The sequence below is a fragment of the Candidatus Pelagibacter sp. HIMB1746 genome, assembly GCF_052047555.1.
GTDB lineage: Bacteria > Pseudomonadota > Alphaproteobacteria > Pelagibacterales > Pelagibacteraceae > Pelagibacter.
The window spans coordinates 115344-173014 of the sequence record NZ_JBNAJZ010000004.1; the positions used below are offsets into that span (position 1 = coordinate 115344).

Below are 57671 nucleotides of genomic sequence, written 5' to 3' on the forward strand. Positions count from 1 at the left end.
ATCTTAGGAAATACAGTTCTATACGGAGCAACATCTGGAAAACTTTTTGCAGCCGGTCAAGCTGGTGAAAGATTCTCTGTAAGAAATTCAGGTGCAGTTACAGTTATTGAGGGATGTGACTCGAATGGATGTGAGTATATGACTGGTGGAACTGTAGTAATTCTAGGAGATGTTGGAGATAACTTTGCTGCTGGTATGACAGGTGGTATGGCATTTATCTATGACAAATCAAAAGAATTTGAAAAAAAAGTAAACTCAGAGTCAGTAGTTTGGCAGAATGTTGAAACAGATTATTGGAAAGAAAATTTAAAAAATTTAATCAAAGAACACCATGAAGAGACAGGATCTTTGTTATCTAAAAAAATAATTGAAAATTATGATAATGAAATTAATAATTTCATTCAAGTTTGTCCTAAAGAAATGTTAGATAAACTAAAAAACCCTATCAGTTTAAAAAAAGTTATAAAAGAAGTTAGTTAATTAATAATTTTAATTCTTTTAAAATTATATTAAGCCATTTCTTATTTGATAAGCTGTGGTCACCTTTTTTTACAATGATTAATTTCTTTTTTGCTTTTGGAAATAATTTTAAAACTTTTCTAGAATAACTTACCGGTACAGCTTCATCATACTCACCATGCACCATGGTAACATTAATTTTTGAGTTTATTTTTTTATTTAAAACTCCATTTTTTCTTCCATCTTTTATAAGCTGATAAGTGATTGGATACTCATAATTCCCATGTTTTAGGTGGTATATGCCTTTTCGGATTGTTTCTTGCTTTATTTTCTTAGAAAATTTTTTCCACATCAAATTTTCTAAAAACTCGGGTGCCGACCCAATTCCTAAAAATCCCATAATTTGTTTTTTAAATATTTTGAATTGTCTTAAAGCAATCCAAGCGCCCATACTTGAACCAATGACATAAAAATTATTATTTTTTATATATTTATTTATCAATGTAGAAGTTTCTTTAGTCCATTTTGAAATATTTCCATTTGTGAATTTACCTGTAGATTTTCCATGACCTGAATATTCTAAAGCAAGAAAACTTATTTTATTTTTTCTTGCAAATTTTAAAAAAGCTTCTGGCTTTTTTCCTTCAAGATCTGACATAAATCCATGTAAGAAAACTATGAATGGAGCATTTTTATAAATTTTACAAATATGTCTAATTTTCTTAGTCTTTGAAATTTTGTGGAATCTGAAATTTGCCATAATCGTTTATAAGAATTGCTAATTAATATATAATCATACCAAATGTCATCTAATTTAAAAGTTTTGCAAGTAATCCCAAAACTTGGATATGGCGGTGCAGAGACCGGTTGTTATGATATTGCTCACTATTTGCCAGAAAACGGTTGTAAATCATTTATAGTTACTAGTGGTGGTGAGTTACTTAAATTTGTAGATAAAAGTAAAGTAAAAGTTTTTAGACTTCCAGTTCAAAGTAAAAACCCAATATTAATTTTAATTAATGCAATAATTTTAACTTTTATCATTTTATTTAATAATATTTCGATAGTACACGCTAGAAGTAGAGCGCCCGCATGGTCTTGCTTAATAGCCTCCAAGATAACAAGTAGAAAGTTTGTGACTACATTTCATGGAACTTATAATTTTAAAAGTAATTTGAAAAAATTATATAATTCAGTAATGGTTCGATCTGACTTAATTATTGCAGGATCAAACTTTATTTTTTCCCACATCAAAGAAAATTATTCAAATTACTTAAATCAAAAAAAAAAATTGTTAGTAGTATTTAGAGGAATTAATGTTGATTATTTTGACCCTACCACAAAACTTGAAACTGAACAGAAAAAATTATTAAAACAATGGGAGATAGAAAAAGATAAAAAGATTATACTTTTGCCTGGTAGATTAACTACCTGGAAGGGACAAGAGGTATTTATTGAAGCAATCAATCTTGTAAATATTGAGTTAGGTTATGAGGCATTTTATGCTGTTATCCTTGGAAGTGATCAGGGAAGAGATTTGTATAAAAAAAAACTAATAAGACTTTCAGAACAATATAGGTTGACTAAACAGCTAAGATTTATCGATCACTGTAAAGATATGGCATTAGCTTACAAAGTTTCTGACATTATTGTTTCAGCTTCTATTGAACCAGAGGCTTTTGGTAGAGTTGCTGTAGAGGCCCAGTCTATGGAGAAACCAATTATTGCTAGTAATATTGGTGGCTCTAATGAGACTGTCGTTGATGAAAAAACAGGCTATTTATTTAAAGCGGGTGATGCAAAGTCTTTAAGTCGGAAAATTTTAAAAACGCTGACAATTAACGAAACTCAATTAAAATTAATTGGTGTTGAAGGAAGAAAAAATATAGTTCAAAAATTTAATGTTGAAAAAATGTGCTTTTCTACTTATTCAGAGTATAAAAGATTAATAAATTAAATGCCTATAATTACATTACCTGATGGAAATAATATCGATTTCCCAAATAAAGTTACTGGATTAGAAGTAGCAGAAAAAATTAGCAAATCATTAGCTAAACAAGCAATGGTAATAAGTGTAGATGGCGAGTTAAAAGACTTAGAACATTTAATTGAGAAAGATTGTTCTGTAAAAATTTTTACATCTAAAAATCCTGAGGGTTTAGAAACCATTAGACATGATACTGCTCACATATTAGCAATGGCAGTACAAGAATTGTTTCCAGGAACACAAGTTACGATTGGCCCTGTAATTGAAAACGGATTTTATTATGATTTTGCTAGAAAAGATCCGTTTACAGAAGATGATTTAACAAAGATTGAAAATAAAATGAAAGAAATTGTTGATCGAGACGAGATTACCAAAAGGGAGGTTTGGGATAGAAATAAAGCCATAGATCATTTTAAAAAAAAAGGCGAAATTTATAAGGCTGAGTTAATTGAGGCAATACCGGAGAATGAAGATGTTTCAATTTATTTTCATGGAGATTGGCATGATCTTTGTAGAGGACCCCATCTTTCCTCAACAGGTAAAATTGGAAAATACTTTAAATTAATGAAAGTTTCAGGAGCTTATTGGAGAGGTGACTCAAACAATGAAATGCTTCAAAGAATTTATGGTACAAGCTGGGCTTCTCAAAAAGATTTAGATGATCATCTAAAAAGAATAGAAGAAGCAGAAAAAAGAGATCATAGAAAATTAGGAAAAGAAATGGACTTGTTTCATTTTAGAGAAGAAAGTCCTGGCTCAGTTTTTTGGCATGAGAGAGGGTGGGCATTATTTCAAAAATTAATTAATTATATGAGAAGCAGACAAGATGCTGCTGGATACAAAGAGGTAAATACGCCTGAAATTTTAGACCGACAATTGTGGGAAAAATCTGGTCACTGGGAAAAATATGGAGAGAATATGTACACATCAGAAACTCCTGATGAAAAAGTGTTTGCGATAAAACCAATGAATTGTCCTGGTCACATACAAGTATTTAATCAGGGATTGAAAAGTTATAGAGATCTTCCATTACGAATAACAGAATTTGGTAAGGTTCATCGTTACGAACCATCAGGTGCTTTACATGGTTTACTTAGAGTAAGAGCTTTTACACAAGATGATGCGCATATTTTTTGTGCGGAAGATCAAATTACGAGTGAGTGTTTAAATGTAACAAATTTAATTTTAGATATTTATAAAGACCTTGGTTTTGAAAATGTAATTTTAAAATATGCAGATCGACCAGAAGTTAGAGTTGGAGATGATGAGGTTTGGGACAAGGCAGAAGCCTCACTTCTTGAAGCAGTTAAAGCCTCTAAGTTAGAGTATAGTATTAATAAAGGTGAAGGTGCCTTCTATGGGCCAAAAATTGAATTTGTTTTAAGAGATGCTATCGGAAGAGATTGGCAATGTGGAACTTTACAAGTTGATTTAAATTTACCTGGTAGATTAGATGCATCATATGTTGATAAGGACGGAACAAAAAAAGTTCCTGTTATGCTTCATAGAGCGCTGTTTGGTTCTCTAGAAAGATTTATTGGGATATTGATTGAAAATTATGCTGGAAAATTTCCTTTTTGGATTTCACCTTTGCAAACAATGGTAATTCCAATTTCAGAAGAATTTAATGATTATGCAATAGAAGTTTCTAAAAAAATTAAAGAGGCAGGCATAAGTTCTGCAGTTGATATTAAAAATAATAACTTAAACTATAAAATTAGAGATCATTCTTTAGCAAAAATACCTCTTTTATTAATTTGTGGTAAAAAAGAAGTTGACTCCAATTCAGTAACGATTAGAAGATTAGACTCTAATAAACAAGAAAATATGGACATAAATTTATTTTTAAAAACTTTCTCTGCTTTAAATAAAGCATCATCAAACTAAGTGGCAGATTTCAAACAAAATTACTTTCAAAGAAGAACAAAGGATAGAGGTCCAAGGTCTAATAACCGAATATCTTCACCAGACGTTCAAGTAATTGCAAGTGATGGTGAAAATCTTGGAGTGATAAGCACTAATGAAGCTATATCAATGGCAAAAAACCAAGGTTTGGATTTAATTGAAATTGCACCTAATGCTAACCCACCTGTTTGTAAAATAATGGATATGGGAAAGTATAAATATGATGCACAAAAAAAAGCAAATCTTGCAAAAAAGAAACAAAAAATAATTTCATTAAAAGAAATTAAAATGAGACCTGTAACTGAAACTCATGATTATGAATTTAAGGTCAAAAATGCAAAAAAATTTATTTCCAAAGGAGATAAAGTAAAATTTACTATCAGATTTAAAGGGCGAGAACTCCAACACTCTCATTTAGGCAATGAATTGATGGGTAAAATTAAAGAGGATATGAAGGATATTGGTAGAGTAGAGTTGCAACCTAAATTTGATGGGAAGCAAATGATCATGGTAATTCAACCTTTATAAGCCTTAATAGAGGTTGTAAAATTTCAACATTCTTTGTATAAGTCCGCAGAATTATGCCAAAATTAAAAACAAAAAGCTCAGCAAAAAAAAGATTTAAGATATCAGCTAAGGGCAAAGTTATATCTGCTCAAGCAGGTAAAAGACACGGTATGATTAAACGAACGAATTCACAAATTAGAAAATTAAGAGGCACTACAACTTTGTCCAAACAAGATGGCAAAATTGTTAAATCATACATGCCTTACAGTTTAAGAGGGTAACAATGGCAAGAGTTAAAAGAGGCGTAACAAGTAAAGCAAAACATAAAAAAGTTTTGAAAGCCGTAAAAGGTCAGTGGGGCAGAAGAAAAAATACTATCAGAGTTGCTAAACAAGCTATGGAGAAATCCATGCAGTATGCTTACAGAGATAGAAGAAATAAAAAAAGAGATTTCAAATCATTATGGATACAAAGAATTAATGCCGGTGTAAGAGCAGAGGGTATGACATATTCAAAATTTATTAATGGTTTAAGTAAATGTGGTGTTGCAATAGATAGAAAAATTTTAGCTGAAATTGCTTACGATAGTCCAGAAGCATTTAAAACAATTGTACAAAAAGCTCAATCCGCTTTAAATTAATCTCTATTGTTTTTATTTCTTAAGGAAATAATCTACTAATATGTCAGACATAAAAAATATTAGAGATCAATTTGTATCAAAGCTTAAAAATGAACTAAGCTTGGATGAAATCAATTCAATCAAAACAGAGTTATTTGGAAAAAATGGTCAAATTTCATCTTTATTCAAAACTGTAGGATCAATACCAGAGTCTGATAGAAAAACTTTTGCAGCAGACTTGAATAAAATAAAAGATGAACTGCAATCTTTAATTTCAGAAAAGATTAAAGAAATAGAAACAAAAGAAGTTAATCAAAAACTTGAAAAAGAAAAAGTTGATATAACTTTACCTGGAAGACCTTTTGTTAGAGGAAAAATTCATCCTGTATCTCAAACTATAGATGAAATTTCATCTATATTCTCAGAAATAGGTTTTAGTGTTGAAGAAGGACCAGATGTAGAAAATGAATATAATAATTTTACTGCGCTAAATACTCCAGATAATCACCCAGCTCGTGATATGCACGATACTTTTTATTTAGATGAAAATAAGGAAGTTTTATTAAGAACGCATACTTCACCAGTTCAAATAAGAACTATGTTAAAAGACAAGCCACCGTTTAAAATTATTGCTCCAGGTAGAACATATAGATCAGATAGTGATCAAACACATGCGCCAATGTTCCATCAGGTTGAAGGCCTTCATATAGATAAAGACATTAACATGGGCCATTTAAAGGGATGTTTGAATTATTTTATTAAAGAGTTCTTTGAAGTAGAAAAAATTAAAATGAGATTTAGACCAAGTCATTTCCCTTTCACAGAACCATCTGCAGAAGTAGATATTGGTTACGAAATTAAAGATGGTAAAATTGTTATAGGAGAAGGAGATCAGTGGCTTGAAATTTTAGGATGTGGAATGGTCCATCCAAATGTTTTAAAAAATGTCAAAGTTGATCCTGCTAAATACCAAGGATATGCATTTGGTATAGGTATAGACAGGTTAGCAATGCTAAAATACGGTATTAATGATTTAAGAGCTTTCTTTGACTGCGATTATAGATGGTTAAATCACTTTGGATTTGATCCACTTGATGTGCCCACAAGTTATAGAGGTCTAAGTCGATGAAGATAACATTTGATTGGTTAAAAGATCATTTATCTGTAAGTGCTAAGGAAGAGAAGTTACTTGAGAAATTAACCGATATTGGACTTGAAGTTGAAAGTGTTGAAAATTTATCTGCAGGTTTAGATTTATTCAAAGTAGCAAAAATTTTAAAAACTGAAAAACATCCTAATGCAGACCGTTTAAAAGTTTGCGATGTTGATGTGGGTGAAAAAGAAATTAAGAAGGTCGTATGTGGTGCACCAAATGCTAGAGAAGGTTTAATCACTGTTTATGCTCCTCCTGGTGCGGTTATTCCAAAAAATAAAACTAAATTAGTTATAGCAAAAATTAGAGATGTTACATCTTATGGTATGCTTTGTTCTGAATCAGAACTCAATTTATCTGAGGAAAGTGATGGAATTATTGAGCTTTCAACCTCAAAATACAACAAAAGTATTGGAAAAAGTTTTTTTACTCAATCTAATTCTAATTTAATTGATTTATCAATCACACCTAACAGACCGGATTGTCTTGGTGTTAGAGGAATAGCTAGAGATTTAGCAGCTTCAGGCTTTGGTAAATTAAAACAGATTAAAAAACAAAAAATAAACTCGAAAAAATCTCAAACAATTAAAGTAAAAATTACAAACGAAAAAAACCAAGGATGTTTTTCTTTTGGAAGCTGTTTGGTAACAAATGTAAAAAATACTGAAAGTCCAAAGTGGTTAAAGGATAAATTAATTTCTATAGGTCAAAAACCTATTTCAGCAATTGTTGATATTACAAATTATGTAATGATTGATATTAATCGTCCATTACACGCATATGATGCTGATAAAATTGAAAAAGGTATAATTGTTAGAAACTCAAAATCTGGTGAAGAGTTCACAGCTTTAGATAACAAAACCTATAAACTTGAAGATGATATGTGTGTAATTAGTGATGACAAGGGTGTGTTAGGACTTGGTGGTATCATTGGAGGTACAAGGTCTGGGACAGAAATGGATACACAAAACGTTTTAATCGAGTCAGCTTATTTTGATCCAAGATCAATTAGAAGAACAGCAAAAAGATTAAATATTGATACAGATGCAAAATTTAGATTTGAAAGAGGAATAGACCAATTATCAATTGAAGAAGGTTTAAATAAAGCAGCTTTTTTAATTAAAGAAATTTGTGGTGGTGAAATTAGTAAGCTAGATATTCAAAAAATCAGTACATTTAAAAATCAAGTAATTAAATTTGATCCAAATTCATTTGAAAAAGTTACAGGTTTTAAAATTCTAACAAAAGATATGTTAAAAATTTTAGATAACTTAGGTTTTACATGTAAAAAAGATAAAAAAGTTTTCAAACTAAGTATTCCATCGTGGAGACCAGATATTACTCAGGAAATAGATGTTGTTGAGGAATTGGTAAGAATAGTTGGTTATGATAAAATAAAGATAGAAGAACCTATCAAAGAGAGAAAAAAATCCACTTTAACACAAACTCAAAAATTGTTTCATTTCCTTCAAAGATCTGTTGCTTCAAAAGGTTATTTGGAGGCAATTACTTGGTCTTTCACAGATGCAAAATATAATAATCATTTCAAAGGACAAAATGATGAATTAAAAATTGTGAACCCTATAAGTTCAGAATTAGGAGTTTTAAGAAATTCAATATTTTCAAATTTAATTATGTATATGAGCAAAAATATAGATAGAGGATTTAAAGATTTATCTATTTTTGAAATAGGACCAACATTTTTTGGAAAACAACCTGGTGAACAAAATATAGTAGTTTGTGGTTTAGCAGCTGGAAAAAAATCTCGTCTTTCTTGGTTAGAAAAAGAGAGAAATGTCGATGTTTTTGATATTAAAAAAGATGTAGTTCAAACTTTAGTTGAAGCAGGTTACGATGTAGAAAAATTTTTTATTGATGATGAAACACCTGATTATTATCATCCGGGAAAATCAGGAAGATTATTTTTGAACAGAGGAAAAGAAAGTGTGGCTGCATACTTTGGTGAAATTCATCCAAATATCATTAAGCAAATAGATTTGAAAACCGAGTCTTTAGTAGGTTTTGAAATATTTCTTGATAATTTAAAATTACCAAAAAAATCATTAAAAGATCAAAAAACAAAATATTCTGTTTCAGATTATCAAAAGTCAGAAAGGGATTTTGCTTTTATAGTTGATAAGAAAATTAAAGTTCAAGATTTGGTAAATGTTGTATCAAATGTTGATAAAAATTTGATTTCTAACATTAAAGTTTTTGATGTTTATGAGGGTGATAATATTCCTGAAAACCGAAAATCAATTGCAATCAGTGTTACAATTCAATCTCAAGAAAAAACTCTCAAAGAAGCAGATTTAGATCAAATAAATAAGTCAATTATAGAAACAGTCGAAAATAAAACTGGCGCTAAAATTCGATCCTAAAGCCAATGAGTTCAATCGATAATATAAGAAATTTTGCAATCATAGCACACATTGATCATGGAAAATCTACTATTGCAGACAGAATAATTCATAGTTGTGGTGGATTGACTGAAAGAGAAATGAAAGCTCAAGTTTTAGATTCAATGGATATTGAACGAGAGAGAGGTATCACCATTAAAGCTCAAACAGTAAAGCTAAATTATAAAGCTAAAGATGGAAAAGAATATATTTTAAATATTATAGATACTCCAGGCCATGTAGATTTTAGCTATGAGGTAAGTAGATCATTGTATGCGTGTGAAGGTTCAATTTTGATAGTGGATAGCACACAAGGTGTTGAAGCCCAAACTTTAGCAAATGTTTACCAGGCATTAGATACAAATCATGAAATTGTCCCAGTGTTAAATAAAGTAGATTTACCAGCTTCTGATTTAGAAAGAACCAAAAAGCAAATCGAGGAAGTTATTGGGATAGATACTGAAAATGCTATTCCGTGTTCTGGAAAAACTGGCGAAGGAATAGAAGATATTTTAGAGCAAATTATTACCACATTACCAGCACCAAAAGGAGAAAGTTCATCAGATTTAAAATGTTTACTAGTTGATAGTTGGTACGATACTTATTTAGGAGTTGTCATATTAGTTAGAGTTATAGATGGGAAACTTTCAAAACATATGAAGATCAAAATGATGTCTACAAATCAAGAATATATCGTTGAAAAAGTCGGTGTTTTTACACCAAAGCCAGTTGATATCACTGAATTAAAAACAGGAGAAATAGGATTTATAACAACTGGAATAAAAGTGTTATCAGAAACAAAAGTTGGAGATACAATTTGTGACGCAACAAAACCATTAAAAGAAGCTTTACCAGGTTTTAAACCTAGTAAACCCGTAGTATTTTGTGGATTGTTTCCTGTAGATAGCTCAGAGTTTCAAAAATTAAAAGATGGTTTAGCAAAGTTACAATTAAATGATGCAAGCTTTTCTTTTGAACCAGAGTCATCTTCAGCTTTAGGGTTAGGTTTTAGATGTGGGTTTTTAGGTTTGCTTCATTTAGAAATCGTAACAGAGCGACTTGAAAGAGAATTTGATGTTAATTTATTAACTACAACCCCTGGGGTAGTTTATAAAGTTCATTTGAATAATGGTGATACGATGGATTTACAAAATCCATCAAGTTTACCAGATCCTACATTAATAAAATATATTGAAGAACCTTGGATTAAGGCAACCATTATTACTCCAGATCAGTACTTAGGTTCAATAATTAAAATGTGTCAAGACAAAAGAGGAGTACAAACCAACCTTAGTTATTCTGGAAGTAGAGCAGTAGTAAATTATGAACTTCCCTTAAACGAAGTTGTGTTTGATTTTAACGATAGACTTAAGTCAATGACAAGTGGATATGCAAGTTTTGATTATGAAATAATTGAGCATAGAGAAGGCGATCTAGTAAAACTTGGTATATTGGTAAATGCTGAACCAGTTGATGCTTTAGCAATGATGATACATAAAGATTTTGCTCAAAAAACTGGTAGAGAAGTTTGTGAAAAACTAAAAGACTTAATTCCAAGACATAATTTTATGATTCCTGTTCAAGCTGCAATTGGAGGAAAAATTATCGCTAGAGAAACAATTAAAGGGTTTAAAAAAGATGTTTTAACAAAAATTCATGGTGGTGGAGCTACAGATAGAAAAAGAAAATTATTAGAAAAACAAAAAAAGGGTAAGGCTAGATCAAAACAATTTGGAAGAGTGGAAATACCCCAAGAGGCATTTATAGGAGTCCTCAAGATAAATAAGGAAAAATAAAATTTATAGCTAATAGATAACGTAACTTATGAATAAATTAAAATTAAGATTAAATAAATTTTACAACTATATATTTGGAGAAAAATTTTACAAAAAAATTAAAATTAATTGGTCAAATTATCCAAATAGATCCGATATAATTCAGAAAATTATAGATTATAAAAATTACAAAAGTTATTTAGAAGTTGGATGTGATGATGATTTAAATTTTAATCAAATAAAAATTGAAACTAAGGTAGGTGTGGATCCAATAAATGGAGGCAATATAAGAAAAACTAGTGATGAATTTTTTTTAGAAAACAAAATTTCTTTTGATTGTATATTCATTGATGGTCTTCATGAATATGATCAGGTAAAAAAAGATATAAATAATTCTCTTAATCATCTAAATGACGGAGGTATAATTTTTGTTCATGATTGTTTACCTAGAAGCTTTTTTGAGCAAGCAGTGCCTAGATCTCAATACATTTGGACTGGAGATGTTTGGAAGCATATTGTTGAATTAAGAACTAAAGATTTTATTGATATTTGTGTAGGTAATTTAGATATGGGACTTGGAATAATATTAAAAAGAAAAAATTCAAATGTTTTAAAATTAAATTCTAAAAATTTTAAAAAACTAAGATTTAAAGAATATTATAAAAATTATCAGAATTATTTGAATTTAATTCACCATAAACAGATAATTAATTTTATAGATAAATAAATTATGCAAACAAATAAAATTACTTTTGTAATTGTAACTTTTCATAGTGAAAATATTGTCTTTGATTGCTTAGATTTATTACCACGAGACTCTAAAAAAATAATCATAGAAAATTCAAATAACTCTGAATTAAAGGCTCTTTTAGAGAAAAAATATTCTAATTTAAAATGTTATTTAATGGATGAGAATTTAGGTTACGGAAAAGCAAATAATATAGGAATAAATTATTCTCAGACAGATTTTGTATTTATTCTTAACCCAGACGTTAGATTTAGATCTTCTGATTTAAATGAATTTTTGAGAATAGTTAGTGGTGAAAATTTTGTTATAGCTGCACCTATTGAGAATGAGGAATTAAAGACTTTATCAAATCAAAATAAGTTTGAGGAAGTTGATTATGTAAAAGGTTTTGCAATGTTGTTAAATAAAAAATACTTAAATGGTCAGTATTTTGATGAAAATATATTTTTATATCTTGAAGAGATAGACCTTTGCAAAAGAGTTAGGGATAAAAATGGAAGGATTCTCAAAGTAAATATACCTTCAATTCATATGGGTGCATTTTCTCATGGTGATAGAAATAATTTTGAAATGGAAAAGTCAAGAAATTGGCATTGGATGTGGTCTAAATTTTATTACCAAAAAAAACACTATGGTTATTTAGCAGGAATTGTCTCAACTTTTCCCAATTTTTTAAGTTCGTTTATAAAATATATTTTTTTTAGTTTTATTTTGAATATGAAGAAAAAAAATATTTACAAAATGAGATTTCTTGGACTATTAAATTCTTATTTGCTTAAAAAATCTTACCATAGACCAAATTTAAAATAATAAATTAAATTGTTTTTTTGGTCCAGGTTTCTGGTGTAATTTCTGAATTTATTTCAACAGGTAAGTTGTATAAGAAGTTTTTCGTACCTTTTGATCTAATATAATCAGCTGTCAGCTTAATTGACTGCTTTAATGAAGTATTTGTTTTATAATTAAGTAATTTTCTAGCTTTATCAGATGAGCAAGATGCTTCTTTAACCTCTTGTGGTCTTCCAGGTACATAAATAGGATCACCATTGTATCCAGTCTCGTTTGATATTAGTTTAGCAAGCTCATTAATTGTGATTGTTTCTTCATCTGGGCCAATATTGATTATTTGTTTACTAATTTTTTTATCTAAAGCTAATTTTTCCAAGCAAAAAATAACATCATCAATATAAGAAAAGCATCTTGTTTGATTACCATCTCCATAAATAATCGAAGGTTTATTTTGAAGATTTCTATTTATAAAAATTGACATGACATTTCTAAAAGGGTCGTCATATTTTTGATTTGGACCAACAATGTTATGTGGTACTGCAATATTGTAATCCATAGAATGCACTTCACAAAGTAACTTTAAAGTATCCTCAACAGCAACTTTTGCAATTCCATATGGATCTTCAGGTTTCACAGGCATATCTTCTGTAAATGGAGATTTCTGTTTTCCATATCTTGCCATAGATGAACAAAAAACAAATCTTTTTACTTTATTAGTTATACTAGCAGTAATAACAGAAATGCTAGCTTGATAAATATTTTTTGTAATAAAATTAGGTGAAAAAACAGATAACCCTTCATGAGCAGTAGCTGCACAGTGATAAACGATATCCACACCGTTTAAATTTTTAGACATCTCTTCATAATTGCAACAATCACTTTTGTGAAAATTTATATTTTTAGGGAGATTGTCCAATTCTCCTTGTATCATGCTATCATTTCCCGATACTTCGTGACCCAAATCAATTAGTTTCTTTGCTAAATGACTCCCTAAAAAACCAGCAATTCCAGTAATATATATTTTCATTTATAAATATTGTTAGTGATTTATATAAAAAAAATACTTTGAAAAAACAATTTAATTTGGAGAGGTGGCCGAGTGGTTTAAGGCGCACGCTTGGAAAGCGTGTAAAGGAGCAATTCTTTCATGGGTTCGAATCCCATTCTCTCCGCCAGTAAATTAAGTATATTTTTCAACAATAATTTGATGATTAAATACTTAAATTATTAATATAAATCAGCAATTTTTAAAAAAAATGTTATAATTTTCTCTTTCCAAAATTTAAAAAAATGACAATTAAAAACACATATCAAGCAGATTCCATCAAAGTTTTAAAAGGTCTTGAAGCCGTCAGAAAAAGACCAGGGATGTATATAGGAGATACTGATGACGGTACTGGTTTACATCACATGGTTTATGAAGTTGTGGATAACTCGATAGATGAGGCATTAGCAGGTCATTGTAAAAATATTAGTGTAAAAATTAATTCTGACGGAACAATTACTGTAAATGATGATGGAAGAGGCATCCCTGTTGATATGCATAAAGGGGAAAAAAAATCTGCAGCTGAGGTAATTATGACACAACTTCATGCTGGTGGTAAGTTTGATCATGATTCATATAAAGTTTCTGGCGGACTACATGGAGTTGGTGTTTCAGTTGTTAATGCATTGTCGGAAAAACTAGAATTAGAAATAAATAGAGATGGAAAAAAACACTTTATAGAATTTAAAAATGGTGAAGCAAAATCCCCTCTTAAAATAGTTGGAAAATCTAAAAATACAGGAACTCAAATAACATTCTTACCTTCAAAAGATATATTCTCATCAATTAAATTTAGTGCAAATATTTTAATTAAAAGGATGAGAGAGTTAGCGTTCTTAAATAAAGGTATAAAAATAATTTTTACTGACGCTAGTCAAAAAAAAGAAAAGACATCTGAATTCAAATTTGATGGTGGTGTTTTAGAGTTTGTAGACTTTTTAGATGAGAAAAGAGAAAAACTACAAAATAAAAATGGTAATGATTTATTTCGAAAACCAATTTATATTGAAGGCAAAAAGAATAATATTGAAATAGAGTGTTCGTTAAAATGGAATGCTGGTTATTCAGAAGATATATTTCCATACACAAATAATATTTATCAAAAAGATGGTGGAACACATTTATTAGGTTTTAGAAGTGCTCTTACAAGAGTCGTAAATAAATATGCAAATGAAAATAATTTATTAAAAAAAAATAAATTAGCTATTTCAGGAGATGATATTAAAGAAGGCTTAACATGTGTGCTTTCAACTAAAATCCCTGATCCTAAGTTTTCTTCACAAACCAAAGATAAGCTAGTTTCGTCTGAGGTAAGAATGATTGTTGAAACTTTGGTAAATGAAAAATTATCAATTTGGTTTGATCAAAATCCATCAATTGCCAAAATAGTTTTGGCTAAAGTTATTCAAGCAGCCATGGCTAGAGATGTTGCAAGAAAAGCTAGAGAAAATGTAAGAAGAAAAGGAGCTCTTGAGTTAAGTGGATTGCCTGGAAAATTAGCTGACTGTCAGATAGGAAAACAAGAGGGTACGGAATTGTTTATAGTTGAGGGAGACTCAGCAGGTGGTTCCGCTAAACAAGGAAGAAATAGAGCAAATCAAGCGGTTTTGCCTCTAAGAGGTAAAATTTTAAACACTTATGTTGAGGACATAAATTCAAAAAAAAATGGTAATGGCAATGGTAATGGCTCAGATCTAAGAACAAAAGCTCTTGCAAAAATGATATCCTCAAATGAGATAGTAACATTAATTAATGCACTCGGACTTGATCCTAAATCTCAGGAAATAGATTTAAAAGATCTAAGATATGGTAAAATAATTATAATGACTGATGCCGATGTTGATGGTTCTCACATAAGAGCATTATTGTTAACTTTTTTTAATAACAAACCATTTAATAAATTAATTGAAAATGGCCATGTTTACTTAGCTCAACCACCTTTATTTAAAATCAATAAAGGTTCAAAAGGAATTTATATTAAAGATGAAAAAGAATTAGAGGATTATATTGTAAATAATAATAAGGAATTAAAGAAATTAAAAAGAGGCTCAAAAGAATATTATAATGCTTTAGACTTAGAAAAATCAAAAATGAATATACAAAGGTTCAAGGGTCTTGGTGAAATGAATCCAGAAGAGTTGTGGAATACGACTTTAGACCCTGAAACTAGAAATTTGCTTCAAGTGCAGTACTCTAAAGATCTTAAAAAAGATCAAAGTCTTATCCATACACTAATGGGAAGTGATGTTGCGTTAAGAAAAGATTTCATAGTCTCAAATGCTATTAATGTAAAAAATCTTGATATTTAAAAATGAAGTTTTTTGAAACTTCAAAACATCATTCATTTAAAAAATCTACCTATATTACTTTAAGATGGATTGGAATAATTGGACAGTTAATTGCAGTTAATTTTGTATACTTTGTATTAGATTTTAAATTTGATTTTATAACTTCTAATCTAGTTATATTTATTGGTATCATAAGTAATTTGTACTTAATTTTTATTTATAAAAAAACTCAACTATCAGATAGATCAGCTTTCATTTTTTTAGTTATTGATATTTTGCAATTAGCTATTTTACTTTACTTGTCAGGTGGAATTCTTAATCCATTTGTTATCTTTATAATTATTCCAAGTGTATTTTCATCATCTAATTTAAGTTTTAGAACAAATACTATGCTTGTGTTGTTAACAGCTTTATCAATTATATTTTTAACTTTTTATTCAACAGAATTACCTTCTCCACTTGGAGATCATTTTCATGTAAGCCCTTATTATTATTACTCTATCCCGATTGCTTTGATTATTGCTCTTGTCTTTTTAAATTATTTTGCAATAACATTTGGAACTCAATCTAGGTTAAGAAAAGAAGCTCTTACGAAAATGGAAGAAGTAATGGCCAAAGAACATGAACTATTGTCCTTGGGTGGTCAAGCGGCAGCAGCTGCTCATTCATTAGGAACACCTCTTTCAACCATAAAAATAATTACTCAAGAATTACTAAAACAATTTGAAGGCAATAAAGACGTAGAAAAAGATGTTAATTTATTATCTAGTCAGGTTGAAAGATGTAATGAAATACTAAAAAAATTAACTTTAAATCCAGACGAAGAGGATGAGTTTATTGATGTAGATATTACAATTAGAGATTACCTAAATGAAATTTTAAATTCATTTAAAGAGATAAGTACAAAGAGGTTTATTTTTAATTTTGATCAAGACTCTAATTCGAAAAAAATAGTTAAATCTATAGAAATTGTTTATGGATTAAGAAATTTTATAGGTAATGCTAATAAATTTTCTGGTGAAAATATTTTCATAAATTTAAAGAGTGATAGTGAATTTACTGAAATAAGTATTGAGGATGATGGTCCAGGTTATCCAAAAGATATTTTATCAAAAATAGGAGAGCCATATTTAAAATCAAATAATCCTCAAGATAAATCAAAAACAGGACTAGGTTTAGGTTTGTTTATAGGAAAAACGCTGTTAGAAAAAAATTTTGCTTCTGTAATATGTAGAAATTCTAAAACAAGATCTGGCGCAGAAGTAATAATTAAATGGAGAAATACAGATTTATTTAATATTTAATGAAATTTTTTCTTTGTTTCGAACAAAGAGCTAAGTTGAGATATCATTACATCTCCTAACTCATTTACATCAGTAATTTTTATAGCTCTGTTGTAATATCTTGAAACATCATGTCCAATACCAATCGCTAAAATTTCAATATCAGATTTATTCTCAATAAATTTGACCATCTTCTTCAAATGTTTTTCTAAAAAATCTCCTGAATTTACTGAAAGTGTTGAGTCATCAACTGGAGCTCCATCAGAAATTACCATTAAAATTTTTCTTTCTTCTTTTCTTTTTTTAATACGGTTGTATGCCCAAGATATAGCTTCGCCATCAATATTTTCTTTTAACAAACCCTCTTTTAACATCAGGCCTAAATTATTTTTTGCTTGTCTCCAATGTGTATCCGCACCTTTATAAATTATATGTCTTAGATCGTTAAGTCTTCCAGGTGTTTTTGGTTTTGAATTTTTATTCCAAAATTCTCTACTCTGTCCACCTTTCCAGTTTTTTGTAGTAAATCCTAAAATCTCTACTTTGACTGAACATCTTTCGAGTGTTCTCGAAAGAATATCTGCACAAATAGCAGCAATCGTTATTGGTCTTCCTCTCATAGAACCAGAATTATCAATAAGTAAAGTTACAATCGTATCTTTAAAATCTAAATCCTTTTCTTTTTTAAATGACAAAGAGTTATATGGATCCATTATTATTCTTGGTAACTTTGAACTATCAAGTAAGCCTTCTTCTAAATCAAATTCCCAAGCTCTATTTTGTTTTGCTAGTAATTGTCTTTGAAGTTTATTAGCTAACTTGGTAATTACATCTTGGAAACCAATCAACTGCTGATCTAAATTTTTCCTAAGTTTAGTAGCTTCATCTGCATTTTCTAGATTTTCAGCTTTAACCACTTCGTCGAATTGTGTAGTAAATATTTTATAATCTATATTTACATTATCAATTTTTTTTTGAATTACTTGCTCAGAGTTTTGTTCATCAGACTCAACATCAGATAATTGCTCATCCAAATTAAACTCGTCTATACTATAATCAGCATCAACAGATGCCTCTGTTTGCTGTTCATCATTTTCATCTTTGCTATCTTCATTATCTTTATTTTGGTCATCATTTGAAGGATTGTCTTGACCTTGATCTTGATTTTCTTCCTCTTCTTGGTCTTCCTCATCGCTTTGAAAAATATCCATTTCTTCAAGTATTTCAGAAAATTTAGAACTGTATGTATTTTGATTTTCTAAATTATTTAATAAAAACTCTTTATGCTTCTTAATTGATTGCTCAAAATCTTTTTCCCAGAAATTAAGCATTCTAGACGTTAAAGGATTTAGGTCTATATTATGAAAATTTTTAAGCATATATAGCTCAAATGCTTCAGCAACAGGAACGTCTTCTTTTGTTTTAAGCTGATCTTTTCTTTTACGATTAATTATTTGTGAATAGTTTTCAGAAAAATTTTTTTGAATTCCTTTTAACATTTTGCCTCCTAGAGCTTCATATCTAATCTTTTCAGCTATATTATACAAAGATCTAGAGGAAGTGTTTGAAGGCAAATTTTTTCTGTAAATTTTTTCATTAGAAAATCTTTTTTTAAGTGCTGTAGAGTCTGTTTCAGCCCTTAATTTTATAAAATCACTTGGACTAGTTAGATCATTTATTTCAAAAGATGAAATATCTTTAACCTTTTTATCTTCAGAAGATTTATTGTTTATATCAATATCGTCTGCGATAACTTTTGCTGTTGAAGATAAAGCAATTCTAAATTTTTCTTTTAAATTTGTTTCTTTATTGCTCATTTAGATTTGAATATTGATCAAAGACTCAGGCAATTCTTCACCAAAACATCTTTGATAATATTCTGCGATTGTGTTTTTCTCAATATCATCGCACTTATTTAAAAAGGTTACTCTAAAAGCATACCCAGTATCCTTAAAAATTTCAGAATTTTCAGCCCAATGAAGAACTGTTCTTGGGCTCATTACAGTTGATATATCTCCAGCAATAAAACCTTTTCTAGTTAAGGATGCTACTTTAATCATATTAGCAACTTTTTCTTTTCCCTTAGCATTATTTAAATTTTTATTCTTTGATAAAACTATATCCATTTCTCTATCCAGGCTTAGGTAGTTTAATGTTGTTACAATATTCCATCTATCCATTTGACCTTGGTTGATCTGCTGTGTTCCGTGATAAAGTCCAGTAGTATCACCAAGCCCAACGGTATTAGATGTAGCAAATAACCTAAAATACTTATTTTGACTAATTACTTTGTTTTTATCTAGTAGCGTGAAATTACCTTCAGCCTCCAACACTCTTTGAATAACAAACATAACATCAGGTCTTCCAGCGTCATACTCATCAAATACTAAAGCAACTGGGTTTTGAATTGACCATGGGAGAATACCCTCATTAAACTGTGTTACTTGTTTTCCATCTTTAAGTACAATTGCATCCTTACCTATTAAATCTATTCTACTAACGTGGCTGTCTAAATTTACCCGAATACAAGGCCAGTTTAATCTTGCAGCTATTTGCTCTATGTGTGTTGATTTTCCAGTACCATGATATCCTTGTACCAATACTCTTTTATTAAACGCAAATCCTGAGATGATTGCAAGAGTAGTATCTCTATCAAATTTATAATTTTTATCTATTTCAGGTACATATTCACTTCTTTTTGAAAAGGCATCTACTTCCATTTCGGAATCTATTCCAAAAGATTGTTTTAAAGAAACTTTTATGTCAGGTTGAATGTTAAGATTTGGAGTCAATTTTTTCCCTATAAGTGTTTTTTAGCTGTGTGTAAGCTAAAGTAATCAGTTTTAATTTTTCCTCGTATTTTTTATTTCCGGCATTCATATCAGGGTGAAATTTTTTAACAAGCACTTTGAATTTTTCTTGTATTTTTTGCCATTTTAAACCCACAGATATTCCCAATATTCCAAATGCTTTAATATCTTTATGATCGAATTTAAATTGACGCATATGATTATAGTCTCCATTGAATTTATCTTTATCAAATTCATCTTTTAATGTTGTGTTCCATAGGACTTTAAAAAAATTATCTGAAGAACTAAAATTTTGAGTAGGTTTGTGCCAAGTCATATCTGACTTTAAAAAATTGATTACTTGGTTATCACTCATCCCAGAAAAATAATTCCAGTTTTTGTTAAATTCTTTAACATGTTCTAGACAAAGCATTCTATATTTCCTGCTATTATCCTTCTCAATTGGTGCTCTGTATTCACCAATTTCATTACAATTATTCCAGTCACAAATATTTTTCATGATATAATAATTACTATATGGATATAAATGAATTAATTGCAATTATAAAAAAAAAATTATCAGATCAAATAAATATTCAAAGTATAGATATAGAAGATAAATCTTTTCTTCACAAAAATCACAAAGGTAATCAAGAAGGCAAATATCATTTAAAATTAAATATAGTTTCTGATGAATTGAAAAGTATGAACAGAATTGAAAGTAATAAAAAAATTTATAAAGTATTAGATAAAGAATTGAAAGAAACTATTCACTCAATTCAAATTCTACTATCTTAAGTAATCATTAAAAAATTTTTTCAATCTTTCTTTTGGATATTCAATATTAATTTGCGGAGACCCAATTTTTTTTAAAAGTACTAAATTAATTTTTTGAGATTTATTTTTTTTATCCTTTGTCATGAAAAATAATATTTTATTTATATCTTTCTTTGTAAAAAATTTATTAACAGATATTGCTAGATTTAAATTATTGATATGATTTAATATTAGGTTGTAATCACTTATTTTAAGTATTTTTAAATTTAAACTAAAACTTAATGCTGTCTTTATACCTAGGATTACTGCTTCACCGTGATTTAATTTCTTATTGTAATTTAAGCTTGCTTCATAAGCATGGCCAAATGTATGTCCAAAATTTAAAACTTTTCTCAAATTTTTTTCTTTCTCGTCTTTTTCAACCACATTTTTTTTAATTTTACAGCTTTCATAAATTGCTTTTTCAATAAATGGAGAACTCAGTTTAGTAATTTTATTCACATTCTTATTTAAAAATTTAAAGAAATTTTTATTTCTTATCAGAGAATGTTTTAAAATTTCACCATATCCACAAACAATCTCTCTTTTTGGAAGCGATTTAAGAAAATCAACATCTGATATAACTAAGTTTGGTTGATAAAAACTACCAATTAGGTTTTTTCCGTAATGTGAATTTATGCCAGTTTTACCACCAATCGAAGAGTCAACTTGGGATAAAAGTGTTGTTGGTATATTTATAAACTTCATACCTCTTTTAAAGATACTAGATGCAAAACCACTTACATCACCTGTAATACCCCCACCTATTGATATTAAACAGTCATCTCTAGAAAAGTTTTTATTTAATAAAATTTCTAAGATCTTATTAATAATATTAAAGTTTTTATTGGCCTCACTGGCATTAAAAAAACATATATGTATTTGCTTTTTATTTAATGAATTTTTTATTTTAGTGATAAATTTTTTTGGCACATTTTTATCAACTACAAGAAGACATCGATTGAATGTTAAGGAATTATTTTTAATTATTTTTGAAAAGTTAGTAATTAGATTTGATCCAATTATTATTGGATATTTTTGTGTTTTTGTTTCAATTTTTAATTTAATTGGTTTCATAAATTTCTTTAATTTTGCCTACTATTTCATTTTTAGTGAGATTATCACACTTGATTTCATATAAGGCTTTAGAATAAATGTTAGTTCGTTTTTTAATTAAATCAATTAAATCATTATCGGTAGCATTAATTGTTAAAGGTCTTTTTTTGCTATTTTTAATTCTTTCAATTAAAATTTTTTCATTCCAATTTAACCAAAATGAATAATGATTTTTTAAAACTTCATTTCTAATATTTTTATTTGCAAAAGCACCTCCTCCTAGAGAGACAACTGTAGAGCTAAGTTTTAACTTTTTAAGTGTAATTTTTTCTTCAATTTTTCTAAAATATTCCTCTCCTTTTGTCTCGAATATTTTTCGAATAGTAGTATTTAAATTTTTTTCTATTTCTTTATCTACATCTACAAAATTTAATTTAAATTTTTTCGCTACCAAAGAGCCTATTGAACTCTTACCAGATCCCATCATACCTAGAAAAACTAGATTTTTTTTTGATTTCATAAGTTTAAATATTGAAAAAACACAAATATGTCTTAATTTGAAATTAACTAAAGTTATATGCAATTCAACAAAAATACAAGTTCAGGTAAAAAAAGTATAATCGGACTAGTTGTTAAATCTATTTTTGGACTAGTAATTGTTCTTGGCGTTATTTTAATTCTTAATTCAATTGATTTTCCTGCTCCTAAAAAGAAAATTGAAAAAATTATTCCAAATGAAAATTTTAAAATTGTTAAGTAAAAAATTCTTTTTTATTTTTTTAAGCTATCTAATTATTTTAAATCCTATTCACGCAGAAGATAATCCAATTGATATATGGAATCTCGAAAAAAAAGAAAATGAAACTGTTGAGGAAGCAGTTGTTATTGAAAGTGAAAATAATAACGAACAAATAAGTGTCTTTGATATGCAGTCAGATAAAAATACTGGCTCAATACAATTAGATGAAAATTTAATATCAAAAGAAGTCAAAATCGTAGGATTATATGATCCTGAAGAACATGGTTTGACTATTGATATGTGGACGAATTCTGATGGTCAAAAGTTAAAAAGCCTATTTGAGAGTTTAGAGAAAATTAATCTTTCTAATGACGCTTTAGAAATTATGGAAGTCTCATTATTAACTAATGCTCATTATCCTAATCAAAATATTACTGAAAATGAATTTTTAAAATTTAAATCTGATTGGTTAATTAAAAATTCTAATTTAGAACTCATTGAAGAATTTTTGGTTAATAATCAAATTGTAAATTCTCATCCTAAACTAACTAGACATTTATTAGACAACTATTTATCAGGCCAAGATATAAAAAAGACCTGTGAATTTTTTACAAAAATTAAAGAACCAGTTGAAGATGAATATTTATCTAAATTAAATTTATATTGCTTAGTTAATTATGGAAAAAATGAAGAAGCCCAATTAATTCTAGATCTTAAAAAAGAGTTAGGTTTTCAAGATGAATATTTTGAAAATAAAATGAATTACCTGTTTGGTTATATTGATGAAGCATCTAAAGAAGTCTCTGAAAGTTCAGTATTTGAGTTTCATTTAGCTCATAGAACAAATCCAGAATTTTCATTTGAACCCAATGAAAATACGCCTCAATTAATTTGGAAATATCTATCAAATTCAAATTTACTACCAGATCTAAGTAATGTTGACATAAATGATCAAGATAAAATCTTAATTATTGAGAAAGCTGTAAATTATAAAATTTTTTCTGAAAAAGACTTATTTGAATATTATAAAAAATTTCAATTTAATATTGATCAATTGTTAAGTGCAACTGATACTTACAAGTTGCTGTCTCCGTTAGAAGCAAGAGCATTAATTTATCAAAGAGCACTTTTAACGAGTGAAACAGAATTGAAATTGGAATTTTTACAGTTGTTGAAGAAGCTATTTGAGGATCACAACATTGGATTAGCTTTTGATATAGAGCTCAATAACTTTCTGAAAGAAATTGAAGTAGATGATGTTCCTTCAGATTATTTAAGTTTTTACAATAATTATTCAAAAAATCAGAATTCAGAGTTCAAAAAAATTCAATACAATAATAATATTTTACATCAATCTAAGTGGGTAAATTATTTTAGAGGAGATTATTCAAAATCTGAAATACAAGAAGATTTAAAAAAATTTCTAGATAGAATAATTTTTAGTAATGAAACTTTGTCCACTAAAGATATAATTTTTATAGAAAGTCTGAAATCAGATGGAGTAGAAATACCAAGCGAGTATGACAGTTTGTTTTCACAAAAGCCTTATGAGCTAGATGGAAGTTTAGTGGACTTGATAGAGGCAAATGAAGTTGGAACAGTTTTATTATCTTTAATTGAGATAATAGGTAATAACAAAATAGAAAATATTGATGAAAAAAGACTTTATTTTATTTCGAATACACTAAATCAAATAAATGCTGATTTAATAAGAAATAAGCTATTGCTAAAAGTTCTTCCTTTAAAAGTATAAAAATTATAATAACATACAAATTTTTATGGCGATAAGAACGATTATTACAGAACCAAACAAATTACTTCGACAAGTATCAAAACCTGTAGAAGTTGTTGGAAGTGAAGAGCAAAAATTAATGAACGATATGCTTGATACAATGTATGATGCAAACGGCATTGGTCTTGCAGCAATTCAGATTGGTATACCAAAAAGAATTATAGTGATGGATATAAGCAAGGATGAAAACAAAAAAGAGCCTAGATATTTTGTAAATCCAGTAATTAAAAATAAAGATCTACTTAAGGCAACTTATGAAGAAGGGTGTTTATCTGTGCCAAATCAATTTGCTGAAATTGATCGACCAAGCAAATGTGAAGTAGAGTATTTAGATTACAATGGAAAGAAACAGTTACTAAAGGCAGATGGATTACTTGCAACATGCATACAGCATGAAATGGATCATTTGGAAGGGATATTATTCATCGATTATCTCTCAAAACTAAAAAAATCAATGATCATAAAGAAACTTTCAAAATTAAAATCAAATACAGCTGAAGTTTAAAAAATGTCAAAAAAGTTAGTTTTTATGGGTACGCCCATGTTTGCTGTACCAATTTTAAAATCTTTATATCAAAATGGATATAATATTTCTTGTGTGTATACACAGCCACCTCAAAAATCAAAAAGAGGACAAAAAATTAATAAGTCTCCAATACAAGGTATTTCTGAAACTTTAAATTTAGAATATAGAACACCGTCAGTTTTAAATAATGAAGAGGAGTATAATTTTTTAAACTCTTTAGATGTTGATTTAGCAATAGTTGTTGCTTATGGACAAATCATACCTAAAAAATTTCTAAACCTAACTAAAAATGGTTTTATAAATATACATGCATCTTTACTGCCTAAATGGAGAGGTGCTGCACCAATTCAAAGATCAATTATGAATTTAGATCAAGAAACTGGAATAAGTATAATGAGAATTGCTGAAAAATTAGATACAGGACCAGTTTGTAATAATTATAAAATTCAACTTAATGAAAATTTGAATGCGTTAGAAATTAGTGAAAAGCTTTCTATCTTAGCAGCAGAAAAAATTTTAGATAATGTAGATGATATTTTAGAGGATAAAGCAAATTTTATTGAGCAAGATCATTCGAATGCAACCTATGCAAATAAAATTCAAAAAACTGAAGGTCAAATTAACTGGGATGAAAATGCTGAAAAAATTATTGGCAAGATAAACGGTTTATATCCATCACCAGGAGCATTTTTTATGTTTAATGGAGAAAGATATAAAATTCTAAAAGCTCAAGTTGGAAGAGCTCAAGGAAATCCAGGGTTAGTATTGAGTGATAATCTTGAAATTGCTTGTGGTAATAATCAATCGATAATTATTAAGGAAATTCAGAGGCAAGGGAAAAGACCTCAAAATATTGGTGAATTTATTCAAGGTTCGCAGATAAAAAAAGGCTCAAAAATATAAATGTTTAGATATCAGCTTTTAATAGAGTATTTAGGCACAAATTATAAAGGTTGGCAAATTCAAAAAAAAAATAAAACCATTCAAGGAATACTTCAAGACAAAATTAGAAAGTTATTAAAAGAAAATATTACCATAGTTGGATCAGGTAGAACAGATGCTGGTGTTCATGCTATCGAGCAGTCAGCACATTTTGATTTAAAAAATAAATTATTGAACTTAGATAAATTTATTAACTCAATTAATCACTTTTTAAAAAATGAAAATATTACAATTCTTAAAATAAGAAAAAGAACTAGTAACTTTCACTCAAGATTTTCTGCAAAAAAGAGAGTTTATAAATATGTCATTTTAAATAGAACAAGTTCACCTGTGATTGAAAAAAATCAAGTTTGGCATGTAAGAAAAAAATTAGATTTAGATTTGATGAAATTAGGGGCAACAAAATTAGTTGGTACTAAAGATTTTTCAACATTTAGGGCTTCAAGTTGCAATGCTAAGAGTCCAATTAGAACGATGGATTTTGTAAAATTAAAATCTTTAAATGATAAAATAGAAATTCATTTTAAATCTCAATCTTTTCTTCAACAGCAAGTACGATCTATGGTTGGTTGTTTAAAATATTTAGGTGAAAAGAAATGGGATTTAAAAAAATTCGACAAAGCTCTAAAGTCTAAAAAAAGATCACTGTGCGCTCCTCCAGCACCATCTACAGGATTATTTTTATCTAGAGTTTTTTATTAGATTTTTTTTATTACTCATGGCAAATTTTTTATTTATTCGCCATCTAGATTCTGCTCTTACAATGTACCCACAACAATTTTTTGACTTACACTTACAGGGAAATTGTTTGTAATTTTCATCATAACCAAAACCATAATCGCAGGTAAATTCTTCACCTTTTTTGATATCTCTAATTGCTTTAACCCAAATTTTTAGACCCTTACCATCATAATCACAATTATTGTCACAAGAATGATTAATTAATCCTGCAGTATTCCATGAAAAATCTCCATCAAGATCATATTTTTTGTTGATAGTAAATAAATAGATTGGTTTGCTATTGTCATATTTATCAGACTCTTCAGTTTGTTTTTTTGTAATTAGTTTACCAACGTAATCAATTATCTTTGTACCTTCTTTGATATCTTTAGTAGCATAAAGTCCTCTACCTTTTTTATCGATATCAGATTTTTTAATTTTATATAATTTCATTGAGTTTTATTTAGTTTTTTATTGGGAATTATCAATTAAATTCTATCAAAGCATCAACATGTCTTTGAGTACTATCTTGTAGTGCTTTTAAGTCATATCCACCTTCTAGTATAGATACTACATTACCTCTACAAAATGATTTTGAAATTTCTAAAGTTCTTTTTGTAATTGTATAATAATCTTCAGCATTAAGTTTTAATTGTGCCAAAGGATCATCAATATGAGCATCAAAACCTGCAGAAAACAATAGAAATTCCGGTTTAAATTCTTTTAATTTTTCTAATACTAGTTCATATGCATTTAAATATTCTGTAGCACTTGTTCCAGCTTCAAGTGGAATATTTAAAATATTATTAAATTTTCCAATCTCTTTTTCCGAACCTGAACCTGGATAATATGGAAATTGATGAGTGGAAATATATAAAACTTTTTCATTGTTGAAAAAAATATCTTGTGTCCCATTCCCATGATGGACATCAAAATCAATTATAGCTATTTTTTTATAACCATATTTTTCAATCAAATAATTAGCACCAACTGCAACATTGTTGTAAATACAAAAGCCCATTGCTTTCTCTTTTTCTGCGTGATGACCTGGAGGTCTTACTGCACAAAAAGCATTTTTGAATTCTTTTTTTTCAACACCATCAATCGCCGCTATAATTGATCCAACAGCATCTTTTGTTGCTTCTTTACTACCAGGAGAGACAACTGTATCTCCATCTAAAAAATTAAATCCATTTTGAGGGTATGATCGATCGACATGATCAATATATTCAGAAGAATGAGTTTTTATTAATATTGATTTTTCAAATTTTGAAGGCTTTTTCCATATTAAATTTTTGTTATCTAATTTTTTAAAGTTATCAATAACAGCTGTAACCCTGTCTATTTTTTCAGGATGCCCATCTCCTGTATTATGATTTTTGTATGAATCAGAAGTAATTAAAGCTGTTTTCACTTAAAGTAATTCTTTAAAATATTTGAATAAATTAAAGTTAATTTTTTTAAATCACTTAAAGAAACTGCTTCATCTACTTTGTGCATTGTTTTTCCAACCAAACCAAATTCTAAACAGGGAGCAATCTTTCTAATAAATCTCGCATCAGAGGTGCCTCCTGTGGTTGAGAGTTCAGGTTTAATCTTAGTAATCTTTTTAATTATATCTTGGATCATATATGTAGTTTGGTTTGGTTTAGTTAAAAAAGCTTCACCAGATACACTATATTCAATTTTGTAATTTGACTTATTTTTATGACAAATTTTCTTCAATATTTTATTTATTTTTGTCTTAATTGAATTCGATGAATGTTTGTTATTAAATCTAATATTAAAAGTTGCATTAGCCAAACCTGGAATTACGTTATCAGCAGTATTATCAATATTTATTTTTGTAACTTCTAGGTTTGTTGGCTGAAAGTCTTTTGTTCCTTTATCAAATTTAATTTCCTTCAATTCTTTTAATATTTGAATAAGAGCAGTTGATGGATTGTTAGCCCTATGAGGATAAGCAACATGGCCCTGAATACCTATAATTGAAAGTCTACCAGTCATACTTCCCCTTCGACCAATTTTAATCATTTCTCCCAATTTATTTGGATTAGTTGGTTCTCCAACTAAACAAAAATTAATTTTCTCTTTTCTTTTTTTTAAGTATTCGACAACTTTTTTTGTACCGTTAATAGCAATTCCTTCTTCATCACCTGTAATTAGTAAGCTTATAGAGCCATTAAATTCTTTGTTGTTTTTAACAAAAATGCTGACAGCAGAAACAAAAGCTGCAATAGAGCTTTTCATGTCATTTGCTCCTCTTCCAATTAAATGTCCTTTTTTTATTGACGGTCTAAAAGGATTTACTGTCCAATCTTTTAAGTTTCCAGCAGGTACAACATCTAAGTGACCAGCGTAGCAAAAATTTGGACCTTTGGCTCCAAGTCTTGCATAAAGATTTTTTACTGGTTTAGTGTTTTTTTCTTTAAACTCTAATATTTTAGTTTTGAATCCAAGTTTTCTTAATTGTTTTTCTAAGAATTTCATTACTCCAGCATCTATTGGTGTTATAGATGGGTAACGAATTAGCTCTTTGGCTAATTGTAATTCATTAATGGTTTGCATTTTAATCTCTTAAAAGATCGTTTACTGATGTTTTAGATCTTGTTTTTTCATCAACTTGTTTGATGATTACTGCACAATATAACGAGGGTGCAGCAGGATTATTTTTGTCTGGTAATGATCCAGGAACAACGACTGAGTATGGAGGTATTTTACCGTGAGTTACTTCACCAGTTTTTCTATTAACGATTTTTGTTGATTGGCCAATATACATACCCATACTTAGCACTGAACCTTCACCAACTATTACCCCTTCCACAACTTCAGACATAGCACCTACAAAAACATTATCTTCAATAATAGTTGGAAGTGCTTGTGCTGGTTCTAAAACTCCACCAATACCAGTTCCAGCTGAAATATGACAATTTTTTCCAATCTGACAGCAACTACCTGCACGACTAAATGTGTCCATCATTGTTCCTTCATCTATGTAAGCACCAATATTTACATAACTTGGCATTAGAACAACATTTTTAGCAACATATGATCCTTTTCTCATTGCAGTATTTGGTACCATTCTAAAACCTGCTTTTTCAAAATCAGCGTTTGACCATCCGGCTGTTTTTCCTTTTAACAAATGAGCTTTATCTCTCCAAGCTGAATAGGGACCATCTAAAGTTTCCATTCCATGAATTCTAAAACTTAGCATAATTGCTTTTTTTAAGTGTTGATGAGTTACCCATTCACCATCAATTTTTTCAGCAACTCTAGATTTACCACTATCTAGATCCTCTATTACTTGATTAATAGTATCTTTTAATTTCTGATCTGAATTTTGATTAACTTGATCTTTGTTTTCCCAAGCTTCATTTATAATGTTTTCTATACTCATAGTTTTATTGGTTTTTTAATAACCTTATTTCTTTTAAAAATAAAGTAAGATTTTCAATTTTATAATCAATATATTCTTTATTAGATTCTTTTTTGCCCCATTCCTCATCATTAATTAACCAAGCAGTAATTGTTCCTCGCTCTTTACCTATCGATAAGTTTTTTGCTATATCTTCAATGTACAAAGTTTCTTTTGGATCAATTTTGAATTTTTCTACCATTAAATCGAAAGCTTTAGCTTCTGGTTTTGGGTGATATTCTGCATCTACGATATCAAATATGCCTTCAAATTGGTCGTCAATTCCTAGGGTTGTAGTGATGTGCTTTACATGGTTGTAACTACCATTAGTAAAGACAAATTTTCTTAAATTTATATTCTCTAACTCATATCTTAATGCTGTATCTTTTTCTAAAAAAGATAAATCAATATCATGAACAAAATCTAAAAATTCTTTAGGATCAATTTCATGATGTATCATTAGACCATTTAAGCTCGTGTTATATTTGTGAAAGTAATTTGTCTGAAGTTCTTTGGCTTTTTTTAAATCTACATTAAGTTTACTTGAGATATATTCTGTCATTTTTCGGCTTACTTGACCAAATACTGCCTCTAGGTCGCTATAAAGAACACCATCACAATCAAATAAAATATTTTTAATATTGCTTAAATTTTTCATTGTCTAATTAAAGTTCCAGATCCCCCATCTGATAAAAGTTCAAATAGAACAGAATGATTTTTTCTCCCATCTATTATAACAACTCCTTTTACTCCGTTAGTAGCAACATCTAAGCAATTATTTATTTTTGGGATCATACCACCCGTAATTGTTTCATTATCTATTAACTCTTTTATAGATTCTGAATTAATTTCTGGAATTAGATTTTTATTTTTATCCAAAACACCTTCTACGTCACTTAATATAATCAACCTTCTTGCGTTAATTTTTTTAGCAATAAAGCCAGCTGCAGTATCTGCATTGACGTTATAAGTTTGATCATTTTTATCTAAACCTAAGGGAGCAATAATAGGCACTTTTTTATCTGCGATAATTTTATGTATTATTGATTGATCTACATTTTTAGGAGAGCCCACAAAACCAAGCTCTTCATTTTCTTGCACAACTGTTAAAATATTATTTTCCTTAGAATTAATACTCTGACTTTCGCAATTTTGCTGATCTAGTGCATTGATAATTTCTTTATTAAAATCAATTAATACTTCTTCTACAACTTTAATAGTTTCTTTGTCGGTTACCCTTAATCCTTTTATAAATTTACTTTCTAAACCTATCTCATTAAGTTTATTGCTTATTCTTTTTCCACCCCCATGAACAATAATAGGAGTAAATCCTAGTTTATTTAGTGTTGAAATATCTTTAATAAAAATATCAAAAAGATTTTGATCAATTAAAACGCTTCCACCACATTTAATAACAATATATTCATCATTATATTTTTCTAAATATTTTTTTACTTCTTCAGTTGAAGGACCATCGAGTGGTAGAATTGTTTTTAATTCTTCTTCTTTAATATCCAACATTAAGTTGTTGTTTTAACAGTGGTTCGTTTCATTATAAAAACTTGTTGTGCCATAGTTAAAATATTATTTACTGTCCAATATATTACCAACCCTGCTGGGAAAGGTGCCAAAATTATTGTTAGGAATAATGGAAAGAACATAAATATTTTTGCTTGCATCGGATCTGTTGGTGCAGGATTTAATTTTTGTTGAACCCACATAGAAACACCCATTGCAACAGGCCATGCTCCAATGACTAAAAATGATGGTACATCATAAGGCAATAATCCAAATAGATTAAACAAAGAGGTAGGGTCTCTCTCAGATAAATCTTGGATCCAGCCATAAAAAGGCATTTGTCTCATTTCAATCGTTACAAATAAAACTTTGTATAAAGCAAAGAAAACTGGAATTTGTACAAGTATTGGTAAACAACCAGACATCGGGTTTACTTTCTCTTTTTTATAGAGAGCCATCATTGCTTGTTGCAATTTCATTTTGTCATCTTTGTGTAGCTCTTTTAGTCTCGCCATTTCAGGCTGTAAGGCTTTCATTTTTGCCATGCTTCTGAACGAAAAGTTTGCAAGTGGGAAAAATGCTAATCTTATACAAATTGTAATTGCTATGATAGCTAAGCCGTAATTTCCAAGTAATTTAAAGAAATAATCTATTCCAAAAAATAATGGCTTGGTAATAAAGTATAAAAATCCCCAATCAATTGTTAAGTCAAATTTATCAATGTTTAAAGATTCAGCATATCCATCAATTACATCAACTCTTTTTGCAGCAACAATGATTTGTAAGGTTTCTTCAATTAATGAATTTTCATTAAGTTCCAATGGCTCAGTTGAAACAAAATTTGCTCTGAACTTGTCTTTATAATCAAATGTTGTTTTAAATTCTTTTTCTCTAGGTGGAATTAGCGAAGTTACCCAGTATTTATCTCCAATCCCTAACCATCCTTTTTGAGCTGTTCTTGAAAATTTCTTCTCTTGTATATCATCGTAATCTTCTTCAATAAGTTCATCATCAAGTGTTGCCACTAATCCTTCATGAAGGATATAGAAGTTAGATATATCAGGCATTTCATTTCTAATGATTTGACCATAAGTATAAAAATCATATTTTTTATCTGTAGGATTGATTACACTTTGTTTAATTGAAAATAAGTATTTATCATCTAAGGTAATCTCCTTTTCAAATGTTATACCTTGATCATTTGTCCAAGATATTTTTATAGGAGATTGATCTGTTAATTTTTTATTTCCTGAAACTTTCCAAATAGAATTTGAATTTGGTATTTTAACATTTTTATCTGATGTTATAAAACCACTTTCAATTAAATAACCATCTTTTGAATTTCTTGGTGAAAGAAGTGTGACTTTTTCCTGTGAGTCTAGACTAACATTATATTGTTTAAAAGTTAGATCATCAATTACACCACCTTTAAGCGATATAGAACCAACAATACTTTCATTCTCAAATTTAATTCTTTCACTTTGATTTAAAGCTTCTTCTCTAGAAATTTCAGCAACATTTTCTTTTTGATCTAAGGAAGGTGTATCGCTGTTTTGTTCAACTTTATTTCCTTCAGCCATATTTTCTTTAGTAATTGGTGGAGGAGCAAAAAATAGCGAATACAAAACTATAACTGCTGCTGATAATGAAATTGCCGCTACTATATTTTTAGTATCCATATTATTTTAATTTTGTATTTTTTTTAACAGGATCAAAACCTTCACCACCACCTAAAAATTTGATTGGGTGACAAGATAAGATTCTTTTAATACTTAAAAATAATCCTTTTAATAGACCAAATTCTTTAAGTGCATCAATACTGTATTCTGAGCAAGTAGGCAAATATCTACAAGAATGTCCAAATAGAGGGCTAATCAAATATTTGTAACCTTTGATAATTTTAATTAGTGTACTTGTAAAAATATTCATTATTTTATTTTTTTAAAATCCTGAAATAGAGTTTCTTTTATTAATTTGTATTCATTATTTAGCATAGATGGCTTAGCGATAACAAGGAATGAATAGTTAAAATTTATTGATATTTTTTTAACTGCCTCGTTTAAAATATTCCTTAATCTTCTTTTAATCTTATTTCTCTTAACAGCATTCCCTAATTTTTTTTTTGTTACAAAACTAATGTTTAGTTTTTCATTATCTTTATTCATTAATTTACCAAAGAAAATAGTTACGAACTTATTTGAAAACTTTTTTTGTTTAAGTAAATTTTTAAATTCTTCGTTTTTTGAAAGAGCAACAATTTTGCTTTTCATTAATTTACACTGATACAGTTAAAGATTTTCTTCCTCTGGCTCTTCTTCTAGCTAAAAGTTTCTTTCCACCTTTAGTCTTCATTTTTGATCTAAAGCCATGTTTTCGTGCTCTTTTTTTATTTGAAGGTTGGTACGTTCTTTTCATAAATAAATTGATTAAATTTTATAAATTTTGCCCCTTTATATTAGCAATAATAAAAATAGCAAATAGAAGATTTAGGAATAAAATAACAATATATATGGAAAATACAAAAAAAATTAAAATATTTATAGCTTTATCTTATTTATTTATTCTCATTTTATTTTTATTTTTTTTCTTTTCAAAATTCAGTCTTCAAGAGATTACCTCTTATGATTTTTTGAGAAACAACAGATCTTATTTAATCGAATTAAAGAATTCTAATTTATTTTTAGTTTCAATATCTTTTTTAATTTTAACTATACTTTGGGTATTTCCTTTTTTAGGCTTTGGATCTCCTGCTGCTTTGATGGGGGGATTTATTTTAGGAAAATGGATAGGTTCTGTTGTTGTAGTATTTGGTCTTACAATTGGTGCTACATTTCTATATATTTTTGGAAATTATTTCTTAAAAGATTTTATTAAGGAAAAATTTTTAAATAAATTTATTAATCTTGAAAATAAATTTAAAAAATCTGAGTTTATTTATTTGTTAATTTATCGAATGGTTGGTGGAATACCTTGGCAGTTGCAGTCTCTTTTGCCACTAATGTTTAATGTAAAAATTAAAAATTATTTTTTTTCTACATTTTTTGGAATTGTTCCAGGTGTTTTTATATTTGCCTCTATAGGTAGTGGGATGGAAAAAATTATTGACCTTAATACCGAAGCCCCAAAAGTAAGTGATATAATTTTTTCACCAGATATTTATTTGCCTCTTATGGCATTTTTTACTTTAATTATTACCACAATATTTTTTAGAAAAAAATTCTACAAAAATTAATGGTGCTCCCACCCTGTACTGACCAGGGAACTAGTCATTACCAATGACTTGTTATGCCATTTAACTACAGGAGCTAAAATACATTTAGTAATTTATTGATAATAAAGCATTTTTTTCAAATTATTGCCTTAATTTTTTGATTATAATGATCTATATCTACTAAAAAAAATGTTATGGGAATTCACTACGATTATAAATCTACAAAAGGTAACAAGCTTATGGAGAAGCAAGCTAAAAGAGAAAGAAAGCTTGCTGAAAAAAAAGCCAAACGTTTAGCAAAAGAAGGTCCAAAAAAAGAAGAGCCCACATCAAAACCATTAGATCCTAATAAACCAATATCGTTAGATTTTTTGACTAATCCCAACAAAGAATGAGTTCAAAAAATAAAAATGAGCGTTTGAGCTTAGCTTTAAGAAAAAACTTAAAAAAAAGAAAACTATTCCAAAAAAAAAACAAAAAAAAATCTAAGTAATGTCTATTCAGCCTGACTCGTGGATTAAGAAGATGTGCAAAGAGCACAACATGATTGAACCATTTTTAGATCATCAAGTTGCAGAGGGAAAAATATCATATGGATTAAGTAGCATGGGTTATGATGTTAGGATCTCTGATGAATATAGAATATTCACTAATGTAAATAATTCCTTAGTTGATCCAAAAAATTTTTCAGATGATAATTTTATAGAGAAAAAGGGACCACATTGCATTATTCCTCCAAACTCATTTGTTTTAGCTAAAACAGTAGAATATTTCAGAATTCCAAAAGATGTACTTTGTATATGTGTTGGTAAAAGCACTTATGCAAGAACAGGTATAATTTGTAATGTAACTCCTATTGAAAATGAATTTGAGGGAAATATAGTTATAGAGCTAAGCAACACTACACCTAATCCAGCAAAAATTTATTCTAATGAAGGTATAGCCCAATTTTTATTCTTTAAATCAGAGACTCAACCAGAGACAACTTATAAATCTAAGAACGGTAAATATCAGGGACAAACTACTATTCAGGTTGCCAAAATTAAAAAGTAAGTTATGGACAAATTTCTGATTGATGGTCCTAGCAAAATCAAAGGCAAAGTTTCAATATCAGGTTCGAAAAATGCATCATTGCCAATATTAGCAGCTACACTACTTTTTGATTTACCGGTAACTGTTCATAACCTTCCAAGAGTAAAAGATATAAGCACTATGCTTAATTTACTTAAATCTCTTGGATCAAAAATCGAACTTTCTAAAGATAAAAAAACTGCAAAAATTTCAAACAATAAAAATATGAAAACTTTTGCTAGTTATTCATTAGTTAAAACAATGAGAGGTTCAATTTTAGTATTAGGACCATTAGTTGCAAAATATCATAAGTCAAAAACATCATTACCAGGTGGTTGCTTAATTGGTGCGAGACCAGTTAATTATCATTTGTCAGCTTTAGAAAAACTTGGGATGAATTATGAAATTAAGGATGGATACATATTAGCAAAATCTTTTGGCAAACTTAAAGGTGGACAAATTAGATTTCCAAAAATTACTGTTGGCGCAACTGAAAATTCTATAATTGCTGCATGCTTGGCAAAAGGAAAAACAGTATTAAGAAATTGTGCTGTTGAGCCAGAAATAAAAGACCTTACTAATTTTCTTAATTCAGCTGGTGCAAAAATAAGTTGGAAAGGAAGAACATGCACTATTAACGGAGTAAGTTCTTTAAATTCAACAAATTATTCAGTGATGGCTGATAGAATTGAAGCTGGTACTTTTTGTGTAGCAGCAACTCTAGCTAAAGGAACTCTTGAAATTAATAATTTAGATCCAAAAATAATAAACACAGAACTTAATTTATTAAAAAAAACAGGAGCCAAAATAAAAGTGAGCAAAAATAATATTCATATTAATGGACCAGAAAAAATTAAGTCTATTAAAAATATTAAAACAAAAGAGTTTCCAGGAATACCAACAGATTTACAGGCGCAATTAATGGTCTTAATGTGTAAAGCAAAAGGAAAAAGTTCAATTACAGAGAATATTTTTGAAAACAGATTTATGCATGTTGCTGAATTACAGAGATTAGGTGCAAATATTACGACCAAAAATAATAAAGCTTATATTGAGGGTAATACAAAATTTATTGGTGCAGAAGTTATGTCTAGTGATCTAAGAGCATCTGTAGCACTTGTTTTAGCAGCTTCGGTTGCACAAGGGAAATCTGTAATTAATAGGATTTATCATTTAGATCGTGGTTATGAAAAAATTGAAAATAAATTAAAAAATATTGGTGTTAAAATAAAAAGATTAACAAGATGAACAAATATTTAGCCAAAATTATTGCTACAGACAAAGAAGGATTGCAAATGATTTCAGCTTGTAGTTCAGGAGCCAAAGTAAAAGTTTCAGATATTAAGTATCTAGAAACTAATAAGGTATTTTTATTATCAATTGAGCGAATAAAAGTAGAAAATGAAAATGAGGACAAAAAAGTCAATAGTATCTGCAGATTTGATTTTGTTGATAAGGTTAAGTCAAAAAATATTGATCAATCAAATCAAGAATTAGTTTTAGAATTAGTAGGAATAGATTATTTGAAAAATAATGATGTTTATGAAATAAATCTCTTTTTTAGTAATAATGCTCATATAGCTTTGACCGCTGAATCGATTGAAGCAATATTAGAAGATCAAAGTGAAATAAAGTAGAGATGAAGGTTTTAGATAGCAGTAAGAAAAATTTTGACAAATTATTAGATAGTTTGTTGATGCAAAGAAAAAGAAAAGTGCAATCAAGTTCTGTTTCTGTCACTAACATTATTAAAGATGTAAAAAAAAATGGTGATAAAGCCTTACTAAAATATGAAAAAAAATTTAACAAAAATTCAGTAATCAAGCCTAGCTCAAATCAAATTCAAAAATCAATTCAATCATTAAATTTCATTGTAAAAAATTCTATAGATACTGCTTACAACAGGATTTATAAATTTCATTCATTACAAAAATTCAAAAATATTTCTTACACTGATAAATTTAAAAATAAACTTGAGTATAAATATTTGCCAATAGATTCGGTTGCAATTTATGTGCCTGGTTCAACGGCATCCTATCCATCTAGTGTATTGATGAATGCAATTCCAGCTATTGTTGCTGGTGTAAAAAGAATAGTTATGATCAACCCAGGCTATAAAGGAAAACAAAATCCTGCAGTATTGTATGCTGCTAAAAAATGTAAAATTAAGGAAATTTATTCAATTGGTGGACCATCTGCTATCGCTGCAGTTTCTTATGGAACAAAAAAAATTAAAAAGGTTGATAAAATTGTAGGGCCTGGAAATGCTTACGTTGCAGCTGCAAAAAAAGAAGTTTTTGGAGATGTTGGAATTGAGGGCATGACTGCTGGTCCTTCTGAAGTAACAATAGTTTGTGACAAGCATTCTAATCCAGAATGGGTTGCTAGCGATTTAATAGGACAAGCAGAACATGATGATCTTGCACAGTGCATATTAATTTCAAAAGATAAAAACTTATTAAATAAAGTTAAAACTGAAATAATTAAGCAATTAAAAGAAATTCCAAGAGAGTCTATTGCAAAGAGAAGTTTGCAAAATAATGGAATTTTGATGCATGTAAATTCAGATAAAAAAATTATCGACATTGTTAACAAAATAGCTCCAGAGCATTTAGAATTAAATGTTAAAAACTATAAATCTATTGTTTCAAAAATAAAAAATTCAGGATCAATTTGTTTAGGAAAATATGCTGTTATGGCTATGACGGATTATAATGTAGGTTCAAACCATGTTTTACCAACTAACGGATCAGCAAAATATTCAAGTGGTATAAGTGTAAACGAATTCTACAAAAGGATTTCATACATAAACCTATCAAAAAAGGGTATTGAAAGTCTTGGACCATCAGTTATAACACTTGCAAATTACGAAGGCTTGGTTGGGCATGCTCAATCAGTATTAAAAAGAATAAGGAGAAAATAAATTTGTCAAAACAAGACTTACTTGAATTCAAGGGTACTGTGATAGACCTACTTCCGAATGCAATGTTTAGAGTTAAGCTAGAGAATGGTCATACTGTTACAGCTCACACAGCAGGTAAGTTGAGAAAAAACAGAATTAGAGTTCTTCAAGGTGACAATGTAACTGTGGAGATGACACCTTACGATCTTACTAAAGGAAGAATTATCTTTAGAGGATAAATAAGGCTGAGTAGCTCAGGAGTAGAGCAGAGCCCTGAAAAGGCTTGTGTCGGAGGTGCGAATCCTTCCTCAGCCACCACCACAAAGTTTGATCTTGAAATACCTGTAAAAGAAATTAACTTAATTAATATAATAAATAACAAAAGGACAAAGAAATAAGATGAGTACACTACAAGGTAAAATAAAATGGTATAATGGTAAAAAGGGATATGGCTTTATAGAGAGAGACGACAAAGAAAAAGATGCCTTTGTACATGCTTCAGCTGTAAAAGCTGCTGGAATGAGATTTCTTAATGAAGGTGATAAACTTGAATTCACATTAGAAGACGGTCCTAAAGGTCCTTCTGCAGTAAATTTAAAAAAAATAGACTAATTTTCGTAAAATTTCTAAAGGACGTTATTTCTACATTTAGTAGATTAACGTCCTTTTTTTATTAAAGCCTTGAATATTAATAATTTTTGTCTAAAAGGCTGATCATGAATATAAATATTACATACAGAATTGCTTATAGAAGTACTCACAGAAACTGTTTCCATAGCCATTAGGCTATTTATTTATATTATAATTTTCATTCCACATAAAATAAGATAATAACTAAAGGATAAGCTTTGGTGGTGAAATAGTATCACGTCGGTTTGTGGATCCGAAGTCGTAGGAGCGTAACCTACCCAAAGTACCACTAAAATGGAAAAAGATAAAAAACTCAATCCTTCCTTACCATCTGGATTTGAAGATCGTTGGAATAAAAAGTTAGTTTTAAAAAAACAGCTTTTAAAAGTGATTGAAAAAAATTTTTTAAAATTTGGAGCTGAACCATTAGAGACACCTTCTTTTGAGATCAGCGAAAATATTGGTTCGTTTTTAGCAGAGGACGAGGATAACCCTATGTCTGATGTATTCTCATTTAAAGATGGCGATAAAAATATTACTCTTCGATACGATCTATCTAGTCCTTTAGCTAGATTTGTTGCTCAAAACAACCAAGAGCTTCCGTCAATTTACAAAAGATATGCAATTCAGAATGTTTTTAGAAATGAAAAAGCAGGAAATGGAAGATACAGAGAGTTCATGCAGGCCGACTTTGATATTGTTGGAAATGTCAATTCAGCTCAAGCTAATGCAGAACTTTGTAATTTAATCTCAAGTACACTCTTAGATTGTGGTTTGAATAAAGATCAATTCACAATCAATATTAGTAACAGAAAAATAGTACAAGGTTTAATTGATGATTTAAAAATAACTGAAAATAAGCAATTAAAAGTAATTAGAGCTATTGATAAATTAGATAAACCTGGATTTGGTTTAAAAGGTGTTGAAGATCTTCTTAAAAAAGAGAGAAAAGATGCAAGCGGTGCAGTTACAAAAGGTGCTGATCTAACTGACGAACAAGCATCGCAAATATTAAATTTCTTAAAAATAAAAGAGTTAAAACAATTAAAAGAAAATTTAAAAAATCCATTGTCTCAAGAGGGAATTAAAGAGTTAGAGGACGTTTTTGAAATTTTAGGATTTGGTTCTAATTTAGAGAAAGTACAAACCAATTTTACTATTGTTAGAGGTTTAGCTTATTATTCTGATTTTATCGTTGAAACTAACCTAAATTTTAAAGTTACAAATAATAAAGGAAAAGAAGTTGATATTGGTAGCATTTGTTCAGGAGGTTCTTATGCTAAACTTATCTCAAGATTTAAAGGGATAGATATTCCAGGTACAGGAATTAGTTTCGGTGTAGACAGATTATTATTTGCACTTTTACAATTGGATCAGATTAAGGTCGATGATGAAAAGCCTGTTTTAGTCTGTGTGATGGATGAAAAATATCTAAAAAATTATTACGAAATTGTAGACCAATTAAGAGAAAATAACATTAATGCAGAAATTTTTTTAGACATAAAGAAAAATTTAGGTAAGCAATTAACCTTAGCAAATAAGCGTGAATTAAATGTAGCAGTTATTTGTGGTGACAATGAATTTAATGAAGGAACAGTAACGATAAAAAATCTTAAAGGTGTTAAAGGTGAAAATAACAAAACATTTCCAAAATCAAATTTAATAGATGAAATCAAAAAACTTATCTGAAAGCATTCTTAGATCAGTAAAATCTAAGGGTTATAAATATATTGATTTACCGTCAGTTATTGAGGCAAATCATATTGTTCAAAGGTCAGGTGAAAACTTTAGAAAATTTATTTTTTCATTTACTGATCAAAATGGAAGTGAGCTGTGTCTTAGACCAGATTTAACAATTGCATCCTGCTTAAGATATTTAGAAAATAATTTAAAAGGAAAAGAAAAAATTTTTTATAGTGGTCAAGCTTATAGAAAATCTGAAAATAAAAGTGATTCTATTATCCGAGATCAAATTGGATTTGAAATTTTAGGCTCTAAAGATGAAAAAAATGATGATAAAGAAATTATCAATACCTCATTAAAATCTCTTCAAAATATTAAATATTCATCAGGCAAATTAACAATTGGAAATGTTGAAATATTTAATTTGTTAATTTCAAAACTAGATATTCCAAAAAGATGGAAGTTAAGATTATCAAGACATTTTTGGAGAGAAGATTACTTTAACGATCTTTTAAAAAGATTAGAGACAAACTCTGATGTAGATCCAACTATCGTTGAAATAGATAAAAAGCGTTATTTAAAAATGCTGAAAGAAGATTTATCAAATGTAATAGCAGGAAGAACTATTAATGAGATATTAAATCGATTTGATAACAAAATTAAAGATCCAAGAAGAGCTAGTAAAGGCAAAGGTGTTTCAAAAATTATTAAAGACTTCTTAAAAATCAAATGTCCAATTAATGAGGCTGCATCTGAGTTAAATAAATTTTTTAAAAAAAATAGAATTAATTTGGTGGTTGATCAAAGATATTTTCCTGTATCTAAAAATAAACTTTCAAAACTAAATGTAGTATTTTCAACTTCTTTTGGAAGACAATTAGAATATTACACAGGAATGGTTTTTAAAATTGATGTTAAATCAAAAAATAAATTAAAAAATATTATAAATGGTGGTCGTTATGATCGTTTAATTTCTGACCTTGGATCAAAAAAACAAATAGCAGCAGTTGGAGCTGCAATAAATATAAGTTTATGATTATTTGGCTAGCTTCATATCCAAAGAGTGGAAATACATGGTTAAGATCAATGATTGCAACTTATTTCTATACCAATACAGGTGAGTTTAATTTTAAACTTTTAAATTATATAGACCAATTTCCAAATTATAATGATTTTAGAAATTACAAAGATGCTTTTTATAAACCTGAGAGTACATCAAAGTACTGGCTAGATGTCCAAAAAAAAATTAATGAAAAAAATAAGTTAACTTTTTTAAAAACTCATAATGCTTTATGCAAAATTGATAATTCAGTATTTACTGATCAAAAAAATTCTATTGGAGCAATATATATTGTTAGAGACCCAAGGAATGTTGTTAATTCAATACTAAATCACTTTGATTTTAAAAACCATCAACAGGTATTGGAATTTATGAAAGACGAAGGTAGGTGTTTGCTTTATAAGGAAGACGATAGATATCTTGGTTTTGTATCTTTATTTTCATGGAAAACGCATCAAAAATCTTGGATAGACAATAAATTGTTTCCAGTTTTAACTATTAGATATGAAGATTTGCAAAACAAAACTTTTGAAACTTTTAAGAATGTAATTGATTTTTTAAACTCAATTATAAGTCAAAAAAAACATTTTGATAAAGAAAAAGCAAAAAAAGTTATTCAATCTTGTCAATTCGAAAAAATGAAAAATATGGAAAAAAGGGAAGGGTTTGCTGAATCGGTTAAAAAAAAATCCGAGGATAAGAAAATTGACTTTTTTCATTTGGGGCCAAACAATAATTATAAAAAATTGCTTACCCAAGATTTAATTTCAGAAATGAATTCTATTTTCAAAGATGAATTGAGGTATTTTAAATATGAATAAAATTTTCAATATTGGCATTCCTAGCAAAGGTAGACTCAGAAAGGATGTCTTAAACATATTTAAAAAAAATAAATTAAATCTAATTTCAGAAAGAGGAGAAAGAGATTTATTAGGTTCAATTAAACAAAAAAAAAATGTTAAAATTTTATACCTTCATGCAAGAGAAATTATAGAAAGACTTGGAGATGGTTCATTAGATCTAGGATTTTCTGGATTTGATTTGTTGAAAGAAAGTGAAATAAATATTCAAAAGAAAATTAATGTCATTAAAAAATACGATTTTGGGAAAGCCACGTTAGTAGTTGCAATTCCAGATCCTTGGATTGATGTTCAAACTATTGCTGATTTAGAGGAAATAGCATTTGAGTTTAGAGATAAGAAAAAGAAAAGATTAAGAGTTGCAACCAAATATCCAAATTTAACAAGAGAATTTTTATTCTCTAAAGGAGTTACTCAATTTAAATTAGTAGATAGTTTAGGTGCTACAGAAGCATATCCATTTACTGGTTCATCAGAAATAATTACTGACATCACTTCAACAGGAGAAACGTTAAAAGCTAATAATCTAAGAATTTTAAAAGATGGTGAAATATTAAAATCAGAGGCTTGTATGATGATATCTAAATCATCTTCTAAAAATAAATCTCTTCAAAGTTTAGCTAGATTACTTTCTAAGAATTAAATCTTTCCAATAAATAAGAATAATTTTAATAATATCTAGGTTTCGAAGGATTGCATAAAGACCAACTAGCATTCCTAAACCAATAATAATTTTAAATATTAATAATAATTCCATTACATATTTTATATATGATATAAAGTGATTCATGGAAGCTATATTTTTAGTTATTTTAATTTTGCTGCTTGGAGCAGTTTCGACAATTCTTTACTTAAATTTAAGATCTAAGCCTGAAGATCAAAAAGAAAATAAAGAAGCTGAAGAAATAGCTAACTTAAAATCTGAAATTTCAAGTTTAAAGGATACTTTAAATACAACAATCAATAGCTCACTTGGAGCAATGTCCACTTCATTTAACAATCTGTCTACTGGAGTAACAAAAGATATGACAGAGGCTTTAACTAAAGTAGATGAAAAAGTTGGAAATTTTAATCAACAAGTTCAACTATTAAATCAAAGCCAAGAAGGAATAACTAAGATTTTAGCTGGTGTTAAAAAATATGGAACTCTTGCAGAGTTTAGTTTGGATGCACTGATTAAAGATTTACTACCAGCTTCTCAATTTATGACAAATGTGAAAATGAAAGAGAATACAAGTGAGAATGTAGAATTTGCAATTAAGCTACAAGGTGATGTTTTAGTTCCAGTTGATAGTCATTTTCCGGTGGAGAAATTTAAAGCAATTACCGATGGTCATGACGCGGAAGACAAAAGGTTAGTTGCCGATGCTAGAGCAAAATTAGCTACTGCATTTAAGGCAAAAGCCAAAAGTGTAAATGAAAAATATATTGTACCACCAAAAACTACTGACTTTGCAATTGTGTATGCCCCTACAGAAAGTTTATACAAAGAGTTAACTGAATACCAAGACCCAAGTACAAAAGAATTATTAACTCAAGAATTAATGAAAAAATATAAAATTGTAATCTGTGGCCCTAATACTTTGTCAGCATATTTGCAATCTTTACACATGGGATTTCAATCCTTGAAAGTTCAAAAGGGAGCAACTGAAATCTATAATCATTTAAAAACAATAAGCACAAGATTTTCAAAACACTTTGACAATATAGTAGTTCTTAGAAAAAAATTAGAAGATGCTATGGGTGTAGTTGATAAATTTGGAACAGATGCAAGATCAATAAATAGAACTTTGGAAAGCATAAAAGATCCAGAGCAGGTTGAGAAAGCTGTACAAACAGACAACGTTGAAAAATTTGTTGATAAACAAAGACAAATTAAAAATTAATTTCTTTTTTTTGATAATACCATTTATAAGAAATCTCATGCAATGGAATCGTAAATATGATTATCCAAAATCTTCAAGAGCAACAGTTGATGGTATTAGAAGATACCTTTTGGGAGAAGAAAAATTACCAAGTGTTACTTCAATTTTAGATGTTACTAAATCTGAGGAGGATAAAGCAGCACTAGCAAATTGGAGAGAGAGAACAGGATATAAAGAAGCTGAAGCTATCACAAAAGCAGCAAGCAGTAGAGGTTCGCAGATGCATAACTACTTAGAATCTTATTTGCTTGGTAGAGAAAATTTAAGTTTTTTTGATGATAATGAACAATATAAATTGATGGCAAAAGAAATAATAGATCATGGTTTAAAAAATAGATTGGAAGAAATATGGGGTGTTGAGTGTACATTGTACTATCCAGATAAGTATGCTGGCACTGCGGACTGTGTTGGAGTTTATGAAGGAAGAGAAACAATTATAGATTTTAAACAAAGCAATAAACCAAAGAAAGCTGAGTATATCGATTCATGGTTATTACAAACCAGCGCGTATTCTTTAGCTCATAATGTTGTGTATAACTCCAATATCACTTCTTGTGTTATTTTGGTCTGCACTGTAGATAAATTATTCCAAGAATTTAAAATTCAAGGACATGATTTAGTCATCTATCAAAATTTGTTTTTAGGAAGATTAAAAAAATTTCATGAACTATCTAATTTAACTTAAAATATATAAGAAAATATGGATAAATTTGTAATCTACGACACTGAAACAACTAATAGCACTATTTGGGGATCAATTATTGAGGTTGGAGCAGTTGTTGTTGATAAAAATTTAAATGAAATTGGTAAGTTAAATATCAGAGGCAGAATGCCAGAAGGAGAAGTGCCAAGTGCTAAAGCTCTATTGGTAAACTCAACAAGTATCGATTTACTTACTAAAGGAAATTATTCTCATTATGAATTTTTAGGAGCAGTTGAAAACTTCTTTTCAAAAGCTGCTCCAGCATTATTTATGGGATGGAGTAACTTAAATTTTGATAGACGAATGTTCCATTTCAATTTCTTTAAAGGTAACAGATATCCTTACATTACTCATTCGTCTCCAAATAAAGAACACGACGGTCTGCATGTTGCAAGAGCTGCACAAACAATTAATTCTGAAACTTTAAAAACAGAACTAACAGATGCTGGAAATGAAAGTCTTGCTCTTGAAGGGTTAGCAAGACAACAAGGATTTGATACTTCCCAACAACATACTGCATATCATGATGCATTTACAAGTTTAAAAATTTTAAGAATTATAAAGGAAAAGCATAACGATAATTGGGAAAAATTTTTAACCACCTCTACAAAGAGTAGTGTGGAATCTATTTTAAAAGCAGAGGGTATTTATTCAATTTTTGAAAATGTTAAAGGAAGAAATATGATGTATTTAGTTTCAACATTACATCCAGAGCATTGTTTTCATCCATCTTATGCTTCCTGGGGATATCTTTGGGACTTAAGAAGAGATCCAGAACCTTTTTTAAATATGTCTGTTAATGAGCTTAAAGCTAATCTTAAAAAAATAAGTCCTAAAGCTTTAAGAGTTATTAAAACAAATAAAGCGCCTGTAGTATTAGATAAAAAATTTGCTTTAAAAGAAAAAGCCTATGCAGATCTTGATTTGGAAACAATTCAAAAAAGAGCCAAATTAGTTAGATCTAGCGAAAACCTATGCAAGAATATTCAAATCATTAATAGGGAAGCTGCAGAAGAAAAGGCTCAAACTCAAAATCAAGAAGATTTACTTCCTGAGGAAACATTGTATGAGAAATTTGTTCCAAACAAAGATACTGCTTTATTTAAAACATGGCACAGCTCATCATGGGAAGAAAAATTAAGATTACTAGATAAATTTCAAGATAAGAGATGTGCATGGTTTGGACAAAAAATTATTTACCAAGAAGCACCTCACGTATTACCACCTGATTTATATAAAAATATTAAAAGTGAGATAGCTAGAAGAATTTTAAGTAAAAATAGAGAAAAGTGGCAAACTATAGCAATGGCTTACACTGAAATAGACACCTTGAGAGACCAAGCATCTAATAGAGATGATGAAGAAGAACTAAAAAAATTGGATGAAATAAATGAATTTATTATGTCTATTGAAAAAAAATATGAAATTGCATAGTTGACTTTAAAACTTTAATTTATAGAAAGGATTTATGCTTATAGATTTTAAAGATGAAGATTTTGATAGTAAAATCAAAAATGAAGATGTTTCGGTAATCCAGTTTTCAGCTAGTTGGTGTGGTCCTTGCAAAGCTTTAAAACCAGTGATGGATAAATTAGCTGATGAATACAAAGGTAAAGCTGGTTTTTATTATGCTGATGTAGAAGATGGTGGAATAAACACTGGAAGTGCTGCGGGTATAAGAGGCGTACCAACTGTTATTATTTACAAAAAAGGTGTTGAAGTAGATAGAAAAGTTGGTGGGGTACCTGAAAGCCACATGAAAGAATTTTTAGAAAAAAATATCTAATTCAAATTAAGTATTTCTCCAGCCAGATAAAGAGAACCTGTAATTAAGATTATATCGTTTTTCTTGACCGAAATAGACTTGATTGCATCAAATATATCTTCTTTGTACTGAACATTTTTGAATGAATTTAGTTTGTTTTTTAATTCTTTTCCACCAATTGAATTAGGTTGGTTTGGAATATCAATAGTGGTCAAGGTTGAGATATTTTTAAAATAACTAATATACTCATTATGATCCTTGTTGGACATCATACCTAAGATTATGTGTTTATTACAATCTAAAGTTTGGAGGTATTCATTTACTACTCTAGCTCCATCAGGGTTATGATCCCCAGAAACTAATAATGTATTATTTTTTACAAGTTCTTTTAGTTTTCCAGATTTAATTTCCTGTAATCTTGCAAGATTATTAATATTTTGAATACCACTTTCTATTTCATTGCTTTGAATTCCAAGATTTAAAGTTCTTATAGTTGCAATAGCAGTCGATATATTTTCTAGTTGAAACTGACCAAGAACGTTTGGTAGAGGAAGTTTCAAACCTCCAAATTTATCCTCATAGTAAAAAAAACCATTCTCTTGAATTGAATAACTATAGTCTTCATTAAAAAATAATTTATTTGAAGAGTTATATTTGATAGTTTTTTTAATACATTCCATTGTCTCTTTTTTATTTTGTTTTGCGATAACAATATTTGAATTAAGTAAGGCTGATGTTTTTTCAAAAACAATTTGCTCAATTGTTTGATTTTCTTTTGGAAGCCAGTCAAGATGGTCTTTGCTTATAGAAGTTACTATACTTGCAAGATTGCTCTTTAAAATATTAGTAGCATCAAAACGATGGAATAAACCACTTTCTATTAAGTTGATATTGTCAGGATATTGGGCAGCTTTATAAAAAAAACAAGCTGATAACATTTCAAAAACAGTTATTGGTTCGTTATTATTAACTTTTTCAACCTCTTCTAATAAATCGGCTAATTCCTCGGCATTTAATTCCTGATTATTAAATACAAATCTTTCATTAATTTTTTGTATATGTGGGCTCGTATAAACATTGCATTTTAAATTTGCTTCCTTAAGAATTGCATAAATAGCCTGGATGGTAGAGTTCTTACCATTAGTTCCTACAACTGATATAGCCTTAATTTTATCTTGAGGATTTCCTAATTTTTTACAAAGATTTTGAATTCTATCTAAAGATAAATCTATTTCTTTAGGATGCAACTTTTGAAAATTGCTGAGTATCTTCTGAAGTCTCATTTTGCTCAGAACTTATAGCAGAATTTTGTTTTAACAAAATTGATAATAAAGTTCCTATTTTAGATGCTAGATCTCTTCTCTCTACGATTAAATCAACAAATCCAGTTTTCTCAACATACTCACTTTTTTGAAAACCTTCAGGCAATTCTTCTTTTACTGTTCCTTGAATAACTCTTGCGCCTGCAAATGCAATTAAAGCGCCTGGCTCTGCAATATGAATATCTCCTAACATTGCATAAGAAGCAGTTATTCCTCCTGCAGTTGGATCTGTAATACAAACTAAGTAAGGTAAACCATTTTTCTTTAATTCATTAATCGCAAGTGTAGTTCTTGTCATTTGAGACAATGAAATTAAACTTTCCATCATTCTCATTCCTCCACCAGCGCTTATACATATAAATGGTGTTTGATTTTCTATTGCATGTTGAATTCCATATAAAAATGCTTCACCTTCTGCAGCAGCCATTGAAGCTCCTAAAAAGTCAAAATCAGATGCAACAGCTGTTATTTTAATATTATTGATTGTCCCAGATGCAACCATCATCCCACAATCTAATCCAGTTTTCTTACGAGCACTTTTTAATCTATCTTTGTATGATTTAGAGTCTGTCCAATTTAAAGGATCATCTTTTGGAATGGGTGTTTTAAAAACTTCATAGTTGTTTTTTCCAAACAAAATATCAAATCTTTGTTTTGGTTTAATTCTATGATGCTTATTACAATCTGGACATACCCAAAGGTTTGCTTCTAAATCTTTCTTTAGAATTGGTCCACGACAACAACTTGTCCATTCACTTTTTGCAATATCTTCTTTAGTAGCTCGTTCACGTATAGCAGTTTTTATCTTTTCACCTGCTTTAATAATTTTGGTTATCCAGTTCATTGAATTTTATTTCTTAATCTTTTAACGATATTAGTAACATTTGTGACAGTATTTTGTCTTCTTTCAATTGATTTAGATATTTCCTTACATATCGCACTACCAACTACTAAACCATCAGCTTTTTTAAGAGATTTAATGGTCTTTTCAGTAATACCAAAGCCAATCACCACATTTTTTGATTTATTTTGATTTTTAATTTTGTTGTATCTTTCCAAGATTTTCTTTGGGGAAACTTTTAGTTTACCCCCTGTAGTTGACAACATGCTAATATAGTAAACCATATCATGCGAGTCCTTTATTATTTTTTTTAATCTAATTTGAGAAGTAGTAGGTGAGACCAATTGTATAAAATTCACTCCATTTTTTTTACATCTTGATGCAAAACTTTTGTTTTCAGGATAAGGCAAATCTACAACAATCAGTCCATCTACCTTTGATTTTTTACATCTATCTAAAAATTTATTTTCATTGTACTGAAATATCATATTGTAATAACCCATCAGTATAATTGGAGTATTTTTTTTTGATTTTTTAAAATTTTTTGCAATTGAAAATACATCGTTAATTTTTATACCATTTTTAATTGCTCTATAGGCACTAGTCTGGATTTGACCTCCATCAGCTATGGGAGTGTTGTGAGGAAAACCCAATTCACAAATATCAGCGTAGTTTGAAATAGACTTAAGAATTTCTAAAGATTTTTTTTTAGTATTATCACCTGCAACTGTATAGGTCAGTAAGGCAGGTCTATTTTCTTTTTTGGCATTTAAAAAAGCTTTATTAAGTAAAGAGCTCATTAATGTTTTCCCAATCTTTCTCTTAAAATATCTCTATCTTTTTTTGCATCACCACATGAGTTAACAATTATAATTGTATCTTTGCTTAATTTTGGAGCAATTTTTATTGCCTCAGCAAAAGCATGACTGGGTTCTAAACTTGGATTAAGTTTTTCAAATTTAGTTACCATTTCATGTGCATTAAGTGCATCCTCATCTGTTGCATAAGTATATCGTGCTCTTTTAGTATCTTTTAAAAAGCAATGAATAGGACTTACACCAGGATAATCTAAACCAGCACTTATAGATTCTGTATCATTAATTTGTCCTTCATTATTTTGACAAACATACGAAGCTGCTCCGTGCAAAATACCAACTTTTGCATTTCTGCTTAGTGGTGCTGCGTGAAGTTTTGATTTTTTAGGACCTCCTGCCTCCACACCAATCAATTCTATTTGTTTTTTATCAAAATCAATAAACTCACTCCAAAATCCATATGCAGAACTACCACCTCCAACACAATTAATTAATTTAATTTTATTTGGAATTTTTTTAAATTCTTTTTTAAGCTGCTTTTTTAATTCTCTAGAAATTTGTGCAGTTGACCAACCACATATTTTTACGAAGATATTTGGTCCAACAGTACTACCAACACACATATGTGTATTATCACAATTAGATACCCAATATCGCATGCATTCACTCACTGCATCAACTAAAGTCTGACTTCCAGAATAAACTGGCACTATTTCTGCACCGTTTTTTCTCATAGCGTCACAATTTGGTTTTTGTCTTTTAATGTCTTTAGCACCCATAAAAATTTTACATTTAAGTCCAAATTTTTTAGCTGCCATACTTAACATTTTTCCTGCATATCCAGCTCCAGTATCGCCAACAATGTATTTTTTACCCATAGCTTTACAAATTAGTGCATGAACAGTGGCATTATAGATTTTATGCGCACCTCCATTTGCTTCAGAAACTACTTTTGCCCAAATTTGAGCTCCACCTAAATGATTGGACAAATTTTCTAATTTCACAAAAGAGGTTGGAGATCCAATATAATTTTTAAAATAATAATCTCTTTTTTTTAAAAAGGCTTTATTATTTCTAAGTTTCTTAAATTCTTTTGTTAAATCTTCTACTGGTTTTTTCAAAGTTTCAGGTATAAAACTACCTCCAAATTTCCCTCCCCAAAAACCTTGTTGATCGTGTTGATCAATTAATTGAACACCTTTTTTAAGCTTCATTTTTAATTTCATTAACTTTATTTAAAAAAAATTCTATTTTGGATAAGTCTTTTAATCCAGATGTTTCTACGCCACCAGATAAATCTATAAAATTTGCTAAATTTTTGTAGTTTTTAAGCTCATCGTTATATTGAATATTACCAGCAATCATTAATTCCTTATTTAAATTGATATTTTTAATCAAGTCATGATCAAAAGATTGACTTTTCTCATAGCCCTTACTGTCAAATAGATAAATGTCAGTATGATCAGAGTATAATTTATAATCCTCCAAATCGGACTCTGATTTTATTGTAAAAGCTGTAATAATTTTCTTTTGATATTTTTCTTTTATCTCTTTTATTTCCTCTGGTGTGCAATCATATAGTTGATAGTAATCAAAAGGTAAGTTTTTAATTTTCTCCAAAATATTTATATTTGGTTTTACCAGAACAGCAACATAGTAACTTTGTTTTGGATTATTGATTAAAAGTTTTTTTAAATTTTCATATTCAACATATCTAGAACTTTTTGGATAGTTGCAAATAAATCCTATAAATGTTGGTGGGTGAGGGTGATTAATTAAAAAATTTAAAGTATCAGGATCAGAAATCCCACAAATTTTACAACCCTTAATCATCAGTATAAATGATTAATTAATTTTTTAATATTATTCTTAATATTACCTTTTGTAAGAGATCTTCCAATTACCACTCCCGAAACTTTATTTTTGAAAGCATCTTTAGGTGTCATTACTCTAGCCTGATCATTTAAATTATCACCTGGTAATCTTATACCAGGTGTAATGATTAAAAAATTTTTATATTTTTTTCTAATCATTTTTGCTTCTTTTGCAGAACAAACTATTCCATCACATCCTGATTTTTTAACAATACCAGCTTGCTTTAAAACTAGCTGGTCAACTGTTTTGGTATGACCAATTTCTTTTAACGATTTATTGTTAAGACTAGTCAACACGGTAACTCCGAGTACTTTTAAATTTTTATTAATTTGTTTAGTTTTTTCCTTGATAGCTTTAAGCATATGAAGACCACCATTTGCATGCACAGTAATGTATTTACATTTTTTTAAATCTTTCAAACTATCAACTGCAGAAAGAGCTGTTTGTGGAATATCATTTATTTTTAAATCCAACCAAAAATCTGATTTGTATTTTTCTAAAAATTTTCTTCCATTTTTTGAGTAAAAAAACTGTAATCCAAATTTTGGAATAATTTTTAATTTTTTTGTATTAATACTATTAAGAGTTTTTTTTATTTGATCTAAATTTGAAGTATCACATGCAACGAATATAATTTTATTCTTCATTATTGATCTTTTTAAACATTTCCTTGCTCATTTTCCATGATATTACTTTCTTTTCAGGAACTGCAACTTTTTCGCCAGTTTTTGGATTTCTTCTAATGGAGGCTTTTTGAGTCTTAACTCTAAATGTTCCAAAATTTCTTAATTCAACTCCATCCCCTCTACGAAGTGATCTTTTTATTTCATTTAAAATTATATCAGTAAATTTCTCTAAATCTTTTTTTAAGAAATTTGGGTAGTTTTGAGAGAGTTGTTTTAAAAGCTTTGATTTTACAATAGCCAATTTATAACTTCTTCAATTATTCTTTCTCTTCTTCTTTTTTCTTTAAATCCTCGGATAATGATGAAAAAGGTAGGTTTTTACCAGAACCTTCAGATCCATATTTTTCAAGAGCTTCTTTTTTCTCAATTTCTTCAAGTAATCTAATGCTTAATGTTACTTTTCTCTTATTCATGTCCAAGTCTGCGATCGCACAGTCTAATTTCTCACCACCTGTCCATCTACTTGGTCTGGCATCAGCAGCATTAATTGCTATTGCAGATTTTTTAATCTGGAAGTCCATTTCACAACCTTCTGGTCTTACCATAAGTCCTTTGTTATCAGTTGAAACAACTTTAACAGTTATTGTTTGATTTTTTGACTTATCTTTAAACCAGTCAAATGGATCTGCTTGAGTTTGTCTTAAACCAACTCTAATCTTTTGTTCTGAAGGTTTTATTTCCAATACTTTAACTTTAAGCTTATCACCTTTTTTATACTTAGACAGTTCTTCTTCACCATTATTTAAATAAGTTAAATCATTGCAATGTAAAAAAGCATCAACATCTAAATCTTCAATTTTAACAAATAAAGAATATTCATTTTTATTTACAACTTCTCCTTCAACAATTGTACCAACAGGATATTTTTTCTCAAATGTTTCAAAAGGATTATCTTGAGTTAATCTATGTGATATTGCAACACGTCTTTTGTCTTTGTCAATTTCAGTAATTACACAATCTATTTCATCTCCAACTTTAAACATTTTTTTTGCTGAAATATTTTTTTTAGTCCAGCTTAGTTCGCTTGAATGGAGCAAAGTTGTTAAACCTGGTTCTAGCTCACAAAAAGCTCCAAAGTCCATTAATTTTGCTACTTTAACTTTGTAGATTTTATTTAATTCGTAATTTTCAATATGCTCAAAAGGATCTGGAGATAATTGTTTTACTGAACATCCAACTTGTAATTTTTCTTTATCAACACTTATAACTTTTAAGTCGTGTTTCTCGCCTATATTAAATACTTCATCTGGATGATTTACTCTTGAATAGGAAATTTCTTGCAGGTGAACTAATACATCTAATTCTCCATTGACATTAAAGAAGCATCCAAATGAACTGTATCCTTTTACTTCAGCGCCTTTAATAATGTCTCCAACTTTATATTTTTCAACTATTTTTGCTTTATCTTCTTTCTTAAAAGAAGAAATTATTTCTCTTCTTGATACGCAAGCATTACCTCTAACTTTATCCAATTTAATTAGAGCAAATTTTTGTGGCTCATTCATTAAATGACTTATATCTTTCAGAGGTTTGTCACTAATTTGAGATCCTGGTAAAAACATTAGTGAACCAGTGTCTATATGCTCAACTATACATCCACCTTTGCACTTGGATGTAATTTTTCCCATTATGGGTTCATTTTTTTCGTAAGCTTCAACTAGTTTATCCCAACCTTTAATTTTTTGTGCTTTAGAAGCTGAAACTAGTACCTCGCCATGCTTATCTTCAATTTTTTCAAGTAAAACTGGAATAGTTTCTCCAACTTTAATTTTTTCTGATAGACCCATGCTTTTTAATTCATTTATATCAAGAACTGGTTCTGATTTTAGACCCTCAACAAATAAAAATACAAATTTTTCTGTAATTTTATTTATTTTTCCTTCAATTATTTTACCCTCTTCAATATGTACTTTTGAAAGCTGACTATTTAGTAATTTTTCGAATTCTTGAGATGCTTGATTAGATAGATCTTTATAAATTTCCATTAATTATTAATTTTCCTGTCTATTATTTTTTTTATTTTTAAAAAACATGACCTTTTATTAAGGTTTGTCGTATTAATCAATAGTGAATCTTTTGTTTTCTTTAATGGAGATATTTTTCTATTTAAATCACTTTTGTCACGTTTTTTAATGCTTTTTAAGACTTCTGCATAGGTTGTCTTTTTTTTAAGAGATTTTAATTCTTTATATCTCCTTGATGCTCTAGTTTTTACATTTGCAGTTATATAAAATTTAAAATCAGCATCAGGAACAATATTGTATGTAATATCCCTACCATCTAAACAAGAACCCTTATATTTTTTTGGTGGGTTATATGCAAAATTGATTTGAAAAGAGTGCACCATTTTTCTTATAGACTTAATTTTAGAAATTATAGAAGCCTCATTTCCAACTTCATCTAATAATAAACTTTTGTTTGTTAGATCTTTTATTTTTAATAATTTAATTTTCGATTTTATAAATTTGTTATTAAATTTCTTAGGGAATTTAATTTTTAGATAAGCAATAAATCTATAAATTTTTCCAGTATCAAGATAAAATAGGTTATAATGCTTAGAAATAGTTTTTGCTACCGTCCCAGCACCTGCAGCAGCAGGAGAGTCGATAGCAATTTTTAAAATATTTTTTCTTTTAATCATTTTTTTAAATAATCAATAATTTTTAAAAAATTTGGAAATGATGTATTGATTGAGTCTTTATCATGGATATTCCATTTTCCACCAAAACTTAAAGCTGCAACTACACTTGTCATGAATACTCTATGATCTTTTAGATAATTTTTTATGATAATTTTTCTTTTTAGATCTAGATTTAGATCAGGATTACCGTAAATTTTTATTGTGTCATTTGTTGTAATTGTTTTTACTCCTAAATTGGTCAGAATTTTCTTAGCCCATTCTAATCTGGGACTTTCTTTTTGATTTAGTTCACCTAAATTTTTGAAATAAGAAACACCTTTTGCTTTAGCCGCTACTAAAAAAATAACTAAAAATTCATCAATTGCTCCACTATTTAATTCAGTAGGACAATTAATTGCTTTTATATTTTTTGCACTTACTACTTTTATATCAGCTTTTTTTTCACCCTTGTATGTTTTTTGATTTTTAAAAATTATTTTAACACCCATTTTTTTTAAAATCGTTATAATCCCAATTCTTGATGGATTTACATTGATATTTTTAATAATTAATTGTGAGTTAAAAGAAAGTGCAGTCAATACAATAAAAAATGCACTAGAACTAATATCAGAGGGAATTTCATAATTTAAAGAATTTATTTTTTTTACTTTTTTGATTTTAATTTCATCAAATTTTTTTTTACTTTTAATACTAATTGGTAATTTTAGATGTTTACATAATAGTTCAGTATGATTTCTTGATTTTTTTGCTTTTATCGTTGTTATCCCATCAGTTCTCATTGCTGCAAAAATAATTGAACTTTTACACTGTGCTGAACCTCTTTTTTCATTATATTTGATTGGTTTTAACTTAGATGATCCAGAAATTTTTAAAGGCAAACAATTATTGTTTCTTAATTTAAATTTAACTCCAAATTTGCTTAGAGGATCTGAAACTCTTCTAAAATCTCTTTTTGATAAACTTTTATCTCCAACTAAATAAATTGGTTCAGGAGAATTTACCAATAGACCAAGAATAAGTCTTCCTAATGTACCTGAATTTTGTGCATCTATCCTAAGGTTTTTTTTATATTTATAGCCATCAATACCTTTTCCAAAAATTTTACATTTATTATTGTTTACACTAACTTTAATTCCTAATTTCTTTACAGCTTTAATGGCAGCTAATACATCTTCTGACATTAATAGATTTTTTGCCGTAGACGTACCATTGGCTAACGAAGAAAAAAGAACCCATCTTATACTTAAGCTTTTATCACCAGGTATTGTTATGGATTTTTGAAAATCTCCTATTTTTTTTTCTATTTTAACAATATTTGGCATGAGAATTAGTTGAACTTAAAATTGTCACCAAAATATGCATTTTTTGCATTTTTATTAGTAACCAAGTTACCTGGTGTATCTTGAGCAACTATTTTTCCATTACTTAAAATCATCGCCATATCTACACAAGCTAAGAGATCTCTAGCCTGATGGTCACATATACAAATAGTAATTCTGTATTCACTTTGCAAGTTTACTATAATCTCTTGTAACATTTTTATTGTTAATACATCTAATGCCGCAAAACACTCATCTAAAAGTAAAATTTTTGGTTCACTTAATAAAGATAGAGCAATAACTAACTTCTTTTTTTGTCCACCAGATAAAAATTTTGCTTTAATATCTTTAAGATTATCAAGTTCAAATTTAGAAATTAGGTAATTTATTCTTTCTAATCTGTAACTTTTATTTTCAATAACAATTTCACTGATTGCTTTCAAATTATCATGAAGTGTAAGATCATTAAAATACCCTCCATATTGTGGCACATATCCTACTTTAAATTTTGTAGCTCTTAGATATATAGGATAGTTAGTTACATTTTGATTTGAAATTTTTATAATACCACTATTTGGACTTATTAAACCTGTAATTAAATTAAAAATTGTTGATTTCCCAACTCCATTAGGACCAAGCATTCCAAAAATTTGACCTTCGTTAATTGTAAAATTTAAATTATCTAAGATTAATCGATTTCCATAAGAAAGTGAGATATTGTTAAATTCAACAATAGAATTATTTTTTTTGAAAGATTTAATTCTAAATTTTTTTATTATAGCCATTAGTTTTTACTTTTTAAAATCACTTTTTCTTTTTGATCTTGCATAAATATTTTTGTATCTTTTGATTTAATATTGATTTCAATAACATCAGCTTTCATTATATTATCCAAATTACTGTAACTAACTTCTTTAGAAATTATCATCAAATTCCTTTCTAAAGAAAAATCTAAATATTCTCCAGCAATTTTATTATCTAAATAGTTGATTTTTACATTTTTTGAAAAAATAGTATCATAATTTTCAGAATTATATTTTCCAAAATCAGAAACAATAGTTATTTCTCTAGAATCAATTAATTTAATAAATG

At 28.5% G+C, this 57671-nt stretch carries 65 protein-coding genes and 2 tRNA genes (2 of these 67 cut by a window edge); 37 read left to right on the forward strand and 30 right to left on the reverse strand.

Annotation, left to right across the window (positions count from 1 at the left end):
* On the forward strand, positions 1-480 hold the end of the coding sequence (gene gltB / locus ACTTBM_RS06135; RefSeq protein WP_440635151.1) for a glutamate synthase large subunit. Its footprint begins 4026 nt before the window's first position; the window shows 480 of its 4506 coding nt (coding positions 4027-4506); its start codon lies beyond the left edge, outside the window; it ends in the stop codon at positions 478-480.
* On the opposite strand, the gene ACTTBM_RS06140 is transcribed toward gltB, so the two are convergent.
* Complete coding sequence (locus ACTTBM_RS06140) at positions 473-1219, reverse strand: alpha/beta hydrolase (RefSeq protein WP_440635152.1); 747 nt, start codon at positions 1217-1219, stop codon at positions 473-475. The genes gltB and ACTTBM_RS06140 overlap by 8 nt on opposite strands.
* A 42-nt stretch (positions 1220-1261) precedes the next feature.
* Between ACTTBM_RS06140 and ACTTBM_RS06145 the strand changes: the two genes are divergently transcribed.
* From ACTTBM_RS06145 to ACTTBM_RS06190, 10 genes are read left to right on the forward strand one after another with little or no spacing between them, the layout of a single operon-like run.
* The gene (locus ACTTBM_RS06145) at positions 1262-2416 is read left to right on the forward strand and encodes a glycosyltransferase family 4 protein (protein ID WP_440635153.1); all 1155 of its coding nucleotides are present in this window, start codon (positions 1262-1264) and stop codon (positions 2414-2416) included.
* On the forward strand, positions 2417-4333 hold the full coding sequence (thrS, locus tag ACTTBM_RS06150; RefSeq protein WP_440635154.1) for a threonine--tRNA ligase: 1917 nt from the start codon (positions 2417-2419) through the stop codon (positions 4331-4333).
* Complete coding sequence (gene infC, locus ACTTBM_RS06155; protein ID WP_075505925.1) at positions 4334-4879, forward strand: translation initiation factor IF-3; 546 nt, start codon at positions 4334-4336, stop codon at positions 4877-4879.
* A 53-nt stretch (positions 4880-4932) separates the two neighbouring features.
* Entirely contained in the window at positions 4933-5139 is a 207-nt protein-coding gene (gene rpmI / locus ACTTBM_RS06160) for a 50S ribosomal protein L35 (protein WP_023854436.1), read from the forward strand.
* 2 nt (positions 5140-5141) lie between these two features.
* Positions 5142-5498, forward strand: coding sequence for a 50S ribosomal protein L20 (gene rplT, locus ACTTBM_RS06165; protein WP_440633264.1), 357 nt, complete (start codon positions 5142-5144; stop codon positions 5496-5498).
* A 40-nt stretch (positions 5499-5538) separates the two neighbouring features.
* On the forward strand, positions 5539-6606 hold the full coding sequence (gene pheS, locus ACTTBM_RS06170) for a phenylalanine--tRNA ligase subunit alpha (protein WP_440635155.1): 1068 nt from the start codon (positions 5539-5541) through the stop codon (positions 6604-6606).
* Positions 6603-9011, forward strand: coding sequence for a phenylalanine--tRNA ligase subunit beta (gene pheT / locus ACTTBM_RS06175; protein ID WP_440635156.1), 2409 nt, complete (start codon positions 6603-6605; stop codon positions 9009-9011). Before pheS ends, pheT begins: the two co-directional genes overlap by 4 nt.
* A 5-nt stretch (positions 9012-9016) precedes the next feature.
* Positions 9017-10825: a translation elongation factor 4 gene (gene lepA, locus ACTTBM_RS06180; RefSeq protein WP_440635157.1), complete on the forward strand. Its 1809-nt coding sequence runs from the start codon at positions 9017-9019 to the stop codon at positions 10823-10825.
* A 28-nt stretch (positions 10826-10853) separates the two neighbouring features.
* Positions 10854-11531, forward strand: coding sequence for a class I SAM-dependent methyltransferase (locus tag ACTTBM_RS06185; protein ID WP_440635158.1), 678 nt, complete (start codon positions 10854-10856; stop codon positions 11529-11531).
* A gap of 3 nt (positions 11532-11534) precedes the next feature.
* Positions 11535-12362, forward strand: a complete 828-nt coding sequence (locus ACTTBM_RS06190; RefSeq protein WP_440635159.1) for a glycosyltransferase — start codon at positions 11535-11537, stop codon at positions 12360-12362.
* A 4-nt stretch (positions 12363-12366) separates the two neighbouring features.
* On the opposite strand, the gene ACTTBM_RS06195 is transcribed toward ACTTBM_RS06190, so the two are convergent.
* Entirely contained in the window at positions 12367-13368 is a 1002-nt protein-coding gene (locus ACTTBM_RS06195) for an NAD-dependent epimerase/dehydratase family protein (RefSeq protein WP_440635160.1), read from the reverse strand.
* 58 nt (positions 13369-13426) lie between these two features.
* Between ACTTBM_RS06195 and ACTTBM_RS06200 the strand changes: the two genes are divergently transcribed.
* From ACTTBM_RS06200 to ACTTBM_RS06210, 3 genes are all read left to right on the forward strand, one after another.
* A tRNA-Ser gene (locus tag ACTTBM_RS06200) sits at positions 13427-13516 on the forward strand.
* A 115-nt stretch (positions 13517-13631) separates the two neighbouring features.
* Positions 13632-15695: a DNA gyrase subunit B gene (locus ACTTBM_RS06205; protein ID WP_440635161.1), complete on the forward strand. Its 2064-nt coding sequence runs from the start codon at positions 13632-13634 to the stop codon at positions 15693-15695.
* Between the two features lie 2 nt (positions 15696-15697).
* Complete coding sequence (locus tag ACTTBM_RS06210) at positions 15698-16978, forward strand: ActS/PrrB/RegB family redox-sensitive histidine kinase (protein WP_440635162.1); 1281 nt, start codon at positions 15698-15700, stop codon at positions 16976-16978.
* Here ACTTBM_RS06210 and ACTTBM_RS06215 read toward each other — a convergent pair.
* The 3 genes from ACTTBM_RS06215 to ACTTBM_RS06225 are packed head-to-tail and all read right to left on the reverse strand — an operon-like array spanning position 16975 to position 20266.
* Positions 16975-18774, reverse strand: a complete 1800-nt coding sequence (locus ACTTBM_RS06215; RefSeq protein WP_440635163.1) for a cobaltochelatase CobT-related protein — start codon at positions 18772-18774, stop codon at positions 16975-16977. The two genes, ACTTBM_RS06210 and ACTTBM_RS06215, sit on opposite strands and share 4 nt — an antisense overlap.
* Positions 18775-19749, reverse strand: a complete 975-nt coding sequence (cobS, locus tag ACTTBM_RS06220) for a cobaltochelatase subunit CobS (protein ID WP_440635164.1) — start codon at positions 19747-19749, stop codon at positions 18775-18777.
* Entirely contained in the window at positions 19733-20266 is a 534-nt protein-coding gene (locus tag ACTTBM_RS06225; protein ID WP_428079254.1) for a J domain-containing protein, read from the reverse strand. Before ACTTBM_RS06225 ends, cobS begins: the two co-directional genes overlap by 17 nt.
* 17 nt (positions 20267-20283) lie before the next feature.
* On the opposite strand from ACTTBM_RS06225, the gene ACTTBM_RS06230 reads away from it, so the two are divergent.
* Positions 20284-20544 carry a BolA family protein gene (locus tag ACTTBM_RS06230; protein ID WP_440635166.1) on the forward strand — a complete coding sequence of 87 codons (261 nt, stop codon included), beginning with the start codon at positions 20284-20286 and terminating at the stop codon, positions 20542-20544.
* Here the strand turns inward: ACTTBM_RS06230 and aroB are convergent.
* Positions 20536-21639 (reverse strand): 3-dehydroquinate synthase, encoded by a 1104-nt coding sequence (gene aroB / locus ACTTBM_RS06235; protein WP_440635167.1) that lies wholly within the window; start codon positions 21637-21639, stop codon positions 20536-20538. The genes ACTTBM_RS06230 and aroB overlap by 9 nt on opposite strands.
* Positions 21626-22138 carry a shikimate kinase gene (locus ACTTBM_RS06240; RefSeq protein ID WP_440635168.1) on the reverse strand — a complete coding sequence of 171 codons (513 nt, stop codon included), beginning with the start codon at positions 22136-22138 and terminating at the stop codon, positions 21626-21628. The genes aroB and ACTTBM_RS06240 overlap by 14 nt, the downstream gene beginning before the upstream one ends.
* A gap of 57 nt (positions 22139-22195) precedes the next feature.
* Between ACTTBM_RS06240 and ACTTBM_RS06245 the strand changes: the two genes are divergently transcribed.
* The 5 genes from ACTTBM_RS06245 to truA are packed head-to-tail and all read left to right on the forward strand — an operon-like array spanning position 22196 to position 26319.
* On the forward strand, positions 22196-22378 hold the full coding sequence (locus tag ACTTBM_RS06245; RefSeq protein WP_440635170.1) for a hypothetical protein: 183 nt from the start codon (positions 22196-22198) through the stop codon (positions 22376-22378).
* On the forward strand, positions 22353-24110 hold the full coding sequence (locus ACTTBM_RS06250) for a hypothetical protein (RefSeq protein WP_440635171.1): 1758 nt from the start codon (positions 22353-22355) through the stop codon (positions 24108-24110). The genes ACTTBM_RS06245 and ACTTBM_RS06250 overlap by 26 nt, the downstream gene beginning before the upstream one ends.
* A gap of 25 nt (positions 24111-24135) precedes the next feature.
* Entirely contained in the window at positions 24136-24654 is a 519-nt protein-coding gene (gene def, locus ACTTBM_RS06255) for a peptide deformylase (RefSeq protein WP_440635172.1), read from the forward strand.
* A 3-nt stretch (positions 24655-24657) separates the two neighbouring features.
* Positions 24658-25578, forward strand: a complete 921-nt coding sequence (fmt, locus tag ACTTBM_RS06260; RefSeq protein WP_440635173.1) for a methionyl-tRNA formyltransferase — start codon at positions 24658-24660, stop codon at positions 25576-25578.
* On the forward strand, positions 25579-26319 hold the full coding sequence (gene truA / locus ACTTBM_RS06265) for a tRNA pseudouridine(38-40) synthase TruA (protein ID WP_440635174.1): 741 nt from the start codon (positions 25579-25581) through the stop codon (positions 26317-26319). It abuts the gene before it with no gap.
* Here truA and ACTTBM_RS06270 read toward each other — a convergent pair.
* From ACTTBM_RS06270 to rpmH, 10 genes are read right to left on the reverse strand one after another with little or no spacing between them, the layout of a single operon-like run.
* On the reverse strand, positions 26299-26790 hold the full coding sequence (locus ACTTBM_RS06270; RefSeq protein ID WP_440635175.1) for an SET domain-containing protein: 492 nt from the start codon (positions 26788-26790) through the stop codon (positions 26299-26301). The two genes, truA and ACTTBM_RS06270, sit on opposite strands and share 21 nt — an antisense overlap.
* Positions 26791-26821: 31 nt before the next feature.
* Complete coding sequence (locus ACTTBM_RS06275; RefSeq protein WP_440635177.1) at positions 26822-27751, reverse strand: histone deacetylase family protein; 930 nt, start codon at positions 27749-27751, stop codon at positions 26822-26824.
* Positions 27748-28905 carry a succinyl-diaminopimelate desuccinylase gene (gene dapE, locus ACTTBM_RS06280; protein ID WP_440635178.1) on the reverse strand — a complete coding sequence of 386 codons (1158 nt, stop codon included), beginning with the start codon at positions 28903-28905 and terminating at the stop codon, positions 27748-27750. Before dapE ends, ACTTBM_RS06275 begins: the two co-directional genes overlap by 4 nt.
* Position 28906: 1 nt before the next feature.
* The gene (gene dapD, locus ACTTBM_RS06285) at positions 28907-29734 is read right to left on the reverse strand and encodes a 2,3,4,5-tetrahydropyridine-2,6-dicarboxylate N-succinyltransferase (RefSeq protein WP_440619350.1); all 828 of its coding nucleotides are present in this window, start codon (positions 29732-29734) and stop codon (positions 28907-28909) included.
* 4 nt (positions 29735-29738) lie between these two features.
* On the reverse strand, positions 29739-30410 hold the full coding sequence (locus tag ACTTBM_RS06290; RefSeq protein ID WP_440635179.1) for a pyrimidine 5'-nucleotidase: 672 nt from the start codon (positions 30408-30410) through the stop codon (positions 29739-29741).
* Positions 30407-31273 (reverse strand): acetylglutamate kinase, encoded by an 867-nt coding sequence (gene argB, locus ACTTBM_RS06295; RefSeq protein WP_440635180.1) that lies wholly within the window; start codon positions 31271-31273, stop codon positions 30407-30409. Before argB ends, ACTTBM_RS06290 begins: the two co-directional genes overlap by 4 nt.
* A complete protein-coding gene (gene yidC, locus ACTTBM_RS06300; RefSeq protein WP_440635181.1) occupies positions 31273-32949 on the reverse strand; it encodes a membrane protein insertase YidC in 1677 nt (558 codons plus the stop codon). Before yidC ends, argB begins: the two co-directional genes overlap by 1 nt.
* 1 nt (position 32950) lies before the next feature.
* Entirely contained in the window at positions 32951-33199 is a 249-nt protein-coding gene (yidD, locus tag ACTTBM_RS06305; RefSeq protein WP_440635182.1) for a membrane protein insertion efficiency factor YidD, read from the reverse strand.
* Positions 33199-33540 (reverse strand): ribonuclease P protein component, encoded by a 342-nt coding sequence (gene rnpA / locus ACTTBM_RS06310; protein WP_440635183.1) that lies wholly within the window; start codon positions 33538-33540, stop codon positions 33199-33201. Before rnpA ends, yidD begins: the two co-directional genes overlap by 1 nt.
* 4 nt (positions 33541-33544) lie before the next feature.
* On the reverse strand, positions 33545-33685 hold the full coding sequence (gene rpmH, locus ACTTBM_RS06315; RefSeq protein WP_023854404.1) for a 50S ribosomal protein L34: 141 nt from the start codon (positions 33683-33685) through the stop codon (positions 33545-33547).
* Positions 33686-33779: 94 nt separating this feature from the next.
* Between rpmH and ACTTBM_RS06320 the strand changes: the two genes are divergently transcribed.
* From ACTTBM_RS06320 to hisG, 13 genes are all read left to right on the forward strand, one after another.
* Positions 33780-34502 carry a TVP38/TMEM64 family protein gene (locus ACTTBM_RS06320; RefSeq protein ID WP_440635184.1) on the forward strand — a complete coding sequence of 241 codons (723 nt, stop codon included), beginning with the start codon at positions 33780-33782 and terminating at the stop codon, positions 34500-34502.
* A gap of 173 nt (positions 34503-34675) precedes the next feature.
* Positions 34676-34876, forward strand: a complete 201-nt coding sequence (locus tag ACTTBM_RS06325) for a hypothetical protein (protein ID WP_075505952.1) — start codon at positions 34676-34678, stop codon at positions 34874-34876.
* Positions 34877-34973: 97 nt separating this feature from the next.
* Positions 34974-35534, forward strand: a complete 561-nt coding sequence (dcd, locus tag ACTTBM_RS06330; protein WP_075505953.1) for a dCTP deaminase — start codon at positions 34974-34976, stop codon at positions 35532-35534.
* Positions 35535-35537: 3 nt separating this feature from the next.
* Complete coding sequence (murA, locus tag ACTTBM_RS06335) at positions 35538-36800, forward strand: UDP-N-acetylglucosamine 1-carboxyvinyltransferase (protein ID WP_440635185.1); 1263 nt, start codon at positions 35538-35540, stop codon at positions 36798-36800.
* Complete coding sequence (locus tag ACTTBM_RS06340) at positions 36797-37189, forward strand: DUF2948 family protein (RefSeq protein WP_440635186.1); 393 nt, start codon at positions 36797-36799, stop codon at positions 37187-37189. Before murA ends, ACTTBM_RS06340 begins: the two co-directional genes overlap by 4 nt.
* Positions 37190-37191: 2 nt before the next feature.
* Entirely contained in the window at positions 37192-38475 is a 1284-nt protein-coding gene (gene hisD, locus ACTTBM_RS06345) for a histidinol dehydrogenase (RefSeq protein ID WP_440635187.1), read from the forward strand.
* A 2-nt stretch (positions 38476-38477) separates the two neighbouring features.
* Positions 38478-38693, forward strand: coding sequence for a translation initiation factor IF-1 (gene infA, locus ACTTBM_RS06350; protein ID WP_023854397.1), 216 nt, complete (start codon positions 38478-38480; stop codon positions 38691-38693).
* A gap of 4 nt (positions 38694-38697) precedes the next feature.
* Positions 38698-38772, forward strand: a tRNA-Phe gene (locus ACTTBM_RS06355).
* Between the two features lie 81 nt (positions 38773-38853).
* Positions 38854-39066 carry a cold-shock protein gene (locus ACTTBM_RS06360; RefSeq protein ID WP_075505957.1) on the forward strand — a complete coding sequence of 71 codons (213 nt, stop codon included), beginning with the start codon at positions 38854-38856 and terminating at the stop codon, positions 39064-39066.
* A 312-nt stretch (positions 39067-39378) separates the two neighbouring features.
* The gene (gene hisS, locus ACTTBM_RS06365; RefSeq protein ID WP_440635188.1) at positions 39379-40773 is read left to right on the forward strand and encodes a histidine--tRNA ligase; all 1395 of its coding nucleotides are present in this window, start codon (positions 39379-39381) and stop codon (positions 40771-40773) included.
* Positions 40751-41803: an ATP phosphoribosyltransferase regulatory subunit gene (locus tag ACTTBM_RS06370; RefSeq protein WP_440635189.1), complete on the forward strand. Its 1053-nt coding sequence runs from the start codon at positions 40751-40753 to the stop codon at positions 41801-41803. Before hisS ends, ACTTBM_RS06370 begins: the two co-directional genes overlap by 23 nt.
* Positions 41800-42648, forward strand: coding sequence for a sulfotransferase domain-containing protein (locus ACTTBM_RS06375; protein ID WP_440635190.1), 849 nt, complete (start codon positions 41800-41802; stop codon positions 42646-42648). The genes ACTTBM_RS06370 and ACTTBM_RS06375 overlap by 4 nt, the downstream gene beginning before the upstream one ends.
* The gene (gene hisG, locus ACTTBM_RS06380; RefSeq protein ID WP_440635191.1) at positions 42641-43330 is read left to right on the forward strand and encodes an ATP phosphoribosyltransferase; all 690 of its coding nucleotides are present in this window, start codon (positions 42641-42643) and stop codon (positions 43328-43330) included. The genes ACTTBM_RS06375 and hisG overlap by 8 nt, the downstream gene beginning before the upstream one ends.
* Here hisG and ACTTBM_RS06385 read toward each other — a convergent pair.
* On the reverse strand, positions 43313-43444 hold the full coding sequence (locus ACTTBM_RS06385; protein ID WP_440635193.1) for a hypothetical protein: 132 nt from the start codon (positions 43442-43444) through the stop codon (positions 43313-43315). The genes hisG and ACTTBM_RS06385 overlap by 18 nt on opposite strands.
* 31 nt (positions 43445-43475) lie before the next feature.
* On the opposite strand from ACTTBM_RS06385, the gene ACTTBM_RS06390 reads away from it, so the two are divergent.
* Genes ACTTBM_RS06390 through ACTTBM_RS06405 form a run of 4 tightly spaced genes read left to right on the forward strand, consistent with a single transcriptional unit; the run spans position 43476 to position 47101 of the window.
* Positions 43476-44573, forward strand: coding sequence for a DNA recombination protein RmuC (locus ACTTBM_RS06390; RefSeq protein WP_440635194.1), 1098 nt, complete (start codon positions 43476-43478; stop codon positions 44571-44573).
* A gap of 37 nt (positions 44574-44610) precedes the next feature.
* Positions 44611-45297 carry a hypothetical protein gene (locus ACTTBM_RS06395; protein ID WP_262590152.1) on the forward strand — a complete coding sequence of 229 codons (687 nt, stop codon included), beginning with the start codon at positions 44611-44613 and terminating at the stop codon, positions 45295-45297.
* Positions 45298-45312: 15 nt separating this feature from the next.
* Positions 45313-46749 (forward strand): exonuclease domain-containing protein, encoded by a 1437-nt coding sequence (locus ACTTBM_RS06400; protein WP_440635195.1) that lies wholly within the window; start codon positions 45313-45315, stop codon positions 46747-46749.
* Between the two features lie 34 nt (positions 46750-46783).
* Positions 46784-47101: a thioredoxin family protein gene (locus ACTTBM_RS06405; RefSeq protein ID WP_440635196.1), complete on the forward strand. Its 318-nt coding sequence runs from the start codon at positions 46784-46786 to the stop codon at positions 47099-47101.
* On the opposite strand, the gene ACTTBM_RS06410 is transcribed toward ACTTBM_RS06405, so the two are convergent.
* The 12 genes in view from ACTTBM_RS06410 to ACTTBM_RS06465 are tightly spaced (at most 16 nt apart) and all read right to left on the reverse strand, a layout consistent with a single transcriptional unit that may run on beyond the window.
* Positions 47098-48363: a bifunctional folylpolyglutamate synthase/dihydrofolate synthase gene (locus ACTTBM_RS06410; RefSeq protein WP_440635198.1), complete on the reverse strand. Its 1266-nt coding sequence runs from the start codon at positions 48361-48363 to the stop codon at positions 47098-47100. The genes ACTTBM_RS06405 and ACTTBM_RS06410 overlap by 4 nt on opposite strands.
* Positions 48317-49246, reverse strand: a complete 930-nt coding sequence (locus tag ACTTBM_RS06415; protein WP_075505966.1) for an acetyl-CoA carboxylase carboxyltransferase subunit beta — start codon at positions 49244-49246, stop codon at positions 48317-48319. The genes ACTTBM_RS06410 and ACTTBM_RS06415 overlap by 47 nt, the downstream gene beginning before the upstream one ends.
* Complete coding sequence (gene trpA / locus ACTTBM_RS06420) at positions 49243-50043, reverse strand: tryptophan synthase subunit alpha (RefSeq protein ID WP_440635199.1); 801 nt, start codon at positions 50041-50043, stop codon at positions 49243-49245. The genes ACTTBM_RS06415 and trpA overlap by 4 nt, the downstream gene beginning before the upstream one ends.
* Positions 50043-51272 (reverse strand): tryptophan synthase subunit beta, encoded by a 1230-nt coding sequence (gene trpB / locus ACTTBM_RS06425; protein WP_440635245.1) that lies wholly within the window; start codon positions 51270-51272, stop codon positions 50043-50045. Before trpB ends, trpA begins: the two co-directional genes overlap by 1 nt.
* A complete protein-coding gene (locus tag ACTTBM_RS06430) occupies positions 51262-51891 on the reverse strand; it encodes a phosphoribosylanthranilate isomerase (protein ID WP_440635200.1) in 630 nt (209 codons plus the stop codon). Before ACTTBM_RS06430 ends, trpB begins: the two co-directional genes overlap by 11 nt.
* Entirely contained in the window at positions 51891-52580 is a 690-nt protein-coding gene (pyrF, locus tag ACTTBM_RS06435) for an orotidine-5'-phosphate decarboxylase (protein WP_440635201.1), read from the reverse strand. Before pyrF ends, ACTTBM_RS06430 begins: the two co-directional genes overlap by 1 nt.
* Positions 52570-52860, reverse strand: a complete 291-nt coding sequence (locus tag ACTTBM_RS06440; protein WP_440633301.1) for an HU family DNA-binding protein — start codon at positions 52858-52860, stop codon at positions 52570-52572. Before ACTTBM_RS06440 ends, pyrF begins: the two co-directional genes overlap by 11 nt.
* 16 nt (positions 52861-52876) lie before the next feature.
* On the reverse strand, positions 52877-54604 hold the full coding sequence (locus ACTTBM_RS06445; RefSeq protein ID WP_440635202.1) for a S1 RNA-binding domain-containing protein: 1728 nt from the start codon (positions 54602-54604) through the stop codon (positions 52877-52879).
* On the reverse strand, positions 54604-55260 hold the full coding sequence (gene cmk / locus ACTTBM_RS06450) for a (d)CMP kinase (protein WP_440635203.1): 657 nt from the start codon (positions 55258-55260) through the stop codon (positions 54604-54606). Before cmk ends, ACTTBM_RS06445 begins: the two co-directional genes overlap by 1 nt.
* Positions 55257-56582, reverse strand: a complete 1326-nt coding sequence (gene aroA, locus ACTTBM_RS06455) for a 3-phosphoshikimate 1-carboxyvinyltransferase (RefSeq protein WP_440635204.1) — start codon at positions 56580-56582, stop codon at positions 55257-55259. The genes cmk and aroA overlap by 4 nt, the downstream gene beginning before the upstream one ends.
* 5 nt (positions 56583-56587) lie before the next feature.
* On the reverse strand, positions 56588-57364 hold the full coding sequence (locus ACTTBM_RS06460) for an ATP-binding cassette domain-containing protein (RefSeq protein ID WP_440635205.1): 777 nt from the start codon (positions 57362-57364) through the stop codon (positions 56588-56590).
* A protein-coding gene (locus ACTTBM_RS06465) for an LPS export ABC transporter periplasmic protein LptC (RefSeq protein ID WP_440635206.1) crosses the window boundary here: on the reverse strand, positions 57364-57671 show its 3' portion. Its footprint extends 265 nt past the window's final position; only the last 308 of its 573 coding nucleotides appear in the window; its start codon lies off the right edge, out of view — the gene reads right to left on this strand; it ends in the stop codon at positions 57364-57366. The genes ACTTBM_RS06460 and ACTTBM_RS06465 overlap by 1 nt, the downstream gene beginning before the upstream one ends.

Coding starts and splice junctions, on each gene's coding strand:
- ACTTBM_RS06140 (WP_440635152.1), bottom strand. CDS start 1,219: ATGGCAAATTTCAGATTCCACAAAATTTCAAAGACTAAGAAAATTAGA.
- ACTTBM_RS06145 (WP_440635153.1), top strand. CDS start 1,262: ATGTCATCTAATTTAAAAGTTTTGCAAGTAATCCCAAAACTTGGATAT.
- thrS (WP_440635154.1), top strand. CDS start 2,417: ATGCCTATAATTACATTACCTGATGGAAATAATATCGATTTCCCAAAT.
- rpmI (WP_023854436.1), top strand. CDS start 4,933: ATGCCAAAATTAAAAACAAAAAGCTCAGCAAAAAAAAGATTTAAGATA.
- rplT (WP_440633264.1), top strand. CDS start 5,142: ATGGCAAGAGTTAAAAGAGGCGTAACAAGTAAAGCAAAACATAAAAAA.
- pheS (WP_440635155.1), top strand. CDS start 5,539: ATGTCAGACATAAAAAATATTAGAGATCAATTTGTATCAAAGCTTAAA.
- pheT (WP_440635156.1), top strand. CDS start 6,603: ATGAAGATAACATTTGATTGGTTAAAAGATCATTTATCTGTAAGTGCT.
- lepA (WP_440635157.1), top strand. CDS start 9,017: ATGAGTTCAATCGATAATATAAGAAATTTTGCAATCATAGCACACATT.
- ACTTBM_RS06185 (WP_440635158.1), top strand. CDS start 10,854: ATGAATAAATTAAAATTAAGATTAAATAAATTTTACAACTATATATTT.
- ACTTBM_RS06190 (WP_440635159.1), top strand. CDS start 11,535: ATGCAAACAAATAAAATTACTTTTGTAATTGTAACTTTTCATAGTGAA.
- ACTTBM_RS06195 (WP_440635160.1), bottom strand. CDS start 13,368: ATGAAAATATATATTACTGGAATTGCTGGTTTTTTAGGGAGTCATTTA.
- ACTTBM_RS06205 (WP_440635161.1), top strand. CDS start 13,632: ATGACAATTAAAAACACATATCAAGCAGATTCCATCAAAGTTTTAAAA.
- ACTTBM_RS06210 (WP_440635162.1), top strand. CDS start 15,698: ATGAAGTTTTTTGAAACTTCAAAACATCATTCATTTAAAAAATCTACC.
- ACTTBM_RS06215 (WP_440635163.1), bottom strand. CDS start 18,774: ATGAGCAATAAAGAAACAAATTTAAAAGAAAAATTTAGAATTGCTTTA.
- ACTTBM_RS06225 (WP_428079254.1), bottom strand. CDS start 20,266: ATGAAAAATATTTGTGACTGGAATAATTGTAATGAAATTGGTGAATAC.
- ACTTBM_RS06230 (WP_440635166.1), top strand. CDS start 20,284: ATGGATATAAATGAATTAATTGCAATTATAAAAAAAAAATTATCAGAT.
- aroB (WP_440635167.1), bottom strand. CDS start 21,639: ATGAAACCAATTAAATTAAAAATTGAAACAAAAACACAAAAATATCCA.
- ACTTBM_RS06240 (WP_440635168.1), bottom strand. CDS start 22,138: ATGAAATCAAAAAAAAATCTAGTTTTTCTAGGTATGATGGGATCTGGT.
- ACTTBM_RS06245 (WP_440635170.1), top strand. CDS start 22,196: ATGCAATTCAACAAAAATACAAGTTCAGGTAAAAAAAGTATAATCGGA.
- ACTTBM_RS06250 (WP_440635171.1), top strand. CDS start 22,353: ATGAAAATTTTAAAATTGTTAAGTAAAAAATTCTTTTTTATTTTTTTA.
- def (WP_440635172.1), top strand. CDS start 24,136: ATGGCGATAAGAACGATTATTACAGAACCAAACAAATTACTTCGACAA.
- fmt (WP_440635173.1), top strand. CDS start 24,658: ATGTCAAAAAAGTTAGTTTTTATGGGTACGCCCATGTTTGCTGTACCA.
- truA (WP_440635174.1), top strand. CDS start 25,579: ATGTTTAGATATCAGCTTTTAATAGAGTATTTAGGCACAAATTATAAA.
- ACTTBM_RS06270 (WP_440635175.1), bottom strand. CDS start 26,790: ATGAAATTATATAAAATTAAAAAATCTGATATCGATAAAAAAGGTAGA.
- dapE (WP_440635178.1), bottom strand. CDS start 28,905: ATGCAAACCATTAATGAATTACAATTAGCCAAAGAGCTAATTCGTTAC.
- dapD (WP_440619350.1), bottom strand. CDS start 29,734: ATGAGTATAGAAAACATTATAAATGAAGCTTGGGAAAACAAAGATCAA.
- ACTTBM_RS06290 (WP_440635179.1), bottom strand. CDS start 30,410: ATGAAAAATTTAAGCAATATTAAAAATATTTTATTTGATTGTGATGGT.
- argB (WP_440635180.1), bottom strand. CDS start 31,273: ATGTTGGATATTAAAGAAGAAGAATTAAAAACAATTCTACCACTCGAT.
- yidC (WP_440635181.1), bottom strand. CDS start 32,949: ATGGATACTAAAAATATAGTAGCGGCAATTTCATTATCAGCAGCAGTT.
- yidD (WP_440635182.1), bottom strand. CDS start 33,199: ATGAATATTTTTACAAGTACACTAATTAAAATTATCAAAGGTTACAAA.
- rnpA (WP_440635183.1), bottom strand. CDS start 33,540: ATGAAAAGCAAAATTGTTGCTCTTTCAAAAAACGAAGAATTTAAAAAT.
- rpmH (WP_023854404.1), bottom strand. CDS start 33,685: ATGAAAAGAACGTACCAACCTTCAAATAAAAAAAGAGCACGAAAACAT.
- ACTTBM_RS06320 (WP_440635184.1), top strand. CDS start 33,780: ATGGAAAATACAAAAAAAATTAAAATATTTATAGCTTTATCTTATTTA.
- ACTTBM_RS06325 (WP_075505952.1), top strand. CDS start 34,676: ATGGGAATTCACTACGATTATAAATCTACAAAAGGTAACAAGCTTATG.
- dcd (WP_075505953.1), top strand. CDS start 34,974: ATGTCTATTCAGCCTGACTCGTGGATTAAGAAGATGTGCAAAGAGCAC.
- murA (WP_440635185.1), top strand. CDS start 35,538: ATGGACAAATTTCTGATTGATGGTCCTAGCAAAATCAAAGGCAAAGTT.
- ACTTBM_RS06340 (WP_440635186.1), top strand. CDS start 36,797: ATGAACAAATATTTAGCCAAAATTATTGCTACAGACAAAGAAGGATTG.
- hisD (WP_440635187.1), top strand. CDS start 37,192: ATGAAGGTTTTAGATAGCAGTAAGAAAAATTTTGACAAATTATTAGAT.
- ACTTBM_RS06360 (WP_075505957.1), top strand. CDS start 38,854: ATGAGTACACTACAAGGTAAAATAAAATGGTATAATGGTAAAAAGGGA.
- hisS (WP_440635188.1), top strand. CDS start 39,379: ATGGAAAAAGATAAAAAACTCAATCCTTCCTTACCATCTGGATTTGAA.
- ACTTBM_RS06370 (WP_440635189.1), top strand. CDS start 40,751: ATGAAATCAAAAAACTTATCTGAAAGCATTCTTAGATCAGTAAAATCT.
- ACTTBM_RS06375 (WP_440635190.1), top strand. CDS start 41,800: ATGATTATTTGGCTAGCTTCATATCCAAAGAGTGGAAATACATGGTTA.
- hisG (WP_440635191.1), top strand. CDS start 42,641: ATGAATAAAATTTTCAATATTGGCATTCCTAGCAAAGGTAGACTCAGA.
- ACTTBM_RS06385 (WP_440635193.1), bottom strand. CDS start 43,444: ATGGAATTATTATTAATATTTAAAATTATTATTGGTTTAGGAATGCTA.
- ACTTBM_RS06390 (WP_440635194.1), top strand. CDS start 43,476: ATGGAAGCTATATTTTTAGTTATTTTAATTTTGCTGCTTGGAGCAGTT.
- ACTTBM_RS06395 (WP_262590152.1), top strand. CDS start 44,611: ATGCAATGGAATCGTAAATATGATTATCCAAAATCTTCAAGAGCAACA.
- ACTTBM_RS06400 (WP_440635195.1), top strand. CDS start 45,313: ATGGATAAATTTGTAATCTACGACACTGAAACAACTAATAGCACTATT.
- ACTTBM_RS06405 (WP_440635196.1), top strand. CDS start 46,784: ATGCTTATAGATTTTAAAGATGAAGATTTTGATAGTAAAATCAAAAAT.
- ACTTBM_RS06410 (WP_440635198.1), bottom strand. CDS start 48,363: ATGAGACTTCAGAAGATACTCAGCAATTTTCAAAAGTTGCATCCTAAA.
- ACTTBM_RS06415 (WP_075505966.1), bottom strand. CDS start 49,246: ATGAACTGGATAACCAAAATTATTAAAGCAGGTGAAAAGATAAAAACT.
- trpA (WP_440635199.1), bottom strand. CDS start 50,043: ATGAGCTCTTTACTTAATAAAGCTTTTTTAAATGCCAAAAAAGAAAAT.
- trpB (WP_440635245.1), bottom strand. CDS start 51,272: ATGAAGCTTAAAAAAGGTGTTCAATTAATTGATCAACACGATCAACAA.
- ACTTBM_RS06430 (WP_440635200.1), bottom strand. CDS start 51,891: ATGATTAAGGGTTGTAAAATTTGTGGGATTTCTGATCCTGATACTTTA.
- pyrF (WP_440635201.1), bottom strand. CDS start 52,580: ATGAAGAATAAAATTATATTCGTTGCATGTGATACTTCAAATTTAGAT.
- ACTTBM_RS06445 (WP_440635202.1), bottom strand. CDS start 54,604: ATGGAAATTTATAAAGATCTATCTAATCAAGCATCTCAAGAATTCGAA.
- cmk (WP_440635203.1), bottom strand. CDS start 55,260: ATGATTAAAAGAAAAAATATTTTAAAAATTGCTATCGACTCTCCTGCT.
- aroA (WP_440635204.1), bottom strand. CDS start 56,582: ATGCCAAATATTGTTAAAATAGAAAAAAAAATAGGAGATTTTCAAAAA.
- ACTTBM_RS06460 (WP_440635205.1), bottom strand. CDS start 57,364: ATGGCTATAATAAAAAAATTTAGAATTAAATCTTTCAAAAAAAATAAT.